Source organism: Streptomyces sp. NRRL S-31, from assembly GCF_000718775.1.
In the GTDB taxonomy this organism is placed as follows: domain Bacteria; phylum Actinomycetota; class Actinomycetes; order Streptomycetales; family Streptomycetaceae; genus Streptomyces.
This window is the reverse complement of sequence record NZ_JOCB01000056.1, coordinates 1-50,253: the sequence shown is the minus strand read 5'-3', so window position 1 is coordinate 50,253 and position 50,253 is coordinate 1. Positions and strand designations below refer to the sequence as shown.

Genomic DNA, 50,253 nt, shown 5'->3' with positions numbered 1-50,253 from the left:
GGGTCGGCGGGGTCGTGCCGCATCACCTTCTGGAAGAGGGTGTAGGCGGCGGGGGCCAGGCTCATCGCCGTACCGGGATGGCCGTTGCCGACCTTCTGTACGGCGTCGGCGGCCAGGACTCGGGCGGTGTCCACGGCCCGCTGGTCCAGGTCGGTCCACTCAAGGTCTGTGGTGGTCGGCTTGGTGCTCACCCTGGGTCAGGGCTCCTCTCCACATGTCGGTCGCCGGTCGTCGGGGCGTGCGCCCCCCGGCCGCCGGCGGGCTTCCCGCCCCCCGGCCGTTGTCGAGCCTACCCCCGTAAGGACGTGCGGTTATGTCGAGTGTTTCCAGACTGCCGGGAGTCGGTGCGATCCGCCTCCCGACTGGCCAGGACGCCATTGAGCACATGAATAAGGAGCCGCTCATCTGGCCGCTCAATCGAGCTGGTGTGCGCACGTCGGGCGGTACCCCCGGACGGACGCCGGGCGGGTGCTCCGAGCGCCCCGCCAACACGACCCCACCCCCGCGAAGGCCGGGGTATGGGCAACGTCTAGAGTGGCGTGGTACGCGCGAGCCCTTTACCGCCACTTCACACGGAAAGGCTCGCTGGGATGTCTCTGTCAGGGGTGTGCGTGACGGCCGTCGAATCCCGTCCTGGGAGCACCTCCCAGGCCCTTAAGGCCCTGGGGGAGGGTGCGCTCGGTGGTACGAGCCAGGGCCCGGTTGATCGGCCGTTCGGGGCCCGGGTCAAGGCGTTCGTGGCGCTGACCAAGCCGCGGATCATCGAGCTGCTGCTCATCACCACCGTTCCGGTGATGTTCCTGGCGCAACAGGGGGTGCCCGACCTCAAGCTGGTGCTGCTCACCTGCGTCGGCGGCTACCTGTCGGCGGGCGGCGCCAACGCGCTGAACATGTACATCGACCGGGACATCGACGCCCTGATGGACCGCACCTCCCAGCGCCCGCTGGTGACCGGCATGGTCAGCCCGCCCGAGTGCCTGGCCTTCGGCATCACCCTCGCGGTCGTCTCCACGCTGCTGTTCGGGCTCACCGTCAACTGGCTGAGCGCCTGGCTCTCGCTCGGGGCGCTCCTCTTCTACGTCGTCGTCTACACGATGCTCCTCAAGCGGCGCACGGCGCAGAACATCGTCTGGGGCGGTATCGCGGGCTGCATGCCGGTGCTGATCGGCTGGTCCGCGGTGACCGACTCGATCTCCTGGGCGCCGGTCATCCTGTTCCTGGTGATCTTCTTCTGGACGCCGCCGCACTACTGGCCGCTGTCCATGAAGGTCAAGGACGACTACGCGCGCGTGGGCGTGCCGATGCTGCCGGTCGTCGCCTCCAACAAGGTCGTCGCCAGGCAGATCGTCGTCTACAGCTGGGTGATGGTCGTCGTCTCCCTGCTCCTCACCCCCCTCGGGTACACCGGCTGGTTCTACACGGCCGTCGCCCTGGCGGCGGGCGGCTGGTGGCTGTGGGAGGCGCACGCCTTGCAGAACCGCGCCAGGGCCGAGGTCACCGGCGCGAAGCTGAAGGAGATGCGGCTCTTCCACTGGTCGATCACCTATGTGTCGCTGCTCTTCGTGGCGGTCGCGGTCGACCCGTTCCTGCGCTGACCGCGCCGACGCCTGGTCCTGACGACGGGAGGGGTGCGTGGCCAAGGCCACGCACCCCTCCCGTCGCCGTTTGATCTACTCGTGGGTAGCATCCTGGCCATGGCAGACACGCAGCAGGTTGACGCGCGGGCCGAGCGCAAGGCGGCCAGGCTCGCCCGGGAGATCGGTGCCTTCGCCAAGGCGCACGGCGGTGCGGAGGGCCAGGTGGCCCACATCGGCGAGCGCGGCGCCCGCGTCGTCCTCGTCGGCGGGGACGGCGGCTGGGGCGACCTGGTCGCCGAGAGCACCGAGATCGCCGAGAGGGCCGTCGCGAAGGCGCGCATCACCGTCCACGAGTCCTTCGACGGCGAGTTCGCCGCGAAGATGACGACGGGGCCGTACGAGTGGAAGCGGATGGCCGGCATCCAGCTCGGGGGCTGAGCGACGGCGTCCGGGGGCGCGGGGGAACGGCGCGGGCCGCCTCCGGCGCCCCGAACGCGCATGCCCCGGCCCGGACCGCGACCCCGGGCCGTGCGCACCCGTTAGGACGGGTAAGACCACGTCCCACGGGAAGCCCGGGAATGATCGAGACGCCGTCCCTCGTGGACCAGTACTGCCACGGGGTGCTCCGCACGGAGCTGGGCCTCGGCACCTTCGAGGCCCGGCTGGCGCGCACCGAGGGCCCGCCCGCGCCCGGCACCACGCTCTTCGACACCCAGACCGGCTTCGCCGTACGGCGCTGGTGCCCGCCCCTGCTCGGCCTGGAACCGCACTGCCCGCCCGCCCGCTATCTGGCCCGGCGCCGGGAGCTGGGCGTCCTGGAGGCCGGCCGCAGGCTGCTGCGGGGCAGCGGCATCACCGCCTATCTGGTCGACACCGGGCTGCCGGGCGACCTCACCACCCCCGCCGAGCTGGCCTCTGCGGGCGAGGCCGAGGCCCGCGAGATCGTCCGCCTCGAACTCCTCGCCGAACAGGTCGCCGACACCTCCGGTACCGTCGAGGCGTTCCTCGCCAACCTCGCCGAATCGGTGCACGGCGCCGCGTCGAACGCCGTCGCCTTCACCTCCGTCGCGGGCCTGGGACACGGCCTGGCCCTCGCGCCCGAGCCGCCCGGGCCCGTAGAGGTGCGCGGCGCGGCGGGCCGCTGGCTGGCCGGGCGACGGGTCGGCGGGGCCCTGACGGACGCCGTGCTGCTGCGGCACCTGCTGTGGGTCGCGGTCGCCACCGGACTGCCCCTGCAACTGCACGCCGGCCTCGGTGAGCCCGGCGCCCGCACCGACCGCGCGGACCCGGCCCTGCTCACCGACTTCGTCCGGGCCACCGCCGGCCTCGGCACCGACCTGATCCTGCTGCACGGCTACCCGTACCACCGGCACGCCGCCCATCTGGCGGGGATCTTCCCGCACGTCTACGCCGACTCGGGCGCCGCGCTCCTGCGCACCGGCACCCGCGCGGCCACCGTCCTCGCCGAGATCCTGGAACTGGCCCCCTTCGGCAAGATCCTCTTCTCCAGCGGCGCCCAGGGCCTGCCCGAGCTGCACGTCGTCGGCGCCCACCTGTTCCGGGAGGCGCTGGGCCGCGTCCTCGGCGCCTGGGTCACCGAGGGGGCCTGGTCCCCGGAGGACGCCCGGCGGGTGGCCCGGCTGATCGCGGCGGACAACGCGCGCCGGGTGTACGGGCTGGACTGACCGGATCCGGGGGATGTACCCGCGACGGCGGCCCGTACAGACTGGCTCCATGCGGACCGAAACGCTGCTCGATGCCTTCCTGCGTGGCCTCGCGCCCCTGCGCCCCCTCGCCCTGTGGGCCCACGGCTCGCTGGCCGGCGGCGACTACCAGGAGGGGCGCAGCGACCTGGACCTCATCGCCGTACTGCCCGGGCCGGCCGGGCCGAAGGCGCTCTGGCAGGTGGCCACCCTGCACCACCGGCTGCGTGCCGCCACGCCGCTCGCCGGCGGTCTGCACTGCTCCTACCTGGCCCCGGACACCCTCGCCGACCCCGAGCGGCGGCACCTCACCTGGGCGCACGGCGGTCTGCTGCGCCGCCGGGTCACTCCCGTCACCCGGCGCGAGCTGCACGAGTTCGGACGCGTGCTGCACGGCGCCGCGCCGACCGCGCTGCTGCCGGCGGTATCCGGCCCGCAGCTGGACGACTTCATCGTGCGTGACCAGCGCGACTTCTGGCGGCCGGCGGTGCGGAGGACCCGGCAGTGGCGACAAGACATCTGGGTCGACCTGGGCCTGCTGACCTTCGCCCGGGCCACCGTGACCCTGCGCGAAGGGCGGCTGATCACCAAACGGGAGGCGCTGGCCGAACTGCCGGCGCTCGGCGCGCCCGCCGAGGTCGTCGCGGACATCGCCCGCAGGCGGTACGCGGACCCCGCGACCGCGCCGGCCGACGGCGACTGGCCCGCCCGGCGGGCCCGGCTGACCCGCGCCTACCTGGGCCCGGCGATCGACGCGCTGGTCACCACGTACGGGTGAACCGGGGGCGGTCGGCCGGTTGACGACGGTCCCGCTCCCCGGCCGGCGCGGCGCGTGTCCCGGTCAGCCGGACGCGGGCACGAACCGCTCGGCGGCGGCGGGCGCCGGTACGGCCGATTCGGCCACCGGGCGTTCCCGCAGCGACAGCAGCACCCGCAGCACCCAGATCCACATCACCGTGGAGCCGAGCATGTGCGCGGCCACCAGCGCCTCCGGCAGATGTGTGAAGTACTGCACGTAGCCGATCACGCCCTGCGCGAGCAGCACCAGGAACAGCTCACGGGTCCGGGCGAGCGGTCCCTTCGGCGCGTCGACCGCCTTCAGCACGAACCAGAGGGCGAACGTCAGCGTCACCACGATCCAGGCGAGCACCGCGTGCAGTTTGGAGACCGTCTCCCAGTCGATCGGGATGCGCTCGACCTCGCTGGAGTCACCGGCGTGCGGCCCGGCCCCGGTCACCACCGTGCCGACCGCGATGAGCAGCACGGACGCGGCCACCAGGAACCACACCAGCTGCCGCACCGCCGCGCCGACCAGCGGGCGCGGGGCCGCGTCGCCCTCCCGGGTGCGCTGCCACATCACCGCGGCGATGGCGATCAGGCAGGCGGAGAGCAGGAAGTGGGCGGCGACCGTGTACGGGTTCAGGCCGACCAGGACGACGATGCCGCCGAGCACCGCGTTGCCCATGACGACCCAGAACTGGGCCCAGCCGAGCCGGGTCAGGCTGCGCCGCCACGGCTTCTCGGAGCGCGCCGCGATGATCGCCCAGCCGACTGCGGCGCACAGCACGTAGGTGAGCATGCGGTTGCCGAACTCGATGACCCCGTGGAAGCCCATGGCCCGGGTGGTGGTCAGCGAGTCGTCGGTGCAGGTCGGCCAGGTCGGACAGCCCAGCCCCGAGCCGGTCAGACGGACGGCGCCACCGGTCACGACGATGATCACCGACATGACGAGCGCGACGAGGGCCGCCCGCCGGACCGTCCGGGGATCCGGGGTCCAGCGGTCGGCGATGAAGGCGAGCGGGTTGCGCAGCGCCGCTTCGGCATCGGCGCGGGTCAGCTTTTGCACGCCCACCATCGTAGGGCGCCGCTTGTGCATCCGTTCACGAGGGTCCCGGCCGCGTCTACTCCCAGCGGAAGAACTTCCCCGCCGCGGCCAGCCCCACGACCGCCCAGACGGCCAGGACACCGAGGTCGCCCCAGGGCATGCCGGCGCCGTGCTGGAGCACGTCCCGCAGCCCGTCCGACAGGGCGGAGATCGGCAGCAGGCCGAGCACCTGCTGCCCCGCCGGGCCGAACTTCTCCAGCGGCACGATCACCCCGCCGCCCACCAGCAGCAGCAGGAAGACCAGGTTGGCGGCGGCCAGCGTCGCCTCCGCCTTCAGGGTGCCCGCCATCAGCAGACCGAGCCCGGAGAAGGCGGCCGTGCCGACGACGAGCAGCAGCAGGACGGCGGCGGGGTCGCCGTGCGGGGACCAGCCCAGCGCGAAGGCGACGACCGTCAGCAGGATGATCTGGAGGACCTCCGTGACCAGCACGGACGCCGTCTTCGCGGTCATCAGCCCCCAGCGGGGCAGCGGCGAGGCGGCGAGCCGCTTGAGCACGCCGTAGCGGCGCTCGAAGCCGGTCGCGATGGCCTGCCCGGTGAACGCGGTCGACATCACGGCGAGCGCCAGGATGCCGGGGGCGAGGAAGTCGACCGCCTCGCCCTTGCCGGTGTCCACGATGTCGACCGAGCTGAAGAGCGCCAGCAGCAGGGTCGGGATGACGACCGTCAGCAGCAGCTGCTCGCCGTTGCGCAGCAGCATCCTGGTCTCCAGGGCCGCCTGCGCCGCGATCATGCGGGGGAGCGGGGCGGCCCCGGGCTCGGGCGTGTAGGTTCCCGTGCTGGTCACGAGCGCAGCTCCTTGCCGGTCAGTTCCAGGAAGACGTCTTCCAGGGTGTGCCGTTCCACCGAGATCCGGTCCGGCATCACCCCGTGCTGGGCGCACCAGGAGGTGACGGTGGCCAGTAGCTGGGGGTCGACATGGCCGACCACCCGGTAGGCGCCCGGGGTCAGCTCGGCGGCGGTGCAGTCGGCCGGGAGGGCCTTGAGCAGCGAGCCGATGTCGAGGCCGGGGCGGCCGGTGAAGCGCAGGGTGTTCTCGGCGCCGCCCTTGCACAGCTGCTCCGGGGAGCCCTGGGCGATGACCCGGCCGCCGTCGATGATCGCCACGTCGTCGGCGAGCTGCTCGGCCTCGTCCATGTGGTGCGTCGTGAGGATCACCGAGACGCCGTCGGCGCGCAGGTCGCGCACCAGGTCCCAGGTGGCCCGGCGGGCCTGCGGGTCGAGGCCGGCGGTCGGCTCGTCCAGGAACACCAGCTCCGGGCGGCCCACGACGGCCATGGCGAGCGCGAGGCGCTGCTGCTGGCCGCCGGAGAGCCGGCGGTAGCCGGTCCGGCCGCAGGAGCCGAGGCCGAGACGTTCGACCAGGGCGTCCACGTCCAGCGGGTGCGCGTGCAGCTTCGCCATGTGCCGGAGCATCTCGTCGGCGCGGGCGCCCGAGTACACGCCTCCGGACTGGAGCATCACACCGATGCGCGGGCGCAGCTCGGCGGAGTGCCGCACCGGGTCGAGGCCCAGGACGCGCACCGTGCCGGAATCCGGCTTCCGGTACCCCTCGCAGGTCTCGACCGTGGTCGTCTTGCCCGCCCCGTTGGGACCGAGTACGGCGGTCACGCCGGCCTCGGCCACCAGGTCGAGGCCGTCCACCGCGGTCTTGGTGCCGTACCGCTTCACCAGGGCGTGTACCTGGACCACCGGCTCACTTCGCATGAATGCAGAGTCTAGGGAGGCCGCTCGCGGTTCAGACGGCCGGGTGGGGGAAGTCCGCCGCGCGGGGGCGGTGCGCCGGCAGCCAGCGCTCGGCGTAGGCCACGGCGTCCGCGACCGGGAACAGCCGGGCCTCGGCCGCGCCCACCCGTCCGCGCGCGACGGGCCGGTCCCGCTCGAAGTCACGGCCCAGCTCGTCGAACCGCTCGGAGCTGATCGAGACCTCCACGACGGTCTCCCAGCCGCCGCCGGGCGCGGGCCGGCCGACCCGGACGCGGGGCGCGGGGACGCGGTACTCGGCCAGGTGGAAGGCGGTGCACGCGTCGTAGCCGGCGCCGAGCAGCAGTACGCGGGCGCCCCGCTCCTCGAGTCGGGCCAGCGGGCTGCGCTCGCCGAGGCGGCAGTCCCGGGCGTGGTCCGCAGTGATCTCCCGCGCGCGGGGGCCGAGCGCGGCGAAGGAGGTCTGCGGGTGGGCGCTGCGCAGGGCACCCGGCCAGGTCCGCACCGTCTCCGGGATCACCCCGACGCCGAGGGAGGGGGTGATCAGCGGGTCGTACGGCGGCATGGTGGCGCGGATCCGCTCCCACCACTCCCCGGGCACCGGCGGGTTCCCCCATCCGGCCGGATCGGACTGGTCGCCGGTCTGGGTGGGGACGACCAGCGTGCCGTCCGGGCCGAGCACGTCCAGGAGCGCCCGCACGACCGCCACCGGGCCTCCGTTCACCCAGCCGAGGGAACGGAGCGAGGAATGCAGCAAAAGGATCTCGCAGGTCTCGGCACCGAGCGCGCGCAGACCCGCCGCGAGGGTGTCGCGCGTGACAAGCGGGCCGGTCGGAGGGGGTGTGGGCATGGTTCGGAGCCTTGCGGACAACGGCCCCGGGCGCCACCGGATTCCCCGGGTGCGTGATCGATCGAAGATCGTTTCCGCAGGTCAGATTAGGTATGCCTAAGTGACGCAGGGCACCGCTCGATGATCGGACGTCGCTTGTCAGGGTCCGCGGAATTACGCAACAATGGCGTTGTGAAAAACGTCGACGAGGCTCGGGAGACCCCCACGGGGGCCCCTCAGGAGGAGCTGGCGACCGGTGAGCGCTCGACGCGCAACCGGGTCGTGCGGTCCATCCTGGACCACGGGCCGTCGACCGTCGCCGAACTCGCCGGCCGGCTGGGGCTGACCCAGGCGGCCGTCCGGCGCCACCTGGACGCACTGGTCGCCGAGGACGTCGTGGAGGCGCGCGAGCAGCGCGTCTACGGCACGCGCACGCGGGGCCGGCCCGCCAAGGTCTTCGCGCTCACCGACTGCGGCCGGGACGCCTTCGACCAGTCGTACGACAAGCTCGCCGCGGACGCGCTGCGCTGGATCGCCGAGCGGGAGGGCGGCCCCCAGGCGGTCGCCGCCTTCGCCCGCGCCCGGATCGCCGCACAGGCGACCGCGTACCGCGAGGCGATCGAGGCCGTGACCCCGGAAAAGCGCGCCGAAGCGCTGGCCAAGGCCCTGAGCGCGGACGGGTACGCTGCTACGGCGCGCAGCGCACCGGTCGGCGAGCAGCTCTGCCAGCACCACTGCCCGGTCGCCCACGTCGCGGAACAGTTCCCGCAGCTGTGCGAGGCGGAGACGGAGATCTTCGCGGAGCTGCTGGGTACCCACGTCCAGCGACTGGCGACCATCGCGCACGGCGACGGCGTCTGCACGACGTTCATCCCCAAGATTTCCACTGACGCACCTGCAAGCACGGCCGGGAGGAACCCCGCATGACTCTCCCCACGGAGACTGCTCACCCCGAACTCGAGGGCCTGGGCAAGTACGAATACGGCTGGGCCGACTCCGACGTGGCCGGTGCGTCCGCGCGCCGTGGCCTGAACGAGGACGTCGTCCGTGACATCTCGGACAAGAAGTCCGAGCCGGAGTGGATGACGAAGCTGCGGCTCAAGGGCCTGAAGCTGTTCGAGAAGAAGCCCATGCCCAACTGGGGCTCCGACCTCTCGGGCATCGACTTCGACAACATCAAGTACTTCGTGCGCTCCACGGAGAAGCAGGCGGAGTCCTGGGAGGACCTGCCCGAGGACATCAAGAACACCTACGACAAGCTGGGCATCCCGGAGGCCGAGAAGCAGCGCCTGGTCGCCGGTGTCGCCGCCCAGTACGAGTCGGAGGTCGTCTACCACCAGATCCGCGAGGACCTGGAGGAGCAGGGCGTCATCTTCCTCGACACCGACACCGCCCTGAAGGAGCACCCGGAGCTCTTCAAGGAGTACTTCGGCACGGTCATCCCGGTCGGTGACAACAAGTTCGCCTCGCTGAACACCGCCGTGTGGTCCGGCGGCTCCTTCATCTACGTCCCCAAGGGCGTCCACGTCGAGATCCCGCTCCAGGCCTACTTCCGCATCAACACGGAGAACATGGGCCAGTTCGAGCGGACCCTGATCATCGTCGACGAGGGTGCCTACGTGCACTACGTCGAGGGCTGCACGGCGCCGATCTACAAGTCCGACTCGCTGCACTCCGCGGTCGTCGAGATCATCGTCAAGAAGAACGCCCGCTGCCGTTACACGACCATCCAGAACTGGTCGAACAACGTCTACAACCTGGTCACCAAGCGCGCCGTGGCCTACGAGGGCGCGACCATGGAGTGGGTCGACGGCAACATCGGCTCCAAGGTGACGATGAAGTACCCGGCCGTCTACCTGATGGGCGAGCACGCCAAGGGCGAGACCCTCTCCATCGCCTTCGCGGGCGAGGGCCAGCACCAGGACGCGGGCGCCAAGATGGTCCACATGGCGCCGAACACGTCGTCCAACATCGTCTCGAAGTCGGTCGCGCGCGGTGGCGGCCGTACGTCCTACCGCGGTCTGATCGAGATCGGCGAGGGCGCCTCGGGCTCGAAGTCCAACGTGCTGTGCGACGCCCTGCTGGTCGACACCATCTCCCGGTCGGACACGTACCCGTACGTCGACGTCCGCGAGGACGACGTCTCCATGGGCCACGAGGCCACCGTCTCCAAGGTCTCCGAGGACCAGCTCTTCTACCTGATGAGCCGCGGCCTCTCCGAGGACGAGGCGATGGCGATGATCGTGCGCGGCTTCGTCGAGCCGATCGCCAAGGAGCTGCCCATGGAGTACGCGCTGGAACTCAACCGGCTGATCGAGTTGCAGATGGAGGGCGCGGTCGGCTGACCCGCCGCCCCGTCGCCAGCAGACGCCTTACTCAGGAAAGAGAGCACTACGACAGCCATGGCTGAGGCCCAGAACTCCCCCACGCTCGGCACCGCTCGCGCGGGGGGACCCCCACCGGTGGGTTCCACCACCGCCGGCTCGATCGCGGTCGCCGCGGAGTCGACCGTCGTCTCGCGTATGAGCGCGCCCCCGTCCTTCGACGTGGCGGACTTCCCGGTCCCGCACGGCCGTGAGGAGGAGTGGCGGTTCACCCCGCTGGAGCGGCTGCGCGGGCTGCACGACGGCACCGCGACCGCCACCGGCGACGGCGTGAAGGTCGACGTGCAGGCCCCCGAGGGCGTCACCGTCGAGACCGTCGGCCGGGACGACGCGCGGCTCGGCAAGGCGGGCACCCCGGTGGACCGCGTCGCCGCGCAGGCGTACTCCGCCTTCGAGCAGGCCTCTGTCGTGACCGTTCCGAAGGAGACCGTCCTCGGCGAGCCGATCCGCATCGCCGTGCACGGCCAGGGCGGCACCGCCTTCGGCCACCAGGTGATCGAGCTGGGTGCCTTCGCCGAGGCCGTCGTGGTCATCGACCACACCGGTGACGCGGTGCTCGCCGCCAACGTCGACTTCGTCCTCGGGGACGGCGCGAAGCTGACCGTCGTCTCCGTGCAGGACTGGGACGACAAGGCCGTCCACGTCGCCCAGCACAACGCGCTGATCGGCCGGGACGCCTCCTTCAAGTCCGTGGTCGTCACCTTCGGCGGCGACGTGGTCCGTCTGCACCCGCGCGTGGAGTACGCCGGCCCCGGCGGCGAGGCCGAGCTGTTCGGCCTCTACTTCACCGACCGGGGGCAGCACCAGGAGCACCGCCTGCTGGTCACCCACAACACCCCGCACTGCAAGTCGAACGTCGTCTACAAGGGCGCGCTCCAGGGCGAGGAGGCGCACGCGGTCTGGATCGGTGACGTGCTCATCGAGGCCGCGGCCGAGGGCACGGACACCTACGAGATGAACCGCAACCTGGTCCTCACGGACGGCGCGCGCGTCGACTCGGTGCCGAACCTGGAGATCGAGACCGGCGAGATCGTCGGCGCCGGCCACGCCTCGGCCACCGGCCGCTTCGACGACGAGCAGCTCTTCTACCTGATGGCCCGCGGCATCCCGGAGCACGAGGCCCGCCGTCTGGTGGTCCGCGGCTTCTTCGCCGAGCTGGTCCAGCAGATCGGCGTCGCCGACATCGAGGAACGCCTGCTCGCGAAGATCGAGGAAGAGCTGGAGGCCTCGGTCGCATGACGTCGTTCGACCGTGCCCGTTTCGTTCGGGCCTGTGGGCTGAGCGAGCTGGAGGAGGACACCCCGAAGCGGGTGGAACTCGACGGCACGCCGGTCTCGGTCGTGAAGACCGAGGGCGAGGTGTTCGCCATCTACGACATCTGCTCGCATGCGAACGTCTCCCTCTCCGAGGGCGAGGTGGAGGACTGCCAGATCGAGTGCTGGCTGCACGGCTCCGCCTTCGACCTGCGCACCGGCAAGCCGTCCGGTCTCCCCGCGACGCGCCCCGTCCCCGTATACCCCGTAAAGATCGAAGGGGACGACGTTCTCGTCTCCCTCACCCAGGAGTCCTGAGGCACCCATGGCAACGCTTGAAATCCGAGACCTGCACGTCACCGTCGAGGCCGACAACGCCACGAAGGAGATCCTCAAGGGCGTCGACCTCACCGTGAAGCAGGGCGAGACGCACGCCATCATGGGCCCCAACGGCTCCGGCAAGTCGACCCTCGCCTACTCCCTCGCGGGTCACCCGAAGTACACGATCACCAGCGGCACCGTCACCCTGGACGGCGAGGACGTCCTGGAGATGTCCGTGGACGAGCGCGCCCGGGCCGGCCTGTTCCTGGCGATGCAGTACCCGGTCGAGATCCCCGGTGTCTCGGTCTCCAACTTCCTGCGCACCTCCGCCACCGCCGTCCGCGGCGAGGCCCCCAAGCTGCGCACCTGGGTGAAGGAGGTCAAGGGGGCCATGGAGCGCCTCAACATGGACCCGTCCTTCGCCGAGCGCAACGTCAACGAGGGTTTCTCCGGCGGTGAGAAGAAGCGCCACGAGATCCTCCAGCTGGAGCTGCTGAAGCCGAAGGTCGCGATTCTGGACGAGACCGACTCGGGCCTGGACGTCGACGCGCTCCGCATCGTCTCCGAGGGCGTCAACCGCGTCCGCGAGACCGGCGAGGTCGGCACCCTGCTGATCACGCACTACACGCGCATCCTGCGCTACATCAAGCCCGACCACGTCCACGTGTTCGCCGGCGGCCGGATCGTCGAGTCCGGCGGCCCCGAGCTGGCGGACAAGCTGGAGAACGAGGGCTACGAGGCATATGTGAAGGGTGGCGCATCCGCGTGACACAGCTGCCGGGCCTCCTCGACGTCGAGGCGATCCGCAAGGACTTCCCCGTTCTGGACCGAGTCGTCCACGACGGCAAGAAGCTCGTGTACCTGGACAACGCGGCGACCAGCCAGAAGCCGCGTCAGGTGCTGGACGCCCTGAGCGAGTACTACGAGCGCTACAACGCCAACGTCCACCGCGGTGTGCATGTGCTCGCCGAGGAGGCCACGGCGCTGTACGAGGGCGCGCGCGACAAGGTCGCCGCGTTCATCAACGCGCCGAGCCGCGACGAGGTGATCTTCACCAAGAACGCCTCCGAGTCGCTGAACCTCGTGGCGAACATGCTGGGCTGGGCCGACGAGCCCTACCGGGTGGACCACGAGACCGAGATCGTCATCACCGAGATGGAGCACCACTCCAACATCGTGCCGTGGCAGCTGCTGGCGCAGCGCACGGGCGCGAAGCTGAAGTGGTTCGGCCTGACCGACGACGGCCGGCTGGACCTGTCCAACATCGACGAGGTCATCACGGAGAAGACGAAGATCGTCTCCTTCGTGCTGGTGTCGAACATCCTGGGCACGGTCAACCCGGTCGAGACGATCATCCGCCGCGCGCAGGAAGTCGGCGCCCTGGTCTGCATCGACGCCTCGCAGGCGGCGCCGCACATGCCGCTGGACGTGCAGGCGCTCCAGGCCGACTTCGTGGCCTTCACCGGCCACAAGATGTGCGGTCCGACCGGCATCGGTGTCCTGTGGGGCCGCCAGGAGCTGCTGGAGGACCTGCCTCCGTTCCTCGGCGGCGGCGAGATGATCGAGACCGTCTCGATGCACTCGTCGACCTACGCCCCGGCCCCGCACAAGTTCGAGGCGGGCACGCCCCCGATCGCGCAGGCGGTCGGTCTCGGCGCGGCGATCGACTACCTCAACGCGATCGGCATGGACAAGATCCTCGCCCATGAGCACGCGCTGACGGAGTACGCGGTGCGGCGCCTGGCGGAGGTCCCGGACCTGAGGATCATCGGCCCCACCACGGCCGAGGACCGGGGCGCCGCGATCTCCTTCACCCTGGGCGACATCCACCCGCACGACGTGGGCCAGGTCCTGGACGAGCAGGGCATCGCGGTCCGGGTCGGCCACCACTGCGCCCGGCCGGTCTGCCTGCGGTACGGAATTCCCGCGACCACGCGAGCGTCGTTCTATCTGTACTCCTCGCCGGCCGAGATCGACGCCCTGGTCGACGGCCTGGAGCACGTACGGAACTTCTTCGGCTGAGAGGCGTGCTGACAAGGTGAAGCTGGACTCCATGTACCAGGACGTCATCCTGGACCACTACAAGAACCCGCACGGGCGTGGTCTGCGGGACGGCGACGCCGAGGTGCACCATGTGAACCCGACGTGCGGTGACGAGATCACCCTGCGCGTCAAGTACGACGGCACGAAGATCGAGGACGTCTCCTACGAGGGCCAGGGCTGCTCCATCAGCCAGGCCTCGGCGTCCGTGCTGAACGAACTGCTGGTGGGCAAGGACCTCGACCAGGCGCGGGAGATCCAGGAGACGTTCCTGGAGCTGATGCAGTCCAAGGGCCGGATCGAGCCCGACGACGCGATGGAGGAGGTGCTGGAGGACGCGGTCGCGTTCGCCGGTGTCTCCAAGTACCCCGCGCGGGTCAAGTGCGCCCTCCTGAGCTGGATGGCGTGGAAGGACGCGACGGCCCAGGCGCTGGGTGGCGCCGAAGCCGAAAGGAAGACCGCATGAGCGACACCGTCGAGATGAAGCCGGCCTCGGAGGAGGAACTCCGTGAGGCCCTGATGGACGTCGTCGACCCCGAGCTGGGCATCGACGTCGTCAACCTCGGTCTGATCTACGGGATCCATGTCGACGACGCGAACATCGCCACCGTCGACATGACCCTGACCTCCGCGGCCTGCCCGCTGACGGACGTCATCGAGGACCAGGCGAAGTCCGCCACGGACGGCCTGGTCAACGAGCTGCGCATCAACTGGGTCTGGATGCCGCCGTGGGGCCCGGACAAGATCACCGACGACGGCCGCGAGCAGTTGCGGGCGCTCGGTTTCAACGTCTGATCCGAAAAGACCCGTGGGGAAGGGGCCGTGGCGGTGCGCCACGGCCCCTTCCGCGTGCCCGGCCCGCTGGCGGACGCCCCGTTGTGTACGCTCGTACACATGGGATACCTCACGCTGGCCGGCGCCATAGCCGCCGAGGTCGCCGCCACCACGGCGATGAAGTACAGCGAGGGCTTCAGCCGGTTCTGGCCCTCCCTCGTGACCGCGCTGGGGTACGTCGTCTCGTTCGCGCTGCTCGCCCGGACGCTGCGGACCGTGCAGATCGGCACCGCGTACGCCATCTGGTCCGGCGTGGGCACCGCGGCCATCGCCGTCCTCGGCCTGCTGCTGTTCGGGGAGGGGCTGGGCCTCGCCAAGGTCGCCGGGATCATGCTGATCATCGGGGGAGTGGTGGTGCTCAACCTGGGCGGGGCGAGCCACTGATGCCGCGCCGCCACGACCCCGGGCGCCGTCGGCGGATCATCGACGCCGCGATCCGCGTCGTCGGCCGGGACGGCATCGCCGGGCTGAGCCACCGTACGGTCGCCGCCGAGGCGGACGTGCCGCTCGGCTCCACCACGTACCACTTCGCCACCCTCGAAGAGCTGCTGGTGGACGCGTTGCGGCAGGCGAACGGGAACTTCGGCCGGGTGCTGGCCGAGGTGCTGCCGGACGACGGCCGGGGCGACCTCGCCGCGGACCTCGCGAGGGCCCTGGGGCAGTGGCTGGGCGGTGAGCGCACCGGCGTGGAGCTGGAGTACGAGCTGTATCTGGCCGCGCTGCGCCGCCCCGCGCTGCGCCCCGTCGCCGCCGAGTGGACCGAGCGGGCGGCGGCGCTGCTGGCCCGGCGCACCGACCCGGTCACGGCCCGGGCGCTGCTCGCGCTGCTGGACGGCATCTGCCTCCAGGTGCTGCTCACGGGCGGTTCCTACGACGAGAAGCAGGCGCGCGCCCTGCTGGCCCGGCTGATCCCCTGAAAGCCGCCGATTGCCGCCGGGAGCCGCGCCCGGCAGATGAGACGCGGTTCGCCCCGACCACCCCGCCCACGTTAGGTTTTCCTCCATGACCGAGTCTGCAACCCGTACCACCGGCGCCGTCGCCGCCGGCCTCGCCACGATCGCCTCCGACGGCACCGTCCTCGACACCTGGTTCCCGGCCCCCGAGCTGGTCGAGGAGCCCGGCCCGGCCGGCACCGAGCGGCTGACCGCCGAGCGGGCGGCGGAGCTGCTGGGCGGCGGAGCGACCGCGGCGACCGGCCCGGACGCCCGCCGGGGCGTCGAGGTGGTCGCGGTCCGTACGGTCATCGCCTCGCTGGACGAGAAGCCGGTCGACGCGCACGACGTCTACCTGCGTCTGCACCTGCTCTCGCACCGCCTGGTCAAGCCGCACGGCCAGAACCTGGACGGCATCTTCGGCCACCTGGCCAACGTCGCCTGGACCTCGCTCGGCCCGGTCGCCGTGGACGAGCTGGAGAAGGTGCGCCTGAACGCCCGCGCCGAGGGCCTGCACCTCCAGGTCACCTCGGTCGACAAGTTCCCGCGCATGACGGACTACGTGGCCCCGAAGGGCGTGCGCATCGCCGACGCCGACCGGGTCCGCCTGGGCGCCCACCTGGCGGCCGGCACCACGGTCATGCACGAGGGCTTCGTCAACTTCAACGCCGGCACGCTCGGCACCTCCATGGTCGAGGGCCGGATCTCCGCGGGCGTCGTGGTCGGCGACGGCTCGGACATCGGCGGCGGCGCCTCCACCATGGGCACCCTGTCCGGTGGCGGCAACGTGATCATCTCCATCGGCGAGCGCTGCCTGATCGGCGCCGAGGCCGGGGTCGGCATCGCGCTCGGCGACGAGTGCGTGGTCGAGGCCGGCCTGTACATCACCGCGGGCACCCGCGTCACCATGCCCGACGGCCAGATCGTCAAGGCCCGCGAGCTGAGCGGCGCCTCCCACATCCTCTTCCGCCGCAACTCGGTCACCGGCACGGTCGAGGCCCGCCCGAACAACGCGGTCTGGGGCGGCCTGAACGACATCCTGCACAGCCACAACTGACGCCCCGCAAGCCCCGAGCGCCCCGCACCTCCGTGGTGCGGGGCGCTTTGTCGTACGAGCGGCACCGATGACGAAGCCGCATCACCTGCTGCGCCTGGCCGGAAGTCGCTGCCCGATCTTGGCCCATGGTGTGATCTAGGTTACTTTCATGGAAATTGAAGGAGGACCGTGATGATTCGGGGCTGGGAAGCAGATCCCTCGTCACCGCTGGTGCGCCGCCTGGGCAGATCCCCCGTCGAGCTCGGGACCACGGGCGGTGAGCAGGGGTGTCCGGACATCTGGGAACTGGAGAACGGTGACATCGCTGTCATCGGCCGTGACCTCACCGATTCCTACCTGACTCGCCTCCCCCCGGGACTCGCCGTCGCCCCGGACGAGCGGATCGTCGTCATCCCTCGCAGGACAGCCGCCGCGGCGAAGGCGGACATCCCGGATGCCTAGCCCTAGCCCACGGGCCGACAACCCCGGTCGGCGTCTCGGACTGGACGACTACATCGAGGACTTCGACCGCTATTTCTGGCGTTCCGGCCCCGAGGGGTTCTGGAAGCTCGAACGCCAGCAGAGCTTCCGGGAGCCCGGCGTGAAGAGCTGGGAAGCGTTCAGCCGGGGGCATTGGGACGAATCCCTGGCGCTGATCGAGGGGCAGCGGGGTCACTACGAGGAGTACTTCCGGCGAATCGCCGAATCTGGATTCTCGCTCCATCGTGTCCGCTGTGTGGAGGAGCCCATCTCCCCGTACCTCCAGTGGGAACTCCACCTGCTGCACCTGAAGGCCCAGTGCGGTGAGGACACGAGAGTCCTCACCGGGGACGGTATCCGCCGGTACGAAGCGCGGGGCACGCTTTCGGAGCTCGTCGTCCTCGGTTCTTCGGTGATGTACGAGGTGCTCTATGACGAAGAGGGGAAACTCGCCGGCGGTGTCCGCTTCGATGATCCGCGTGACATCTCCCGGTGCCGACAGGTGATTCGGGAGATGCATCGATCGGGCGAGCCGTTGCGCGGCTTCTTCAGTCGCCGCGTCGCCCAGTTGCCTCCACCGGCCGTGACCGAGGAACAGGTCTGAGCCGTCGTGTCCGGGGTTCGGTGGGGGGACCGAGGGGTGTGGGAGAACCGGCCGAATTCCGATCGCGATATGAGGGCGATGTATGCGCGTCATCTTGATTTCGTACTCCGCGCAGGGATTCGCCCTCCTGCACGGAGTGTGTGAGCGGGCCGGGCACGTGCCTGTCGCCTATCTGCATGCGCGATCACTGCGACCGGGCGGGCCGACGCGCCAAGGTGCGGGCGATGTCGTGGGTGAGATCGTCGATGCGCTGCCGGACGGGACGGATCTGCTGATTCCGGGCCGGAAGAGCATGTTGCCGCACATCGTCGAGGGATACCGGGCCGATCTCATCGTCTGCTACGGCTTCCCCTGGAAGCTGCCGTCGGCGGTCCTTCGGTCGACGAAGCTGGGCGCGATCAACGTGCACACCTCGATGTTGCCGAAGTATCGAGGTCCCATTCCGGTCAATTGGGCCATCAGGAACGGTGACAAGGACATCGGTGTCAGCATCCACTGGATGGAGAGCGCGTTCGACTCCGGTGGGATCCTGGTCCAGCAGGCGGGGATTCCATTGGGCGAGGACGTCGTCCCCCGGTTGTTGTGGGAAGAGGTCGACCGGTATATCAAGCGACTTCTGCCACTCGCGCTCTCGCTGGCCGTGACCGGTTCCCCCGGCGCACCGCAGGACGAGGGGGCGGCCACGTATGCGGGATGGATGGAACCCGAGTTCTCGCGGATCGACTGGAGTTCCGCAAGAAGAGAGATCCACAACCAGGTTCGTGCCATCAGGTTCGGCAGTTCGGGAAAGACCGGCCCGGTTGCCACGGTGGCCGGCCGCCGGCTGCTGGTTCTGCGTACGTCGTTGCAGCCGGCGGACGGTATGCAGGTGATGTGTGCGGACGGGCCCTTGTGGATCACGGATTCCGCGCCGGTGGCGGACTCCGAAGCCTGAATGCTCAACGGACACGGAGCCGCCGTGTGTCAGGTCGGGTCGGGTGGCGTTGCCTCCGCCAGGGAAGACCGGAACCGCGCGAGCTTGTCCCGGATCACCGTCGTCCACGGGTGCTCCGGACCGAGGATCCGCTCGCGCCATTCCCTGACGATCTCCGCCTGCTCGACCGCTTCCCGGTACTCGCCGACCGCGTGCAGGACGCTGCTGAGCAGGCTGCGTGCCGCCAGCGTGATGGGGTAGTCCGTTCCGAAACGGCGCTCGTGTGCCGCCAGCGCACGACGGGCCGACGGCAGTGCCTCGGAGTACTGCGCGGTGTTGAACAGCGCTCCCGCACAGTTGAGATCGGCCGACAAGGTGACCGGGTGGTCCGCGCCCAGCTCGCGCCGGCAGTCGGCGACCAGCTCCGGCCCGGTTGGCGCCTCACGCTCCAGGTCCGGTCCCGGCGGCAGTTCGAGCAGACACGCCCTCGCCTCGAGCGTCAGCGGGTGCCACGGGCCCAGCAGCGCGGCTCGTCCGGCCGCCGCCCGGTGCATCAACCGCACCGCTTCCGACGGTTGGCCGAGCCAGGTCAGTGGGCGGGACAGGTGGAGACAGGTGGTCAGGGTGTCCGGTGCCTCGGGCCCGCAGACCCGTTCGAGGTCGTCGAGCAGCTCACGGTGGAGATCGGCGGCCTCCTCGAGGCGGCCCAGACGATCGGTCGCCTTTCCGATCCGCTGCCGGAGGCGCAGCACCAGGACGTTGTCGTCTCCCAGTCGCCGCCGCACGAGATCCGTCGCCTGTCCGGCCGCCGCCAGTGCGGAGGCGTAGTCGCCGGAACGATGCTGGGCCGTCACCAGGCGCAGGGCACAGGTGGCCGCGGACTCGGCGGTGTCGGCCGAGATCTCGGGCCAGGAACCGACGCGGCGAAGCAGCGCCAGGACATGGGGGGCGAGGACGGCGAGTCGGCTGTCACGCAAGCCGCGTTCCGGTGACGCGGGCAGGGAGCGCAGCAGAAGTTCGGCCGCCGCTGCGGCGAGCCGGTCACGTTCGCCGGCCGGGGTGACCCGCGCGACGCTGTCGAGCAGCACCCCGTGGGTGCGCAGACAGCGGATGTCGCCGGGCACGAGTTCGGTGAGCGAGTGGTCGAGCAGTCCCCGGAGCGCCAGTTCCACCCGGTTGGCGGGCAACGGCAGGTCGAGGTGGGCGTCGGCCAGCAGCGACAAGGGCAGTGGATCGTTCGACCAGCACGCCAGCAGGCGCAGCAGGGTGACGGCCTCGGGCAGGTTCTGTCCGACCAGGGAGTTCAGCGAGAGCTGCCACGTGCCGCTGACCAGGTGACGGGAGTCGTTGCCCGTGTCGGTGGCTCCTTGGTCGATCAGTTCGATGGGATCCGGGCGCTCCCGCAGACGACGCCCGTACTCCTCCATCGTCCAGGGGGCGATCACCTGGTGGGCCAGGAACCCGCCGGCCAGGGTAAGGGCGAGCGGCAGGCGCCCGAGGCGGTCGGCGACGGCGGCCGCGTCCTCGACGGAACCCGTTCCGGGGGCCAGGTCGCACAGGACCTGGGCCGCCTCCGCACGCGGCAGGACACCTACGTACAGCAACTCGGCGGCGGGCCACCAGTGGCCGGCCGCCTGCCGTGTGGTCACGAGGACGGTGCCGCGCGGACTGGTGCGCAGCCACCCGCCGTCCCGCAGCACCGCCGGGTCGTCGGCGTTGTCGAGCACCAGCAGCCATGGCAGGTCGGAGCGGTCCAGATGGTCCCAGACCAAGTCCGCGGCCGCGCGCAGGCCGTTGCGCGCGGCCATCAGCTCGTCATCCCTGGCACCGCGGTCGGCGGCCACCGCGAGCATCCCGGCTCGCAGGGACGCCTGATCGGAGGCGTTGACCCAGAGGCCAAGGCGTCCGCGCTCCCGGGTGGCGTGTTCGAAGAGCGCGCACGCCACGGCCGTCTTGCCGCATCCTCCCAGGCCGTGCAGGACGAACACGGTGTTTCCGGCGCCCTCGGTCACCGCCTCCCTCAGGCGTCCGACGAGTTCGCCGCGGTCGCGGAGGATCGCCGGTGCCCGGCCGATGGGGGGACGGCGTACCGAGTCCGGGCCGGTCCAGGCGGTGGTGTGATGGTGGTGCTCGACGATGTGCTGATCGCCGGAAGCCTGGTAGACGCGTCCCTGATCAGCGGCCCGGCCGTCGTTTTGGCCGGTCACCGCTGGCCGACGTTCAGGTCGCGGCCGGCCTGGCAGACGCGTGAGTTGCCAGAGGCGGTCGCGCGTTGGGTGACGGTCGTGATCGCGGTGGCGGGTGCGCCGGGGGCGAGTCCGGTCATCAGGGAGCGCAGTTCCACCAGCCGGGGACGGGCGACGAGGAGACGGCGGACGCGGCCCCGCCACTCCGCCGCGATCCCCCGCTCGGTCCCCTCATCCCCGTGGGCCCGCGCGTCCAGCAGGTCCCGGCGCGACGCGTCGGGCTGGGCGGCGACATGCTCCTCGTGATCCGGCCGGACACCTTGCCACAGCGCGAGCACCCCGTTGCGCACGCCGTTCCACATGTCGGATGCCGGCAGCGTCGCGATCGCCGTCCCGGCGGTGCCCGCTAAAAGGGTGATCTCCGAGTCCATCCTCTGCCCTCCCTCGATCCGGTCTTGGCTACAACTCTAGAACCGACACGGTGTCAGCTCATGGGGCTGCTGGAAGGGGTTTCGCGCCGTCGTCGTCGGTCCGGGTGGTCATCGTGGTGCGGTGTGGGTGGGAATCTTGGGGTGGCAGGCATAGCGGTGGGCCGGGGGGCGCGTCAGGAGGGGTGCGGGGCCGGAACGACGGGTGCGGCCCGGGGGAAGAGAAGGTGACGATGGATGCCGAAGCGCAGGACAGTTTCAGGGAGTTCGTGGCCGGCCGGTCGTCCGCGCTGCTGAGGACCGCCGTCCTGCTGACCGGCGGGGACCGGCACGCGGCCGAGGACCTGTTGCAGACCGCGCTGGTCAGGGCCGCCGGACGGTGGCAGCGGATCGACGAGCCGGAGGCGTACGTCCGGCGGATCCTGTACCGGCAGCAGATCAGCCGCTGGCGGCTGAAGTGGCGGCGGCGCGAGGTGACGGTCGCCGAGCCGCCGGAGCCGGGCCACGCCCCGGACGCCTCGGGCGCCGCCGAGCTGCGGCTGGTGCTGCGCGCGGCGCTGTCCCGGCTGACCGCCCGGCAGCGCACCGTGCTGGTGCTGCGCTACTTCGAGGACCTGCCGGAGGCCGAGGTGGCCCGTCTCCTGGGCTGCTCCGTGGGCACCGTGCGGTCCACCACCCACCGCTCGCTCGCCCGTCTGCGCGAGCTGGCGCCCGAGCTGGCGGCGCTCGACCCCCGGCCGCAGCGGCCGTCCCGTGACTTCTCGCCCGTGGAGGTTGGTCCGTGAACGTCGAGGAACTCGTGCGCGAGGCGCTGCGGGAGCAGGCCGACGGGCAGCCGCCGGCCCCGGCGGGATTCGTCGACCGGGTGCTCGGGGCGCGGCGGCGCCGCCGTACCCGCAGGCTGGCGTCGGTCGCCGCGGCCACCGCCGCCGTGCTGGCGATCGCCGTGGGGACGCCGATGCTGGCCTCCGGCCACGGCCGCAGCGAGGTGCGGCCGCTCGGCGTGGTGGGCCCCGACGGTGAACAGGCCCACCCGGACCAGTCGCCGCCGCGTCGGCTGATCGGCGCCGGGGACGCCGTGATGGCCGCGTACTACACCGCGCGGATCCGGCCGCAGAGCGACGAGCGGGCCGTCTCGGCGCGCACGTACTGGCTGCTCGATCCCCGGACCGGGACGTATCGGAAGGACCCCCGGTGGTCCTTCGCCGCCGTCGCCCCGGGCCTGAGGACCGCCGCCGTGCTGGAGCGGAACCTGCCCGCCCACCGGATCGGGCTGCTCGACCTCGCGACGGGGGAGGTCGAGCGGTGGATCCCGGTCCGGCGCGGGGTGGGCGGTCTGGAGTTCTCGTACGACGGCGCCAGGCTCGTCGCGACGACGTACGACGACGACCCCGACCTGCGGATCAAGGAGGAGCTGACCCGCGCGGACGGCGGCAGGGAGTGGACGTGGAGCGCGCCCTTCGGCGATTCGAGCCGGTCCGGGTTCTACGACCTGGACGTGCACTCCGGCGCGGGGCGCTGGAGCGCGGTCGCATCCGGCCGCCGGGACCTCAACTCCCGCGCGGACTTCGCCTACAGCCGCACCGGCCGGCTCGTGTACACGCAGTACATCGGCGGCCGGGACGGCCTCCAGCGGTTCTACGACCTCCGGGGCCGCGAGGTCGCCGCGCCCGCGGACGAGAGGTACCTGCGCTCGGACGTCCCCGCGCGTCTGTCGCCGAGCGGCAGGCTCGCCGCCCTGGGGCTGACGAAGGAGGTCGCCGGCGATCCCGGCAGGTCCTACTCCTCCATCCGTGATCCCCGTACGGGCAAGGAGATCACCAAGGTCCGCGGCGGGCACCTGCTCGCCTGGGCCGACGAGCGGCACCTCATCGCCTGGGAACGGGTGACGAGCCTGGAGGAGGAGTACCGGCCCCGGCTCGTGCTGGTCACCCTCGGCAGCGACAAGGTGGTACCGCTCAGTGGCGTCCGGGAGCCGGACAGTCCCACCGCTCTGACGGAGAGTTGGCAGCCCGTCTTCGCCCGCCGCTGATCAGCCCGAGGCCAGCGCCTCGTACCGGGCCAGCAGCCCGTCGGCCGCCGCCCGGCCGGCGGGCAGCAGCGGCGCGCGGACCGGGCCCGCGGGCAGGCCCAGCCGCGCCAGCAGCGCCTTCGCCGTGACCGTGCCGGGCAGGCCCGCGCCCGTCATCGCCTCGATCAGCGGCATGGCCGCCAGCTGGAGTGCCCGGGCGCGCGCGGTGTCACCGGCGTCCAACGCCGCCGGGATCGCGGCGATGTGCGCCGGCACGGCGTTCGCGACCGTGCTGACACAGCCCGCGGCACCGACCGCGTACAGCGCCAGCACGTGTTCGTCGCAGCCCGCGTAGTACGCCAGCCCGGTCCGCGCCAGCACCTTCTGGGTGCCGAGGAAGTCGTAGGAGCAGTCCTTGACGGCCACGATCCGCGGGTGCTCGGCGAGCCGGATCATCGTCTCCGGCTCGATCCGGGTGCCGGTGCGGCCCGGGATGTCGTAGACCATCACCGGCAGCTCGCTCGCCCCGGCGACCTGGCGGAAGTGTTCGGCCACGGCCTCCTGCGGGGGCCGGCTGTAGTACGGGGTCACCACCAGCACCCCGTCGGCGCCCGCCTTCCCGGCGGCCCGGGCCAGCTCCACCGTGTGCCGGGTGTCGGCCGTGCCGATGCCCGCGACCAGCGCGGCCCGGTCGCCGACCGCCTCCCGTACGGCCGCGAGCAGCCGCGTCTTCTCCTCGTCGGTGGTGGTCGGGGACTCGCCGGTGGTGCCGTTCAGGACCAGGCCGTCGCAGCCCTCCGCCACCAGCCGTGCGGCCAGCCGCTGCGCGCCGTCCAGGTCGAGCGTGCCCGCTTCGGTGAACGGCGTGACCATCGCGCAGAGCGTACGGCCGAACGGAGGGTCTTCGCGTGTGCTCGTCATGGGGGTAGTCTCGGCGGCACGTCCGTGTAGCTCTACTTAATTCTCCTACGAGGTATCGCTAAGCATCGCTGATGTGTGGGCTCCCTGGCGGCCGAGGTCCTGTGTCCAAGTCGGCCCGGATGCGCCACCATGGCCGGTAGGTCACCGACGTCAGGTCATGGGAGGCGCCATGAAACTCGGCAAGGCACTGGCCACCGGGGTCGCCGAGGAGCGGCCGTCCGTCCACGAAGAGGAACCGGCGCTCCCCGAGGAGACCGTCCACGCCGAACCGGCCGAGCCGGCCCGCGAAGAGGTCCCGGCCGCCCGATGAGGCTGCGGCTCCCGGCGGAACGCCCGACGGAGCCGCCGACCGGATACAAGATCGCCCACCCGGTGCTGTCCCACGACGGCACCCGGGCCGGGTTCACCGGTGTCTCGCTCGGCGGTGCCCTGCCGTACGCCGTCCTCGACGACGCCTCCTGCGTCTACGGCCTGCGGCACCGCCCGCCCGCGCGCCGCTGCGACTGCGGCTTCCACTGCGTGCACGACCGGGCCGCCGCCGAGGCGCTGCTGTGCACCGCCGAGCACCGGGCGGCCGTCCTGCTTCAGGTCGCGGTCCTCGGCGCCTACATCCGCTTCGAACGCGGCTTCCGCTACGCCCGGCAGCGGGTGCGCTCGGCCACGGCCGGTCCCTGCGGCTGCGGCACCGGCGCCGTCGCGCTGGCCGACGCCGGCTGGGGCCGGCCGGGCTGGCGGGTCCTGGCCCCCGTCTGCGCGGGCTGCGCGCGCGGGCGCCCGTCCGTCTCGCTCGCCGGGTTCGCCCGGCTGGCCGGACAGGGGCTGCGGGTGACCGCGGCCGGTGGTACGGAGCCCGCGGCCACCGGATCGACCCCCGCCGGCGGACCGGGCGTACCCGAACTCGTGGCCGAGGCCGCGCTGTTGCAGGCCCGCCTCGACTGGTTCCAGACCCAACTGGCACGCCTGGGCCGGTCCGGGGCCGATGACGGGGAGCGGGGCTAAGGACCTTCGGCCCGGGTACCCGGCTCTTCCGCACAGAGAGGAGGCGGAACACCGTGACCGTGACCTCACACCCACGTCCCGCGGCCGACGGGCACCTCTCCACGGGGGAACTCGTCGGCCGGGCCACCGAACAGCTCTCCCGGCTGCTGCGCCAGGAGGTCGCCCTCGCCAAGGAGGAACTGACGGAGAAGGGGCGCCACGCCGGACGCGGCGGCGGCCTGCTGGGCGCCGCGGGCGCCGTCGGCTACGTCGGGCTGATCGTCCTGGCCGGAGCGGCCGCCGCCGCCCTCTCTCTGGCGCTGCCCGTGTGGGCGGCGGCGCTGATCGTGGCCGCGGTCTTCTTCGCCGTGGCCGGTCTGCTGGCCGCCACCGGCCGTGCCCAGCTGCGTCGCGCCGCCCCGCCCACGCCCGAGAAGACCCTCGGCAGCGTCAAGGCGGACGTCGACGTGATCAGGGAAAGGGCACACCGATGACGCACAGGAAACCGCACGGTTCGGGCGCCAAGGGCCCCGACGAACTGCGGCGGCAGATCGAGGAGACCCGCGGCCAGCTGGGTGACACCGTCGCCCAGCTGGTCGGCCGGGCCGATGTGAAGGGCCGGGCCCTGGCCCGCGCCGCCGACCTGCGCGACAAGGCCGGCGCCATGACCGTCCAGCTGCGCGTCGGCGCCGCACAGGCGGGACACGGCGTCCAGGGCCGGGCGGCCAGGGCGGGCCACCTGGTCCAGGGCCGGGCCGCGAGGGCCGGCCGGCTGATGCAGGACCACGCCGTGCGGGCCGGCCATGGCGCGCAGGGCGGCATGGCGAAGGCGGGCCACCTGGTGCAGGAGCGGGCCGGTCAGGGCGGGCACGCCCTCCAGGACCGGGCCCTGCGCGCCGGTCGCACCGCGCGCTCCGACACCCGGGTGCCGCGCCCGGTGCGGTCGGCCATGGGCGCGGCGTCGCGGCATCCGCGGCCGGCGCTGCTGCTGTGCGCGGCGGGCGCCGCCGTGCTGGGCGCGGCCGTGATCTGGCGCCGGGTCGACCGCCGGTCGTGAACGGTCCGCTCGACAGGAGCGGCGCCGCGCCACCGAGTGCCGGTCACCCGGCGTGGCGGGGCCGTCCGGGCGGGTGCCCGGGCGGCCCCGCCGCACATGTCACGGACGGAACCGCAGCACCTGCGGGTCGTGGTCGCTGATCTGGTCGCGGAACTCCGAGTTGATGTGCACGCTGTCGTACTCGAAGCCGCCGCCGCGCCGGATCGCCGGGCTGATCAGGATCTGGTCCAGGACCTGCTGGTTGCCCTGGTAGTCGTAGGTGTAGCGCTCGTTCCGGGGCAGCGACTCGATCGCCGACCACAGCTCGCCGTCGCCCTCCAGGATCCGCGCGGTCCCGGAGAACTCGAAGTCGTTCATGTCGCCGAGCGCGATGACGTCGGCGTTCTTCTGCACGGACAGGATGTCCTTGACGAACGCGTTCACCACCGTCGCCTGGGCGTGCCGCTGCACCTCCGAGCTGCGCACCGGCGGCTGGTACTGCGAGGTCAGGCCCTGGTCGCCGCCCTTGGAGTTGAGGTGGTTGGCGATCACGAAGACCGTCTCGCCGCGGAAGGAGAACTCTCCCGCCAGCGGCTTGCGGCTGTTGCTCCAGGCCGCGTTCGCCGGGTCGATCCGTCCCGGCGAGGCCGTCAGCCGGGCCTTGCCGTGCACCTTGGTGACGCCGACCGCGGTGGTCGGGCCGCCGCCCGCGCGGTCCACGAAGGACACCCGCTCCGGGTTGAACAGGAACACCTGGCGGATGTTGCCGCCGGGCTCGCCGCCGTCCTGGTCGTTGACCGGGTTGACCGAGCGCCAGTCGTACGTCGGACCGCCCGCCGCGACGATCGCGTCGATCAGCTTGGTCACGGTCCGGTCCGCGTCGACTGTGCCGTCGTCCTTGGCTCCGTTGTTGTCCTGGATCTCCTCCAGGGACACGATGTCCGGCGACCTCAGGTGGTTCACGATCGCGGCGGCGTGCCGGTCGAAGGTGGCGTCCGACGGGTCGAGGTTCTCGACGTTGTACGTCGCCACCGCCAGCTCGCCGCGCGCCTGCCGCCGCGTCGTCTCGCGCTCCAGGCCGCCGTCGGCCGGGGTGCCGAGCCGGCTCGCGACCAGGGTGTAGCCGCCGTACTGGTTGAAGTCCAGCGGGCCGGTGGTGCTGCCCTTCAGGGTGTCTCCGACGTTCACCTGGGGGAAGTCGGCGGTGGCGCCCAGCGACTGGATCTGGAGGCGGCCGGTGTTCTGGGACGTGTAGGAGCCGTAGACCGTGCCGCCGCGGCGGCTGCGGTGCTCCCCGGGCTTCACGGTGACCCACAGCTCGCTGTACGGGTCGGTCGCGGTGACCACCCGGACGTCCGCGACCTGGACGTTCATGCCCTCCAGGGACTCGTAGTAGTCCAGGGCGTACGCCGACGGGTCCAGAGTCAGGCCGTTGACCGAGCCGGCCGCGGCGCTGTCGCCCTGTGGCGTGTACGCGTCCGGCACCGAGTCCGCGTCGATCACGGTGGGCGCCGGGAGCGCGTTGCCCGTGGAGACGGTGGTGACGGCCGGCTTGGTGATCTCCGTCAGCGACTGGTTGCCGGACGAGGCGCCGCCCGGCACGTACTCGGTCACCGTGCCGGTCACCGTCACCGAGTCGCCGACCGCGACCTTCGGCGTGGAGCTGGTGAAGACGAACACGCCCTCGCTGGTGGCGGGATCGTCGTCCGGGTCCGGGTCCTGGAGCCAGAAGCCCTTGGAGGAGCCGTAGGTGCGCGTGGCCGTGACGATGCCCGGCACGTCCGTCACCTTCTGCCCGGCGAACGGGGATATCCGGGTCGTGCCCTGGACGTCGTGGACGCGCACCGAGTCGGCGTGCGCGGGAGAGGTGAGGACGACGGCGGACGCCACGCCGCATACGGCGGCGACGGTGAGCGCGGCGAGGCGCGCGGAAGACCTGCTCGGCAAGGGATTCCCTCCGGGTACATGCGTGAGCGCCGGGACGAGGACGGAACGGGAGCGTGCCGGGCCGGTGGCCCTCCGTGACACGCGCAGAGCCGAGTGAACCGTTGTCCCCCCAACTTCTACGCGCGTCAATCTCCTGCCTGGCCCGGGAAGTTGTCAAGGTTTCGGCCATGTACGGATGCTTACGGGGAGATGAACCGGGCGGCATGGGTGGATATCCGTCTAGGCTGAGCGGCTGAGCCCGTTTCTCGGTCCGAGGAGATTCAGCCGATGTCAGACAGCTCCCCCCTGCCGCCCGCGCGGCTGCGTCCCGAAGCGGAGCTGGCGCGTGCCGCGCTGTCCACGCCGTTGCTCTCCCGAGCCGCCCGCCTCGCCCGCTGGGCCGGTCCCGGCACCCGCGTGGACGCCGGTGGGGCCCTGGTCGAGGAGCAGCTGCCGGCCGCCGCCGACCTGCTCGGACTCACCGGGGACGACGCCGCCGCCTACGCCAGTGAGGCCTGGCGGATCGCCGTGGACGCCGGTCTGGTCGAGATCGTGGACGAGGCGGCCGGCACCGTCCGCGCGGGGGAGGGGCTGGCGCGGCTCACCGGCTCCCCGCGGGACGTGCTTCAGGTGTGGCTCGCCGCGCTGGAGACCGTCATCGCCGACGCGGCCGTCCCCGACCTGGACGACCTGGTCGACGCGCTGGAGGAGGGCGGCGAGGTCGATTTCACGTCACTCGACTGGAACCCGGAGGCCGACGCGGAGTTCCTCGACGGCGTCCTCGGCAACCTCTACCTGCTGACCGCCGGCGCCGACGGCTCCGGCGAGGACCCCGTCCCGCTGCCCGCCCTCGCCGCGTCGATGCTCGTGCCCGACGGCATGGGGGAGCCCACCAACGACGTCCTGGAGCAGGTCTCCGACGCGATGATGCGGCTGGACGACCAGTTCCGCGCGCTGGAGCCGTCCGGACTCGTGGCGTACCGGCCGGTGGACGAGGCCCTGATGGCCGACGCCGACGAGGAGCCCGCCGCGCCCGTGGACGAGACCGACGTCTCCCGCTACGGCATGGTCCGGCTCACCCCGCTCGGTGTGTACGGACTGCGGGCACGGCTGCTGGAGGCCGGGTTCGAGGCGCCGGCCGTCGGCGCGCTGGTCGACAAGGGCGCGGACGCGCTGCTCGACGGCACCGCCCGGTTCGGCCGCACCGCCGCCCGGGCCGAGACCGAGCAGTGGCTGGGCCGTCGCGAACCGCTCGCCGCGGCACGCGAGTTGCTGGCCGCGGCACGCGGCGCGGACCCGGACGCCCCGCTGCGCCGGCTGCGCTGCCAGCAGGCGCTGTCGCTGCTGGACGCCGAGGCCGAACCCGCGTTGCGGGAGGTGCTGGACGACCCCGAGCTGGGCGGGCTCGCCCGGGTCTGGCTGAGCGAGCGGGGCGCCGCGGACGTCCCGGCGCCGTCGCAGGAGATGGTGTTCTGGCTGACCGTCGACACGCTCGCCGCGCAGCTGAAGGCCGAGGGCAACTCCGCGGAGCTGCGGGACCTGGCCGAGGGGCTGGCCGCCCAGCACAGCGGGTTCTTCGCGGCGGCCTGGCGGGTGGACCACCCCGCCACCGCCGAGGTGCTGGACGCGATGGGGCGGCTGCACCCGGACAAGAAGGTGGCCAAGGAGGCGCGCAAGGCGGCGTTCAAGGCGCGCTCCCAGCAGGGCGGGTGAGCCGTCGGCGGGCGGTGGCCGGGCCCGCGCCGGGCACGTCGGCGAGTGGCCCGCCGCCGCCCGCGCCGCAGGTGGTTCGCGGCCGTGGTTCGTTCCCGCCTGCGGTGCAGGTGGTTCGCGGCCGGGGCCGCCGGTGAGGCGGTCCGTTCCCGCCCGCGGCGCAGGTGGTTCGCGGCCGGGGCCGCCGGTGGGGTGGTCCGCTGCCGCCCGCGCCACACATGGTCCGCACGTCTCCTTTGATCCGCCATGGGTGTCCGGAAACGGATTCATGGAACAAGCGCAACGGTGGTAGCCCGGCGTTCAACTCCTGTTCAGCGACGGGCGGGAGCGTGTGCGCCGAACCGAGGTCCCCCACCCTCCCCAGCACCACCACCGTCGTCACAGGAGACACCATGTCGCTCACCCGCAGGGACTTCGCCAGGACTTCAGCGATCACCGGCGCCGGGGTCGCCCTGGCGGGCAGCGTCGGCGCCCTCGCCACCGCGCCGAACGCCCTCGCCGCCACGGAGACCGAGAGCGCCGGGGCCGGGTCGGCGCACGGCGGCCACCACCACGGCCCCGGCTACGGACCGCTGCTCCCCGACCCGGCCGGCATCCTGGCCCTGCCCGCCGGCTTCCGTTACGACGTCATCACCTACAGCGGCCGGACCAAGCTGGAGTCCGGCGATTTCACGCCGTCCAACCACGACGGCACCGCCACCTTCGAAGGCCCCCGCGGCGCCACCCTCCTCGTCAACAACCACGAGCTGGCCGGCGCCCGCGCCCAGTGGCCGCACCCGGTGCCGCTCGCCGAGGGCCTCGTCTACGACCCGGCGGCCGCGGGCGGCTGCACGGTGGTCGAGGTCCGCCGCGGCGGCCAGGTCGCCGAGTGGGTGGGCATCGCCGGTACCGCCACCAACTGCGCGGGCGGCAGCACCCCGTGGGGCACCTGGCTGACCTGCGAGGAGACCGAGGACAAGGCCGGCAAGAACGGCTTCACCAAGGACCACGGCTACGTCTTCGAGGTCGACCCGGAGGACCGCCGGGCCAACCGCGACCCCAAGCCCGTCAAGGCCCTGGGCCGCTACGCCCACGAGGCCGTCGTGGTCGACCCCAAGCGCGGCCACCTCTACCTCACCGAGGACGCCTCGGGCCCCAACGGCCTGTTCTACCGCTGGACCCCGCCGGAGGGCTTCCGCCACGGCCGCGGCAGGCTGCGCACCCTCGCCGACGACGCCGGTGTGCTCCAGGCGTTCAAGTGCTTCGACTCCGGCGGCAAGTTCGTGGACGACCTGTCCCGCGCCACCAGGACCGGCACCGTCTACGGCGTGGACTGGGTGGACGTCCCCGACCGTGACGCCCGCACCACGTCCGTCCGCAAGCAGTTCACCGACGGCCAGGTCACCCGCGCCCGCAAGCTGGAGGGCATGTGGTGGGCCGACGGCGGCGCCTACGTGGTCTCCTCCTACGCCCGCGCGGAGAGTCCGGTCCGGCATGACGGCCAGGTCTGGTTCTACGACCCGAAGCGCCGCACCCTCACCCTGAAGGTGCTGCTCGGCGTGAACCCCGACCCGTCCGCGGACGGCGCCTTCGACGGCCCGGACAACATCACCGTCTCCCCGTACGGCGGCCTGGTCATCGCCGAGGACGGCGAGGGCGTCCAGCACCTGTTCGGCGCCACCGAGAGCGGCCGGACCTACCCGATCGCCCGCAACGAGCTGAACATCGGCACCGCCGAGGAGCCGGAGTACAGCGAGTTCACCGGCGTCACCTTCTCGCCCGACGGCCGGACCCTGTACGCCAACATCCAGACGCCCGGCATCATGCTCGCCATCACCGGCCCCTGGAAGCGGCAGCAGCGGTGACCGTGCCCCCGCGCGGCTGAGCGCACCCCCCTTCCCCGGGCCGCCGGGGCCGTCGGCAGCCGACGGCCCCGGCGGCTTCGTCATCTCTCCTCGTCCGGCCCGCCCCCCCCGGTGAGCGCCGCGCGCCGGACGAGGGCCGGTGGCCGGTGTCCGGCGCTCGATAGGATGCGGAGAGGGTCCCCGTCCGCGAGGGAGTGGGTGCATGACGCAGGGCAGGCCCATGCGCGCGGACGCTCGGCGCAATCACGAGCGGTTGCTGAAGGTGGCTTCGGAAGCCTTCGCCGCGCATGGGGAGAACGCGTCGCTCGACGACATCGCCAAACGGGCGGGTGTCGGCTCGGGCACGCTCTACCGGCACTTCCCGACCCGGCAGGCGCTGCTGGAGGCGGCGTACGTGGACCGGATCGAGGCGCTCGGAACGCGGGCCGACGAACTGGCGGCGGAACGGCCGCCGGGCGAGGCGCTGCTGGAGTGGCTGTACGAGCTGTGCGTCGGCACCATCCAAGCCCGGGGCATGCGGGCGCTGCTCAGCTCGACGGTGACGGACGGCAGCGCGGCGGCGCTGACGGCGTGCGGGACCGTGGTGCAGGGCGCGGTGGCCCGGCTGGTGGGTGCGGCGCAGCGGGCCGGTTCGCTCCGGGGGGACGTCGAGCCGATCGAGGTGTTGCGGCTGGCCCATGGTGTGGGGTCGGCGGCGGAGCTGGCGGGGGCGGGAGAGCCGGAGATCCGCCGCTATCTGTCCCTGCTCGCGGAGGGACTGCGGGCCGGCTGAGGCACGGGCCTTCCCGCCGTGCCGGCGGACCGTGCGGCCGGCGGCACCGCGGTTCCCCGAGGGGCGGGGAACCGCGCGGCCGCCCGCGCCCCGGTTACAGGGCCTTGGCCCCCGGCTCCACCATGTTCCGCACGGTCCGCGCCTTCACGAAGTCGCCCAGCGCCGTCATGTCCCACTCGCCGGAGAACTGGCGGACCAGCTTGGCCATCAGCACGCCCGTCCGGGGCTCCGCGCCGGTGAGGTCGAAGCGGACCAGTTCCTCGCCGGTCGCCGCGTCGACCAGACGGCAGTACGCCTTGGCGACCTCCGTGAACTTCTGGCCGGAGAAGGAGTTCACCGTGAAGACCAGGCCGGTGACCTCCTGCGGCAGGCGGCCGAGGTCGACCGTGATGGCCTCGTCGTCGCCCCCGCCCTCACCGGTCAGGTTGTCCCCGGAGTGCCGGATCGCGCCGTTCAGGATCGTCAGCTTGCCGAAGTAGCAGCTGTCGATGAGCTCGCGCCGGGGGCCGTAGGCGATGACCGAGGCGTCCAGGTCGATGTCCTTGCCGCGGAACGCCGGCTCCCAGCCGAGCCCCATCCGCACCTGCGAGAGCAGCGGCCGGCCGCCCTTGACCAGGGACACGGTCTGGTTCTTCTGGAGGCTGACCCGGCCCTTGTCCAGGCTGATCTTCCCGGCGCCCGGCACCGGCGCGGGTGGCGGGGACGCCGGCTGCGGCGGCGCTGCGGGCGCGGCGGCCGGCCGCGGCGGGGTGAACGTCGCCAGCACGGCGCCGCCGTCCGCGTCCCGGATCGTGGCCGTCGGCTCGATGCCCTGGAAGGTCTGGCCGGCGGCGTCCGGGCTGGCGGTGACGACGATCTTCTCGATGTCCGGCGGCACGGCGGCGGTGTCGACCGTGACCGCGTCAGGGGCCGCGCCGCCGCCCGACCGGTACGTCACACCGGGGCCGCTCGGCTGGTTGTAGAAGATGAAGTCGTCGTCGGAGCGCACCTTGCCGTCGCCGGTGAGCAGCAGGCCCGACACGTCGAGCCGCACCGGGGCGGAGACGTCCACCGTCACGCGCGCGGCCGGGAGAGGGATGTTCGAGCCTGGGGTCATAGCTGTCATGCCGGGTGAACGAACCAGGCCGCTTTACCGTTCCCTTACCCGTCGGAATCCGCCGGAACCCGCCCGGAACCCACGCTACGGCACCACCACGATCTTCCGGCCCACCCCGGCCGCGAACTGCTCCAGTGCCTGCGGGTAGCGCTCCAGCGGGACCCGGTCGCTGATGAACACCTCGGGGTCCAGCACCCCGCCCGCGAACAGTTCCGCCGCCCGCTCGAAGCTGTGCAGCACGGCCATCGAACCGGTGATCGTGATCTCCTGGTTGTAGACGCGGTACGGGTCGATGGTCACGCGCGCCGCGTAGTCCGCCACCCCGAACTGGAGGAACGTGCCCGCCTTCGCCACCCGGCCCAGGCCGTCCTGGATCGCCGCCGCGTTTCCGGTCGCGTCCACCACCACGTCCCAGCCCTGCGGGCGGTCCAGCTCGTCCGCGCCGCCCGCCGCGCCCGAGACGCCGAGCCGGCGGGCCGTCTCCAGACGGTCCGGGTTGACGTCCACCACGTCCACGCTCGCCGCGCCGGTCCGCTTGGCCAGCTCCAGCATCATCAGACCCATGGTCCCGGAACCGTAGATCAGGACGTGCGCGCCCAGCCGGGACCGCAGGACGTCGTAGCCGCGCACCGCGCAGGACAGGGGCTCCACCAGGGCCGCGTCCTCGGTGCGCACGTGCTCGGGCAGCTTCACGCAGTTCGCCACGGGGGCGACGGCGTACCGGGCCGCCCCGCCCGCCGTCGTCACGCCGATGGCGGCCCACCGCTCGCACAGGTTGTTGTGTCCGGTACGGCAGTACCGGCACTCGTAGCAGTACAGCGAGGGGTCCACGGCCACCCGGTCGCCGGTCGCCACCTCGGTGACCCCGGTGCCCACCGCGACCACCTCGCCCGCGAACTCGTGCCCGGGGACGATCGGCAGCCGGGGCGCGAACTCACCCTGGAGGATGTGCAGATCGGTGCCGCACAGGCCGCAGGCGGCGACCTCGACGACGACCTCACGGGGCCCTGGCGCCGGGTCGGGGACCTCGGTGACGACGGCGCGGCCCACGGACTCGATGACGGCGGCCTTCATTTCACGGCTCCCAACGACAGGCCCTGGACCAGCTTGTCCTGGGCTGCGAACCCCGCGGCGAGCACCGGCAGGGAGATGACGAGCGACGCGGCGCACACCTTGGCCAGGAACAGGCCCTGGCTGGTGATGAAGCCGGTCAGGAAGACGGGGGCGGTCTCGGCGACCACGCCCGTCAGGACCCGGGCGAAGAGCAGTTCGTTCCAGCTGAAGATGAAGCAGATCAGGGCGGTGGCGGCGATGCCGGGCAGGGCGATCGGGGCCACCACGCGGGCGAGGACCGTCGGCAGCCGGGCGCCGTCGATCCGCGCCGCCTCGATCACCGCCACCGGGACCTCGGCGAGGAACGACTGCATCATCCACACCGCGATCGGCAGGTTCATCGAGGTGTGCAGCACGACCAGGAACCAGATGTTGTCGAGCAGCCCGGTGTTCTTCGCGAACAGGTAGACCGGCAGCAGACCGGCCACGACCGGCAGCATCTTCGTGGACAGGAAGAAGAACAGGACGTCCGTCCACTTGCGCACCCGCCGGATCGACAGCGCGTACGCGGCCGGCAGCGCCAGGAGCAGCACGAGGAGCGTCGAGGCCAGCGAGGCGACCGCCGAGTTGATCAGCGCGGGCCAGGGGTCGGCCCCGCCGCCCGCGCCGAAGAACTCGCGGTAGCCGTCCAGGGTGAGGGCGGCGCCGAAGGCGGGCGGGTTGGCCGCCGCGTCCGCCTCGGAGTGGAAGGACGTCAGCGCCATCCACGCGACGGGCAGGAAGAAGACGATGCCGGCCAGCCAGGCCACCAGGCCGACGCCCAGGGCCTTGCGCTTCCGGGTCGTCACGGCGATGCCGCTCATGCGCCGGACACCTCCTCGCGGAACAGGGACGACACCACGCGCAGGGCGAAGGTCGCGATGACGATCGAGCCGATGACCACCAGGACGCCGGCGGCCGAGGCGAGGCCGTTCTCGTGGGCCTGGTAGAAGCTCTGGTAGACGGTGTAGGGCAGGTTGGCGGTGCCCAGTCCGCCGGACGTGATGGTGAAGACGGCGTCGAAGTTCTGCACGATGTAGACCGAGCCCAGCAGGGCGCCGAGTTCCAGGTAGCGGCGCAGGTGCGGGAGGGTCAGGTGACGGAAGATCTGCCAGTCGCCGGCACCGTCCACCCGGGCCGCCTCGATCTGCTCGGGGTCACGGCTCTGCAGCCCGGCGAGCAGGATCAGCATCATGAACGGCGTCCACTGCCACACCAGGGAGGCCTCGACCGCGAGCAGCGGGGTGTGTGAGATCCAGTCGGGCTGTGGCCCGCCGACATAGTGCAACAAGCCGTTGAGCAAGCCGTATTCAGGGTTGTACAGCACATGTTTCCAGAGCAGGGCCGCCGCCACCGGGACCACCAGGAACGGCGCGATCAGCAGGGTGCGCACGAGGCCCCGGCCGCGGAACCGGCGGTCCAGCAGCAGGGCCAGCGCCAGGCCGAGGACCAGGCTGACGAGGACCACCGTCACCGTCAGCAGCACGGTCGTCCACACCGAGTGGCGCAGGGCGCCGTCGGTCAGGACCTGGCGGTAGTTGTCGAGGCCGGTGAAGCGGCGGGTCTTGGGATAGAGGGCGTTCCAGTCGAAGAAGGAGATCACCAGCGTGGCCACGAACGGCAGCTGGGTCACGATGATCATGAAGACCAGGGCGGGCAGCAGCGGGGCCCGGGTGGCCCAGGCGCGCAGGCGGGCGGAGGGCCGCCGCGCGGCGCGTACCGGTGTCGCCGTGAAGGGGGCTGTCGTCGCGGTCATCGTCCCTCGTACTCCTCGGAGATCCGCTCGGCGAGCTGCTGGGACTTCCTCAGGGCCGAGTCGACCGACTGCCGTCCGGCGATGGCAGCGCTGATCTCCTGCGAGACCTTGGTGCCCAGATCGGTGAACTCGGGGATGCCGACGAACTGGATGCCGGGCGCGGGGCGCGGCTGTACGCCGGGGTCGTTCGGGCGGCTGCTCTCGATGGCCTCCCGGGTCATCTCCTGGAAGGCGGCGGCGGACGCGCGGTAGGCGGGGTTCGCGTACGTCGACGCCCGCTTGCCCGCCGGGACGTTCGGCCAGCCGCTGGTCCGGCCGACCAGCCGCTCGTAGTCCTTCCCGGACGCCCAGGACACGAACTTCCATGCCTTGTCCGGGTTGCGGGAGGCGTGCTGGATGCCCCAGGCCCAGGTGTAGAGCCAGCCTGAGGAGCCGGTCCGCTCCACGGGCGCGGGGGCGTAGCCCAGTCTCCCCTTCACCGGGGAGCCGTCCGCCTCCAGCAGGCCGGCCGCGGAGGTGGCGTCGTACCACATGGCGACCTTGCCCTGGGTCATGTTGTTCAGGCACTCGGCGAAGCCGGACTGGGCGGCGCCGGACTCGCCGTGCCCGCGCACCAGGCCGACGTAGAACTTGGTGGCCTTCTCGAAGGCGGGGGAGTCGAGCCGCGCCGTCCAGTCCTTGTCGAACCAGGTGCCGCCGAACGTGTTCACCACGGTGGTCAGCGGCGCCATCAGCTCGCCCCAGCCCGGCAGTCCGCGCAGGCAGATGCCCCGCATGCCGGGCCGGGCGCCGTCCGTCCGGGCCGCCAGGTCGGCGACCTGCCGCCAGGTGGGGTGGGCGGGCATCGTCAGGCCCTTCGCCGCGAACACGTCCTTGCGGTACATGAGGAACGACGACTCGCCGTAGAAGGGCTGCCCGTAGAGCTTGCCGTCGGCGGCGGTGAGGGACTCGCGCATCGGACCGAGGACGTCCCGCTCGTCGTAGGCCGGGTCCTTCGCCACGTAGGAGTTCATCTCGTGCAGCCAGCCGTTGCGGGCGTAGATCGGTATCTCGTAGTTGGACAGGGTGGCCACGTCGTACTGGCCGGCCTGGTTGGCGAAGTCCTGGCTGATCTTGTCGCGGACGTCGTTCTCGGGCAGCACCGTGAAGTTGACCCTGATGCCGGTGTCCTTGGTGAAGTGGGCGGCGGTCAGCTTCTGCAACTCGGTCATCTGCGGGTTGTTGACCATCAGCACGTTGATGGCGTCGCCGCCGGAACCGGTCCCGCCCGCACCGGCCCAGCAGCCGGAGAGCAGCGGGGCGAGCAGCGTCCCTGCGGCGACCGCGGCGAGCGTGGCTCGCGGCCTCCGTCGGCTCGGGATGCGCATGGATCGCTCCTGGAGGTATGGGGACTTGAGGGGGAGGTATCGGTGGATATCGGGCTCTTGAGGGTGTGGGGCGCCCGGGGGAGGGGTGTCGGGTCGCCGGGCCCGGCCGGTCAGACCCGGATGACCTGCGGGCCCAGCAGGGAGTAGCGGTGGGCCTCGGCGGCCGGGAGGGAGGTACTGGTCACGATCGCCTCCAGCGCGCCGATCTCCGCGAACCGGCAGAAGCTGACCGCGCCGAACTTGGTGTGCGTCCCTGCGAAGACCGTGCGGCGGGCGGCCCGGACGGCCTGCGCCTTGACCTCGCCGACCGCCGGATCGGGTGTGGTCAGGCCGTGCTCGCGGGAGATGCCGTTGGCCCCGATGAAGGCGAGGTCGAGCACGAAGCCGGCCAGCATCTTCGTCGTCCAGTGGTCGACGGTGGCGAGCGTGCCCGGTCTCACCCGGCCGCCGAGCAGCAGCACGGAGACCTGGTCCGCCTCCGCGAGGGCGCCCGCGACCGGCAGGGACGCGGTGACCACGGTCAGCGGCCGGTCCCCGGGCAGCGCCTCGGCGATGAGCTGGGGGGTGAAGCCCTCGTCGACGAAGACCGTCTCGGCGTCCCCGAGCAGGTCGGCCGCCGCGGCGGCGATCCGGCGCTTCTCGGGCACGTGGCTGGTGGCGCGGAAGGCGAGCGTCGTCTCGAAGCCGGCGCTCTCCACCGGGTAGGCGCCGCCATGGGTGCGGCGGACCAGGCCGTGGTCCTCCAGTGCGCGCAGATCGCGCCGGATGGTCTCCTTGGCCACGCCCAGTTCGGTGGCGAGCGCGGTGACGTCCACCGAGCCGGTGGCGCGCGCGGCCAGGACGATCTCGCGCCGGCGCTCCTCCGTGGTCCACGCGCTCACTGACGTCACCCACTTCCCTGTGGAACCGCCCGTTCGGGCCCATGGGGGAAGTTCTACCGTCGGTGCGCGGCGCTGACCAGGTCTGTTGTCAGCCCGATCCTGCCCGCTTGGGCCCGCTTCGCGCGGTGCGGGTCCGCCGCGTACCTGCGCGGCCGTCGGATGAGGAGTGGGATCGGGCACCCCGGATGCCCGGATGCGGCGGCCGGCGGGTCCGTTCGGTGCCCGACCGCGCGCGGGGTGGTCGGGTTCCGGCCGCCCGAGGGGCGCGGCGGTCCGCCGCGCGGCTCCGCGCCGCCCGGTACGGTCCGCCGCGGATCTCAGTACGGCCAGATCGGCGGGTCGGTCACGAAGTGCCCGCCCAGGAGGGTGTGGGCCGGGTTCTCCGGGTCCGGTTCGCCGTGCTCGGCGATGAGTTTCCCGGCGTACGGCTCCGAGTCGTCCCGCGGCTCGTAGCCGAGGGCCCGCGCGCTGGTCAGGTCCCACCACAGCCGGGTGTTGGCGGAGGAGCCGTAGACGACGGTGTGGCCGACCTGCTCGGCGGTCAGGGCGGCGTGGAAGAGCCGGGCCCCGTCGGCCGGGCTCATCCAGATCGAGAGCATGCGCACGCTGGTCGGCTCCGGGAAGCAGGAGCCGATGCGCACGGAGACGGTCTCCAGGCCGTGCTTGTCCCAGTAGAACTGGGCCAGGTCCTCGCCGAAGGACTTCGACAGGCCGTAGAAGGTGTCCGGGCGGCGCGGGGTGTCGACGGGGATCGGCGGCTCGCCCGCGCGCGGGGCCGGGGTGAAGCCGACGGCGTGGTTGGAGGAGGCGAAGACGACGCGCGGCACGCCTTCCCGGCGGGCGGCCTCGTACAGGTGGTAGGTGCCCTCGATGTTGGACCGCAGGATCTTCTCGAAGGGTGCCTCCAGGGAGATGCCCGCGAGGTGCAGGATCGCGTCCACGCCCCGCACCGCCTCGCGCACCGCCTCCCGGTCGGCGAGGTCCGCGGTGATCGCGTCCGGTTCGCCCTCGACGGGGCGGGCGTCGAACAGGCGCAGCGCGTAGCCGTACTCCGGCAGCAGGGACCGCATCAGGGTGCCGAGCCCGCCGGCGGCGCCGGTGAGCAGGACGGTACGGGGAGCGGGCATCCTTCGGTCTCCTTGGTGTCCCAGCGTCAACGGCCGCGTGCGTGGACGGTATTCACATGCGTGGACACGCTAGGGAGATGTGGCGCGCTCCGTCAAGTGGGCCCCGCCAGGGGGAATCCGCTGCCGCGTTGCCCGTTCGGGCGCTTGACCCGCTCCGAGAGGGGCCCGTAGCGTGAGTTCGTTCAGAGACATGGACGCCGATCAGAAGAATGCACCGACTGGGAGCGCCTGTGACGCCAGCCCCGCTCGCCGCCCGGCTCCGCGACCCGGACGGGCCGCTCTTCTTCCCCGTCACGGCCTACGGCCCCGGCGGCCCGCTCGACCCGGACGTCTACCGCACCCATGTGCGCCGCGGCGTCGAGGCCGGTGCCGCGGCCGTCTTCGCCGCCTGCGGCACCGGGGAGTTCCACGCGCTGCTGCCGGAGGAGTTCGGCGCCTGCGTGCGGGCGGCCGTCGAGGCGGCCGACGGGCGCGTCCCGGTCGTCGCGGGCACCGGCTACGGCACCGCGCTCGCCGTCCGCTACGCGCGCCTTGCCGCGGACGCGGGCGCCGACGGTCTGCTGGCGATGCCGCCCTACCTCGTGCTCGCCGGCCAGGAGGGCCTGCTGCTGCACTACCGGGAGGTCGCCGCGGCCACCGGCCTGCCGGTCGTCGTCTACCAGCGCGACAACGCCGTGTTCACCCCGCGGACCGTGGTCGAACTGGCCCGCACGGACGGTGTCGTCGGCCTCAAGGACGGCCTCGGCGACCTCGATCTGATGCAGCGGATCATCAGCGCCGTCCGCACCGAGGCACCCGGCGACTTCCTGTACTTCAACGGCCTGCCCACCGCCGAGCAGACCCAGCTCGCCTACCGCGCGCTCGGCGTCCCCCTGTACTCCTCCGCCGTGTTCTGCTTCGTGCCGGAGATCGCCCTCGCCTTCCACCGCGCCCTCGCGTCCGGCGACCTGCCCACCGCGCACCGCCTGCTGGACGGCTTCTACCGGCCGTTCGCGGAACTGCGCGCGCAGGGCCCCGGATACGCCGTCTCCCTGGTCAAGGCGGGCGTACGGCTGCGCGGCCTGGACGTCGGCGAGGTGCGGCCCCCGCTGTGCGAACCGGCCGAGGACCACGTCAAACAGCTCGCCCGGCTGATCGAGCGGGGACTCGCCCTGCTGGAGGAGGACGCGTGAAGGCATCGGCGTTCGTCTACCCCTGGGACGTCAACGGCGACCGGGTAGCCCCCGCCCGCATCGCCGGACTCGGCGTCGGACAGGTGACCCTGGCCGCCGCCTACCACTCCACCCGCGCGCTCACCCCGCGCCACCCGCGCCACCGCATCGTCACCGCCGAGTACGCGGCCGTCCTCTACCCGCCGGGCGGCCGCTGGGCGGGCCGCGGCCTGCGGCCCTACCCCGCCGGCCGCTGGGCCCCCGGCAACGCCTACGGCGAGGCCGCGCGGGCCCTCGCCGGGGCCGGTCTGGAGGTGCACACCTGGGTCGTCCTCGCCCACAACTCCCGGCTCGGCGCCGAACACCCCGACACCTCGGTCGTCAACGCCTACGGCGACCACTACCCGTGGGCGCCCTGCGTCGCCCAGCCCGCCACGCGCGCGTACCTGACCGACCTGGCCGCGGAGGCCGCCGTCCGCCCCGGCGCGCACGGCACCGAACTGGAGTCCCTCGGCTGGTACGGGCTCCAGCACCTGCACGCCCACGACAAGACCGCCGGCGTGGGCCTCGGGGACGCCGGCCAGTACCTGATGTCCCTGTGCTTCTGCCCGTCCTGCCGGACCGGCTACGGCGAACAGGGCCTGGACGCCGACGCGCTGGCCGCGGCCGTGCGCGAGGCGCTGGAACCGCTGTGGCGGGGCGCCGCCGCGGACGAGGGCTGGCCGACGGTCGGCAAGCTGCTCGGCGAGGACACCGCGGCCGCCACGCGCGCGTGGCGCGACGGCACCGCCCGCACCCTCCAGGAGGAGGCCGTCGCCGCCGTGCGCGCCGCCGCGCCCCCGGGCTTCCAGGTGCTGCTGCACGCCGACCCGGTGCCCTACCACTGCGGCGCCAACGCCGGCGTCGACCCCGCCCACATCCTGTCCGTGGCCGACGGCGTGGTGGTGCCCTGCACGGGCGGTACGGCCCTGCTGGAGCCGTTCGCCGCGCGGGCCCGGCGGGGCACGGTGCTGGCCGCCAACCTGACCGTCGTCTCCGGCATGGGCGGCAGCCCCGGCACGCTCGCGGCCGACGCGGCCCGCGCGCGGGCCGCGGGCGCGACCGAACTCCGGCTGTACCACGCCGGACTGGCGTCGGACGCGGACCTCGCCGCGGTGCGCGCGGCGCTGTCCGCCCGCTGAGGCGGCCGGACGTCCCCGTCGCGTCCCTCGCGCGCCGCGCGTTCCCCGAGCCCCTCCCCATTGGAAGGCGAGCGATGAGCAACGTGACCTTCGAGAGCCGACGGGCGGCCCTGGCCGACGTGGTGGCCATCCCGGTGACCCCCTTCGCCGCGGACGGCTCCGTCGACACGGCCGCCCACCGGGCCCTGCTGCGCCGCCTGCTGGACGCCGGGATCACGACCCTCACCCCCAACGGCAACACCGGCGAGTTCTACGCCCTCACCCCCGAGGAGCGCCGGCTGGTCACCGAGTCGGCCGTCGACGAGGCCGGCGACCGCGCCACCGTCCTGGCCGGCGTGGGCCACGACCTGCCCACCGCGATCGCCTCCGCCCGGCACGCCCGCGACGTCGGGGCGGGGATGGTGATGGTCCACCAGCCGGTGCACCCCTACGTCTCGGCGGCCGGCTGGGTCGACTACCACCGGGCCGTCGCCGAGGCCGTACCCGAGCTGGGCGTGGTGCCGTACATACGCGACGACCGGCTGCCCGGCGCCCGGCTCGGCGAACTCGCCGGCCACTGCCCGAACGTCATCGGGGTGAAGTACGCCGTCCCGGACGCCACCCGGTTCGCGGCCTTCGCCCGGGACGCGGGCCTGGACCGCTTCGTCTGGGTGGCCGGCCTCGCCGAGCCCTACGCCCCCGCCTACTTCTCCGCGGGCGCCACCGGCTTCACCTCCGGGCTCGTCAACGTCTGTCCGGCCCTCTCACGGGAGATGAGGGACGCGCTGCGCGCCGGCGACCACCCGGCCGCCATGAAGGTCTGGGAGCGGATCCGCCGCTTCGAGGAACTGCGCGCCGCGCACGGCAGCGCCCACAACGTCACCGTCGTCAAGGAGGCCCTGGCCTCGCTCGGCCTGTGCCGCCGGGACGTGCGCCCGCCGAGCGGGCCGCTGCCCGAGGCCGAGCGCGCCGAGGTCGCCGCCATCGCCGCCGGGTGGACCGGGTGAACGCCCCCCGCAGGCGGCCCGAGGAGCTGCGGAGCCACCAGTGGTACGGCACCGACGGCCTGCGCACCTTCAGCCACCGCGCCCGCACCCGGCAGCTCGGCTACCTGCCCGAGGAGCACCTGGGCAAGCCGGTCATCGCCGTCCTCAACACCTGGTCCGACATCAACCCCTGCCACGTCCACCTGCGCGACCGCGCCCAGGCAGTCAAGCGCGGGGTGTGGCAGGCGGGCGGCTTCCCGCTGGAGTTCCCGGTCTCCACCCTCAGCGAGACCTTCCAGAAGCCGACCCCCATGCTCTACCGCAACCTGCTCGCCCTGGAGACCGAGGAGCTGCTGCGCTCCTACCCGGTCGACGGGGCGGTGCTGATGGGCGGTTGCGACAAGTCGACACCCGCGCTGCTGATGGGCGCCGCCTCCGCCGGGCTGCCCGCCGTCTTCGTGCCCGCCGGCCCCATGCTCCCGGGCCACTGGCGCGGTGAGGTGCTCGGCTCCGGCACCGACATGTGGAAGTACTGGGACGACAGGCGCGCCGGCCTCATCGGCGACTGCGAACTGGCCGAGCTGGAGAGCGGCCTGGCCCGCTCGCCCGGCCACTGCATGACCATGGGCACGGCGTCCACGCTCACCGCGGCCGCCGAGGCGCTCGGGATGACCGTGCCGGGCGCGTCCAGCATCCCGGCGGTGGACTCCGCGCACGAGCGGATGGCCGCCCGGGCCGGACGGTGCGCCGTCGAACTGGTCCACCGGGGTCTCGGGGTGGGCGAGATCCTCACCCGGGAGGCGTTCGAGGACGCCGTCACCACGGTGCTCGGCCTCGGCGGCTCCACCAACGCGGTGATCCACCTGATCGCCATGGCGGGCCGGGCGGGCGTACGGCTCACCCTGGACGACTTCGACCGCGTCGCCCGCACGGTCCCGGTCCTCGCCAACGTCCGCCCCGGCGGACAGCGGTACCTGATGGAGGACTTCCACTTCGCCGGCGGCCTGCCCGGCTTCCTCTCCCGGATCACCGACCTGCTCCACCTGGACCGCCCGACGGTCTGCCACGACACCCTGCGCGAGCAGCTGGCGGGCGCCCGGGTCCACGACGACGACGTCATCCGCCGCCGGGACAACCCGGTCGCGGACGAGGGCGGGGTGGCCGTGCTGCGCGGCAACCTCTGCCCGGACGGCGCCGTCATCAAGCACATCGCCGCCGAACCCCGGCTGCTCAGGCACACCGGCCCGGCCGTCGTCTTCGACGACTACCGGACCATGCAGCGCACCATCGACGATCCCGCGCTCGGCGTCACCGCCGACAGCGTGCTGGTGCTGCGCGGCGCCGGGCCCAAGGGCGGCCCGGGCATGCCCGAGTACGGCATGCTCCCGATCCCGGACCACCTGCTGAGGCAGGGCGTACGGGACATGGTCCGGATCTCCGACGCCCGGATGAGCGGCACGAGTTACGGCACCTGCGTGCTGCACGTCGCGCCCGAGTCCTACGTCGGGGGACCGCTGGCGCTGGTGCGCACCGGTGACCCCGTCACGCTGGACGTGGCGGCGCGCACCCTCCGGCTCGAGGTGGACGACGAGGAGCTGGCACGCCGCCGGGCACGGTGGACACCCCCGCCCGCGCGGTACGAACGCGGGTACGGCGCGCTCTACAGCGAGCAGATCACCCAGGCGGACACCGGCTGCGACTTCGAGTTCCTCGCCCGGCCGGGCACGGTCCCGGACCCGTACGCGGGCTGAACCGCCCCCGGCGCCGGACCGGATGGCCGGATATCGATCGGATAACACCCCTCGCGGTTCTGGTGTGATGCGCGTAGACAGGCCCTGACCTGGTACCAACTTCATCCATCAGACCGGAGATTCCATGCGGAAGTCCCTCAAGGCGGTCGCGGCCGGAGCCGCCTGTGTCGTCGCCGGCGCGGCGCTGTACGGCGCGGGCGCGGCCACCGCCGGCCAGTCGACGGCCAACTCCACCCACGAGCCGTACAACATCGGGCTCCTGGTGAAGGACATCGACACCTACTACGGCACCACCGCCGACAGCGACGGTGTCTACCAGGCGTCCCCGGACAGCCCGTACGCCAAGGACCTGGCGCGCATCGACGCCGACGCCGAGCGCTACATCGACAAGGCCGCCCGCAAGGCGCACCACCGGGGCGAGAAGCCGGCCGTCGTCTTCGACATCGACGACACGCTGCTGCTCAGCCTCGACTACGAGAAGCGCTACAACTACACGTACAACGCCGCCACCTGGAACGACTACGTGAACAAGGCCGACCGCCCGGCCGTCTTCGGCAGCCCGGAGCTGGTCCGCTACGCCGCGTCCAAGGGCGTCGAGGTCTTCTACAACTCCGGTCTGAGCGAGGCCCAGCGGGCCGGCGCGGTGGAGAACCTGAAGAAGGTCGGCGCCGATGTGAACCTGGACGCCGGCCACATGTTCCTGAAGGACAAGGCCGCCCCGCCGGCCTACCTCAAGGACTGCGCCACCCCGGGCACCTGGACCTGCACGACCGTGCAGTACAAGGCCGGGACGCGCGAGCACATCGAGGACGACCTCGGCTACGAGATCATCGCCAACTTCGGCGACCAGTACTCGGACCTGGACGGCGGCCACGCCGACCGCACGTACAAGCTGCCGAACCCGACGTACTTCGTCTCCTGACGGCCGTCTCCCGACGGCCGGCCCCCGTGCTCCCGCGGAGCACGGGGGCCGGGGACGCGGCCGGGGGAGCGCTACTTCACCGCCGCCCGCATCATCGCCCTCGCCACCGGCGCGGCCAGCCCGTTGCCACTGACCTCCGACCGTGCCGCGTCCGACTGCTCCACCATGACCGCCACGGCGACCTCCTTGCCGTTGCTGTCGGACTTGCCGTAGGAGGTGAACCAGGCGTACGGCGTCTTGCTGTTGTTCTCGCCGTGCTGGGCGGTGCCGGTCTTGCCGCCGACGGTCACCCCGTCGATCAGGGCGTTGGTACCGGTGCCGTCCTTGACCACCGTCTCCATGGCCGACCGGAGCTGTTCGGCGGTGGCGGAGCTGACGATCCTCGTCTCGTCCGCGCCGTCGTCGTAGTCGCGCAGCACGTCACCGCCGCTGTCGGTGATCCGCGACACCATGTGCGGCGCGACCAGCTTGCCGCCGTTGGCAATGGCCGCGGACACCATGGCCATCTGGAGTGGTGTGGCCGTGACGTCGAACTGGCCGATGCCGGACAGGGCCGTCTGCGCCTTGTCCATGCCCGAGGGGTAGACGCTCGGGTAGGCCCGCACCGGCACGTCCTGCTCCTCGTCGTTGAAGCCGAACTTCTCGGCCATCGCCCTGACCTTGTCCTGCCCCAGCTGGACGGCCATGTGCCCGAAGACGTTGTTGCACGAGTACCGCAGCGCGACCCGGATCGAGGCGTTCTCGCACGGCGCCGACTTGCTCTCGTTCGGCAGCTCGCGCACCGTGCCCGGCATGATGTACGGGTCCGGGCTGTCGGTGGGCTCGTCCACGTTCTCGTACAGCCCGTCCTCCAGCGCGGTGGCCGCCACGACCAGCTTGAACGTCGAGCCGGGCGGCAGCGGCTGGCGCAGCGCGCGGTTGGTGAGCGGCTTGTCCCGGTCCGCGTTGAGCGTCTTCCACGCCGTCCCCGCCGTACCGGCGTCGGTGAGCGTGGCGGGGTCGTACGAGGGCGTCGAGACCACCGCGAGAATCTTCCCGGTCCCGGGGTCGATCGCGACGGCCGCGCCCTTGTTGCCGCCGAGCGCGCGGTAGCCCGCCTTCTGCACGGCCGGATCGATCGTCGTGAGCACGTTGCCCGGCTCGGCGCGCTGCCCGGTGACGGTGTCCATCACCGACTTCAGCTTGGTGTCCGTGCCGTTGAGCAGGTCGGCGTAGATGCCCTCCAGCTGGGTGGGGGCGTAGGCCTGCGAGGCGTAGCCCGTCACCGCCGCGTACAGCCTGCCGTCCGTGTACGTCCGCTTGTAGGCGAGGTCGCTCCCCTTCGTCCGTGTCGAGCCGGTGATCGCCTCCCCGGCCACGATGATGTTCCCGAGGGGCCGCGAGTAGGTCGCGATCGCGTTCCGTCGGTTGTCCTTGTCGTCCGCGAGGGCCTGACCGTCGTAGTACTGCAACCAGGTCGCCTTGGCCAGCAGGGCGAGCACAAGCAGCAGAGCGAAGACGGAAGCCCGCCTGATCGTCTTGTTCATCCCGCTCGGAAGACGAGTGAATCGCGGCGATCGTTCCCCTACGACCACTTTTCTCATCCGGCGTTCAGACAGCCGCCCGCCACGCCCGCCGCCCGGGTGCCCGGCCGCGCGCGGTCAGCGCTCCAGGATCAGCACGACCTCGTCGATCTCCCGCCCCCGGGCGTTCGCGAATCCCCGGGCCCGGGCGGCCTCCCGGAACCCGCACTTCTGGAGCACGCGCAGCGAAGCGGCGTTGTCGGCCGCCGCCCGCGCGTACAGCGGCCGTTCGGGGACCTCGGCGAGCAGGGCCCGCAGCGCGGCCGTCGCCACGCCCCGGCCCCAGTACGCGCGGTCGATCCAGTACGTCACCTCGCGTTCGCCGGCCGCGCCGTACACCGCCGCGGTCCCGGCCACCTTCCCGTCCGCCAGCACCGTGCGCAGCACGTCGGAGGTGTCGCGCAGACGCTGCCAGTAGGCGGCGAAGGACGCCCGGTCAGGGGCGCCCTCCGGGCCGAACGCGGCCATCCGGACGGCCTCCGGGTCGGTCATCTGCCGGTGGATCACGGGCAGGTCACTGTCCCGGACGGCCCGCAGCGCGATCTTCATGGCCGAGAGCCTACGGCCCGCCGGGCTCAGAGCCTGCGCGTCGCCAGCGCCAGCCGGTCCCGCGCGTCGAACAGCGCGTCCTTGATCGTCTGCTCGTGGGCGGGGGTCAGCCGGGCCACCGGGACCGAGCAGCTGATGGCGTCCCGGGCGGGCGTGCGGTACGGGATGGCCACGCCGAAACAGCGCAGGCCCAGCGTGTTCTCCTCGCGGTCGACCGCGAAGCCCTGCTCCCGGATCTGGTGCAGTTCCTCGATGAGCTTCTCCCGGTCGGTGATGGTGTGCTCGGTGAGCGCGGGCAGCGTCTCCGGCAGCAGCTTGCGCACCTGCTCGTCGGTGCAGGTGGCGAGGATCGCCTTGCCGAGCGAGGTGGAGTGGGCCGGCAGCCGGCGGCCGACCCGGGTGAAGGGGCGCAGGTAGTGCTGGGACTGGCGGGTGGCCAGGTAGACCACGTTGGTGCCGTCCAGCCGCGCCAGGTGGATGGTCTCCGTGGTGTCGTCGGAGAGCCGGTCCAGGGTCGGGCGGGCGGCGGCCACCACCTCGTCGCCGTCGATGTACGAGGTGCCGACCAGCAGCGCCCGCACCCCGATGCCGTACCGCGTGCCGGTGGCGTCCGTCTCCACCCAGCCCAGCTCCACGAGCGTGCGCAGCAGCATGTACAGACTGGACTTCGGGTACCCCACGGCCTCCTGGACCGCCGCGAGGGAGTGCATACCGGGTTGGCCGGCGAAATACTCGAGCAATTCAACGGTCCGCACCGCGGACTTGACCTGCGCCCCGCCTGTCTCGCCAGCCGACATCGCCCTTGACCCCTTCAATCGCCGGGAAATAGTCTCCGAGCGGCATATTCACCACCAGAGACGGCGTTCAGTATATCGAACGCGACTGATGGCCGACCTGGCGATACCTAGCAATACGGCCTTGACTGGCTCGACTGGAGGGACCCGCGGTGGCAGCAGCACCAGTCTGGAGTGTCGACCCGCGCACCGGGAAGCAGCGTGAACAGGTTGCGACGGAGGCCACGGCCCAGGAGGTGGACGCGGCCGTCCGGGCGGCCCACGCGGTACGCGACGCTCTCGCCGACCGCACCGTCCGCGCGGCCTTCCTGCGCTCGGCCGCCGCGGGCCTGGAGGCGGCCCGGGACGGCCTGGTCGACACCGCGGACGCCGAGACCGCGCTCGGACCGGTCCGGCTGACCGGCGAACTCACCCGCACGACGTACCAGTTGCGGGCCTTCGCGGACATCGTCGAGGAGGGCGCCTTCCTCGACGTCATCATCGACCACCCCGACGCCACCGCGACCCCGCCCGTCCCGGACCTGCGCCGCTACAAGGTGCCGCTCGGCGTCGTCGCCGTCTACTCCGCCTCCAACTTCCCCTTCGCCTTCTCCGTCGCCGGCGGGGACACCGCGAGCGCGCTCGCCGCGGGCTGCCCGGTCGTCGTCAAGGCCCACCCCGACCACCCGGCCCTGTCCGAACTGGTCGCCACGGTGCTGCGCCGGGCCGCCGCCGAGCACGGCATCCCCCAGGGCGTGGTCGGCCTGGTGCACGGCTTCGAGGCGGGCGTCGAACTGATCAAGCACCCGCTGGTGTCCGCCGCCGGGTTCACCGGCTCGGTACGCGGCGGACGGGCGCTGTTCGACGCCGCCGCCGCGCGCCCGGCGCCGATCCCGTTCCACGGCGAGCTGGGTTCGCTGAACCCGGTGCTGGTGACCGAGGCCGCCGCGGCCGAACGCGCCGAGGAGATCGGCGGCGGGCTCGCCGGGTCGATGACCCTCGGCGTCGGCCAGTTCTGCGTCAAGCCCGGCCTGGTGCTGGTGCCGTCCGGCGAGGCCGGCGACCGGCTGCTGAAGTCCCTGGCCGACGCCGTCGGCGACACCGGCGCCGGGGTGCTGCTGGACCACCGCATGCGGGACGCCTTCCTCTCCGGCGTGGCCGAACGCAAGCGACTGCCCGGTGTGGACGCGCCGGTCACCCCGGGCGCGGGCGGCGAATACGGGGTCAGCGCGGGCTTCCTGACGGTGCCGGCGGACAAGCTGGCCGCCGAGGGGGCGTACGACCTGCTCCTGGAGGAGTGCTTCGGGCCGGTGACCGTGGTGGCGCGGTACGCGGACGAGGGCGAGGCCAGGACGGTGCTGTCCCGGCTGCCGGGCAACCTCACGGCGACGGTCCAGGTCTCCGCGGACGAGGCCGCGGGCCGGGGCCGGGGCCCGGAACTGCTCGCGGAGCTGACCCCGCTGGCCGGGCGGGTGCTGGTGAACGGCTGGCCGACCGGGGTCGCCGTGGCGCCGGCCCAGCACCACGGGGGGCCGTACCCGGCGACCACCTCCACCTCGACCTCCGTCGGCGGCACGGCGATCGAGCGGTGGCTGCGGCCGGTCGTCTACCAGAACGCGCCCACGGCACTGCTGCCCGCGGAACTGCGCGACGACAACCCGCTGGGGCTGCCCCGGCGGGTCGACGGGGTCCTGGAGCGGTAGCGCCCCCGGCGGGCCGCGGTGCCGCGCCGCCGGCTCGGCGCGAGGGCCGGGGCGGGCGGGGCCGCGC

General features: G+C 72.3%; 52 protein-coding genes. 33 read left to right on the top strand and 19 right to left on the bottom strand.

Translation table 11 applies throughout. From position 1 onward, the window contains the following. On the bottom strand, positions 1 to 191 hold a 191-nt coding region (locus tag IF37_RS39590), incomplete at its 3' end, for a hypothetical protein (protein WP_037856872.1). A 399-nt stretch (positions 192 to 590) separates the two neighbouring features. Here IF37_RS39590 and IF37_RS0122015 point away from each other — a divergent pair. The 4 genes from IF37_RS0122015 (at position 591) to IF37_RS0122000 (ending at position 4,058) form a co-directional block, all read left to right on the top strand. Next, the gene (locus tag IF37_RS0122015; protein WP_253915817.1) at positions 591 to 1,595 is read left to right on the top strand and encodes a heme o synthase; all 1,005 of its coding nucleotides are present in this window, start codon (positions 591 to 593) and stop codon (positions 1,593 to 1,595) included. Between the two features lie 99 nt (positions 1,596 to 1,694). Then, on the top strand, positions 1,695 to 2,015 hold the full coding sequence (locus tag IF37_RS0122010) for a hypothetical protein (RefSeq protein WP_030745118.1): 321 nt from the start codon (positions 1,695 to 1,697) through the stop codon (positions 2,013 to 2,015). Positions 2,016 to 2,155: 140 nt separating this feature from the next. Then, a complete protein-coding gene (locus tag IF37_RS0122005) occupies positions 2,156 to 3,262 on the top strand; it encodes an amidohydrolase family protein (RefSeq protein WP_030745116.1) in 1,107 nt (368 codons plus the stop codon). A 49-nt stretch (positions 3,263 to 3,311) separates the two neighbouring features. After that, positions 3,312 to 4,058, top strand: coding sequence for a hypothetical protein (locus IF37_RS0122000; protein WP_030745114.1), 747 nt, complete (start codon positions 3,312 to 3,314; stop codon positions 4,056 to 4,058). Between the two features lie 63 nt (positions 4,059 to 4,121). On the opposite strand, the gene IF37_RS0121995 is transcribed toward IF37_RS0122000, so the two are convergent. Genes IF37_RS0121995 through IF37_RS0121980 form a run of 4 tightly spaced genes read right to left on the bottom strand, consistent with a single transcriptional unit; the run spans position 4,122 to position 7,719 of the window. After that, positions 4,122 to 5,135, bottom strand: a complete 1,014-nt coding sequence (locus tag IF37_RS0121995; protein ID WP_030745112.1) for a heme A synthase — start codon at positions 5,133 to 5,135, stop codon at positions 4,122 to 4,124. A 46-nt stretch (positions 5,136 to 5,181) separates the two neighbouring features. Further along, positions 5,182 to 5,898 carry an ABC transporter permease gene (locus IF37_RS0121990; protein WP_052845298.1) on the bottom strand — a complete coding sequence of 239 codons (717 nt, stop codon included), beginning with the start codon at positions 5,896 to 5,898 and terminating at the stop codon, positions 5,182 to 5,184. A gap of 50 nt (positions 5,899 to 5,948) precedes the next feature. Next, positions 5,949 to 6,872 carry an ABC transporter ATP-binding protein gene (locus tag IF37_RS0121985; RefSeq protein ID WP_030745108.1) on the bottom strand — a complete coding sequence of 308 codons (924 nt, stop codon included), beginning with the start codon at positions 6,870 to 6,872 and terminating at the stop codon, positions 5,949 to 5,951. Positions 6,873 to 6,903: 31 nt separating this feature from the next. Then, positions 6,904 to 7,719 carry an aminoglycoside N(3)-acetyltransferase gene (locus IF37_RS0121980; RefSeq protein ID WP_030745106.1) on the bottom strand — a complete coding sequence of 272 codons (816 nt, stop codon included), beginning with the start codon at positions 7,717 to 7,719 and terminating at the stop codon, positions 6,904 to 6,906. Positions 7,720 to 7,890: 171 nt separating this feature from the next. On the opposite strand from IF37_RS0121980, the gene IF37_RS0121975 reads away from it, so the two are divergent. From IF37_RS0121975 to IF37_RS0121910, 14 genes are all read left to right on the top strand, one after another. Beyond that, a complete protein-coding gene (locus IF37_RS0121975; RefSeq protein WP_030745104.1) occupies positions 7,891 to 8,625 on the top strand; it encodes a metalloregulator ArsR/SmtB family transcription factor in 735 nt (244 codons plus the stop codon). Further along, the gene (gene sufB, locus IF37_RS0121970; RefSeq protein ID WP_030745102.1) at positions 8,622 to 10,043 is read left to right on the top strand and encodes a Fe-S cluster assembly protein SufB; all 1,422 of its coding nucleotides are present in this window, start codon (positions 8,622 to 8,624) and stop codon (positions 10,041 to 10,043) included. Before IF37_RS0121975 ends, sufB begins: the two co-directional genes overlap by 4 nt. A 57-nt stretch (positions 10,044 to 10,100) precedes the next feature. After that, positions 10,101 to 11,321, top strand: a complete 1,221-nt coding sequence (sufD, locus tag IF37_RS0121965; RefSeq protein ID WP_030745100.1) for a Fe-S cluster assembly protein SufD — start codon at positions 10,101 to 10,103, stop codon at positions 11,319 to 11,321. Beyond that, positions 11,318 to 11,653 (top strand): non-heme iron oxygenase ferredoxin subunit, encoded by a 336-nt coding sequence (locus IF37_RS0121960; protein ID WP_030745098.1) that lies wholly within the window; start codon positions 11,318 to 11,320, stop codon positions 11,651 to 11,653. Before sufD ends, IF37_RS0121960 begins: the two co-directional genes overlap by 4 nt. A gap of 7 nt (positions 11,654 to 11,660) precedes the next feature. After that, entirely contained in the window at positions 11,661 to 12,425 is a 765-nt protein-coding gene (gene sufC / locus IF37_RS0121955) for a Fe-S cluster assembly ATPase SufC (RefSeq protein ID WP_030745096.1), read from the top strand. Next, complete coding sequence (locus IF37_RS0121950; RefSeq protein WP_030745094.1) at positions 12,422 to 13,678, top strand: cysteine desulfurase; 1,257 nt, start codon at positions 12,422 to 12,424, stop codon at positions 13,676 to 13,678. The genes sufC and IF37_RS0121950 overlap by 4 nt, the downstream gene beginning before the upstream one ends. A gap of 16 nt (positions 13,679 to 13,694) precedes the next feature. Then, positions 13,695 to 14,162 (top strand): Fe-S cluster assembly sulfur transfer protein SufU, encoded by a 468-nt coding sequence (sufU, locus tag IF37_RS0121945; protein WP_030745092.1) that lies wholly within the window; start codon positions 13,695 to 13,697, stop codon positions 14,160 to 14,162. Further along, entirely contained in the window at positions 14,159 to 14,491 is a 333-nt protein-coding gene (locus tag IF37_RS0121940; protein ID WP_030745090.1) for a metal-sulfur cluster assembly factor, read from the top strand. The genes sufU and IF37_RS0121940 overlap by 4 nt, the downstream gene beginning before the upstream one ends. 99 nt (positions 14,492 to 14,590) lie before the next feature. Next, positions 14,591 to 14,914 (top strand): multidrug efflux SMR transporter, encoded by a 324-nt coding sequence (locus IF37_RS0121935; RefSeq protein ID WP_030745088.1) that lies wholly within the window; start codon positions 14,591 to 14,593, stop codon positions 14,912 to 14,914. Next, positions 14,914 to 15,447 (top strand): TetR/AcrR family transcriptional regulator, encoded by a 534-nt coding sequence (locus IF37_RS0121930; protein ID WP_030745087.1) that lies wholly within the window; start codon positions 14,914 to 14,916, stop codon positions 15,445 to 15,447. The genes IF37_RS0121935 and IF37_RS0121930 overlap by 1 nt, the downstream gene beginning before the upstream one ends. 85 nt (positions 15,448 to 15,532) lie before the next feature. Beyond that, a complete protein-coding gene (gene dapD / locus IF37_RS0121925; protein ID WP_030745085.1) occupies positions 15,533 to 16,519 on the top strand; it encodes a 2,3,4,5-tetrahydropyridine-2,6-dicarboxylate N-succinyltransferase in 987 nt (328 codons plus the stop codon). 171 nt (positions 16,520 to 16,690) lie between these two features. Continuing rightward, a complete protein-coding gene (locus IF37_RS0121920; protein ID WP_030745083.1) occupies positions 16,691 to 16,960 on the top strand; it encodes a hypothetical protein in 270 nt (89 codons plus the stop codon). Then, entirely contained in the window at positions 16,953 to 17,582 is a 630-nt protein-coding gene (locus IF37_RS0121915; RefSeq protein WP_030745081.1) for a DUF6879 family protein, read from the top strand. The genes IF37_RS0121920 and IF37_RS0121915 overlap by 8 nt, the downstream gene beginning before the upstream one ends. 82 nt (positions 17,583 to 17,664) lie before the next feature. Then, on the top strand, positions 17,665 to 18,516 hold the full coding sequence (locus IF37_RS0121910; protein WP_030745079.1) for a methionyl-tRNA formyltransferase: 852 nt from the start codon (positions 17,665 to 17,667) through the stop codon (positions 18,514 to 18,516). A 29-nt stretch (positions 18,517 to 18,545) separates the two neighbouring features. Here IF37_RS0121910 and IF37_RS0121905 read toward each other — a convergent pair whose 3' ends face one another. Both IF37_RS0121905 and IF37_RS0121900 read right to left on the bottom strand, forming a co-directional pair. After that, on the bottom strand, positions 18,546 to 20,702 hold the full coding sequence (locus IF37_RS0121905) for a tetratricopeptide repeat protein (RefSeq protein ID WP_030745077.1): 2,157 nt from the start codon (positions 20,700 to 20,702) through the stop codon (positions 18,546 to 18,548). Next, a complete protein-coding gene (locus IF37_RS0121900) occupies positions 20,699 to 21,112 on the bottom strand; it encodes a hypothetical protein (RefSeq protein ID WP_030745075.1) in 414 nt (137 codons plus the stop codon). The genes IF37_RS0121905 and IF37_RS0121900 overlap by 4 nt, the downstream gene beginning before the upstream one ends. 230 nt (positions 21,113 to 21,342) lie before the next feature. On the opposite strand from IF37_RS0121900, the gene IF37_RS0121895 reads away from it, so the two are divergent. After that, positions 21,343 to 21,894: a SigE family RNA polymerase sigma factor gene (locus IF37_RS0121895; RefSeq protein WP_030745073.1), complete on the top strand. Its 552-nt coding sequence runs from the start codon at positions 21,343 to 21,345 to the stop codon at positions 21,892 to 21,894. Next, positions 21,891 to 23,141 (top strand): hypothetical protein, encoded by a 1,251-nt coding sequence (locus tag IF37_RS0121890; protein ID WP_030745071.1) that lies wholly within the window; start codon positions 21,891 to 21,893, stop codon positions 23,139 to 23,141. The genes IF37_RS0121895 and IF37_RS0121890 overlap by 4 nt, the downstream gene beginning before the upstream one ends. Here IF37_RS0121890 and dapA read toward each other — a convergent pair whose 3' ends face one another. After that, entirely contained in the window at positions 23,142 to 24,041 is a 900-nt protein-coding gene (dapA, locus tag IF37_RS0121885; RefSeq protein WP_079165828.1) for a 4-hydroxy-tetrahydrodipicolinate synthase, read from the bottom strand. Between the two features lie 169 nt (positions 24,042 to 24,210). On the opposite strand from dapA, the gene IF37_RS44990 reads away from it, so the two are divergent. Genes IF37_RS44990 through IF37_RS0121865 form a run of 4 tightly spaced genes read left to right on the top strand, consistent with a single transcriptional unit; the run spans position 24,211 to position 26,076 of the window. Further along, positions 24,211 to 24,351: a hypothetical protein gene (locus IF37_RS44990; protein ID WP_173456954.1), complete on the top strand. Its 141-nt coding sequence runs from the start codon at positions 24,211 to 24,213 to the stop codon at positions 24,349 to 24,351. Next, complete coding sequence (locus IF37_RS0121875; RefSeq protein ID WP_030745068.1) at positions 24,348 to 25,040, top strand: hypothetical protein; 693 nt, start codon at positions 24,348 to 24,350, stop codon at positions 25,038 to 25,040. The genes IF37_RS44990 and IF37_RS0121875 overlap by 4 nt, the downstream gene beginning before the upstream one ends. Positions 25,041 to 25,093: 53 nt before the next feature. Next, entirely contained in the window at positions 25,094 to 25,513 is a 420-nt protein-coding gene (locus tag IF37_RS0121870) for a phage holin family protein (RefSeq protein WP_030745066.1), read from the top strand. Next, on the top strand, positions 25,510 to 26,076 hold the full coding sequence (locus IF37_RS0121865; RefSeq protein ID WP_030745064.1) for a DUF3618 domain-containing protein: 567 nt from the start codon (positions 25,510 to 25,512) through the stop codon (positions 26,074 to 26,076). The genes IF37_RS0121870 and IF37_RS0121865 overlap by 4 nt, the downstream gene beginning before the upstream one ends. Before the next feature lie 99 nt (positions 26,077 to 26,175). Here the strand turns inward: IF37_RS0121865 and IF37_RS0121860 are convergent, their stop codons facing one another. After that, positions 26,176 to 28,002, bottom strand: a complete 1,827-nt coding sequence (locus tag IF37_RS0121860) for an endonuclease/exonuclease/phosphatase family protein (RefSeq protein WP_030745062.1) — start codon at positions 28,000 to 28,002, stop codon at positions 26,176 to 26,178. 267 nt (positions 28,003 to 28,269) lie between these two features. Between IF37_RS0121860 and IF37_RS0121855 the strand changes: the two genes are divergently transcribed. From IF37_RS0121855 to IF37_RS0121845, 3 genes are all read left to right on the top strand, one after another. Continuing rightward, positions 28,270 to 29,694, top strand: coding sequence for a hypothetical protein (locus IF37_RS0121855; RefSeq protein ID WP_030745060.1), 1,425 nt, complete (start codon positions 28,270 to 28,272; stop codon positions 29,692 to 29,694). Positions 29,695 to 30,086: 392 nt separating this feature from the next. After that, entirely contained in the window at positions 30,087 to 31,538 is a 1,452-nt protein-coding gene (locus tag IF37_RS0121850; protein ID WP_030745058.1) for an alkaline phosphatase PhoX, read from the top strand. A 202-nt stretch (positions 31,539 to 31,740) separates the two neighbouring features. Next, positions 31,741 to 32,310, top strand: coding sequence for a TetR/AcrR family transcriptional regulator (locus IF37_RS0121845; RefSeq protein WP_030745056.1), 570 nt, complete (start codon positions 31,741 to 31,743; stop codon positions 32,308 to 32,310). Positions 32,311 to 32,404: 94 nt separating this feature from the next. On the opposite strand, the gene IF37_RS0121840 is transcribed toward IF37_RS0121845, so the two are convergent. From IF37_RS0121840 to IF37_RS0121810, 7 genes are all read right to left on the bottom strand, one after another. Further along, entirely contained in the window at positions 32,405 to 33,406 is a 1,002-nt protein-coding gene (locus IF37_RS0121840; RefSeq protein WP_030745054.1) for a TerD family protein, read from the bottom strand. Positions 33,407 to 33,490: 84 nt separating this feature from the next. Beyond that, positions 33,491 to 34,480 carry a zinc-dependent alcohol dehydrogenase family protein gene (locus IF37_RS0121835; protein WP_030745053.1) on the bottom strand — a complete coding sequence of 330 codons (990 nt, stop codon included), beginning with the start codon at positions 34,478 to 34,480 and terminating at the stop codon, positions 33,491 to 33,493. Continuing rightward, a complete protein-coding gene (locus IF37_RS0121830) occupies positions 34,477 to 35,322 on the bottom strand; it encodes a carbohydrate ABC transporter permease (RefSeq protein WP_030745051.1) in 846 nt (281 codons plus the stop codon). The genes IF37_RS0121835 and IF37_RS0121830 overlap by 4 nt, the downstream gene beginning before the upstream one ends. Then, positions 35,319 to 36,254, bottom strand: coding sequence for a carbohydrate ABC transporter permease (locus IF37_RS0121825; RefSeq protein WP_030745049.1), 936 nt, complete (start codon positions 36,252 to 36,254; stop codon positions 35,319 to 35,321). Before IF37_RS0121825 ends, IF37_RS0121830 begins: the two co-directional genes overlap by 4 nt. Beyond that, positions 36,251 to 37,621 carry a sugar ABC transporter substrate-binding protein gene (locus tag IF37_RS0121820; protein ID WP_030745048.1) on the bottom strand — a complete coding sequence of 457 codons (1,371 nt, stop codon included), beginning with the start codon at positions 37,619 to 37,621 and terminating at the stop codon, positions 36,251 to 36,253. Before IF37_RS0121820 ends, IF37_RS0121825 begins: the two co-directional genes overlap by 4 nt. Positions 37,622 to 37,731: 110 nt before the next feature. Further along, positions 37,732 to 38,502 (bottom strand): DeoR/GlpR family DNA-binding transcription regulator, encoded by a 771-nt coding sequence (locus tag IF37_RS0121815; RefSeq protein WP_030745046.1) that lies wholly within the window; start codon positions 38,500 to 38,502, stop codon positions 37,732 to 37,734. 317 nt (positions 38,503 to 38,819) lie between these two features. Further along, the gene (locus IF37_RS0121810; RefSeq protein ID WP_030745045.1) at positions 38,820 to 39,629 is read right to left on the bottom strand and encodes an NAD(P)-dependent oxidoreductase; all 810 of its coding nucleotides are present in this window, start codon (positions 39,627 to 39,629) and stop codon (positions 38,820 to 38,822) included. 230 nt (positions 39,630 to 39,859) lie between these two features. Between IF37_RS0121810 and IF37_RS0121805 the strand changes: the two genes are divergently transcribed. From IF37_RS0121805 to IF37_RS0121785, 5 genes are all read left to right on the top strand, one after another. Further along, positions 39,860 to 40,801 carry a 5-dehydro-4-deoxyglucarate dehydratase gene (locus tag IF37_RS0121805; RefSeq protein ID WP_030745043.1) on the top strand — a complete coding sequence of 314 codons (942 nt, stop codon included), beginning with the start codon at positions 39,860 to 39,862 and terminating at the stop codon, positions 40,799 to 40,801. Beyond that, positions 40,798 to 41,961, top strand: coding sequence for a hypothetical protein (locus tag IF37_RS0121800; RefSeq protein WP_030745041.1), 1,164 nt, complete (start codon positions 40,798 to 40,800; stop codon positions 41,959 to 41,961). The genes IF37_RS0121805 and IF37_RS0121800 overlap by 4 nt, the downstream gene beginning before the upstream one ends. A gap of 74 nt (positions 41,962 to 42,035) precedes the next feature. Then, complete coding sequence (locus tag IF37_RS0121795; protein ID WP_030745039.1) at positions 42,036 to 42,947, top strand: dihydrodipicolinate synthase family protein; 912 nt, start codon at positions 42,036 to 42,038, stop codon at positions 42,945 to 42,947. After that, positions 42,944 to 44,677, top strand: a complete 1,734-nt coding sequence (araD, locus tag IF37_RS0121790; RefSeq protein ID WP_030745037.1) for an L-arabinonate dehydratase — start codon at positions 42,944 to 42,946, stop codon at positions 44,675 to 44,677. The genes IF37_RS0121795 and araD overlap by 4 nt, the downstream gene beginning before the upstream one ends. Positions 44,678 to 44,801: 124 nt before the next feature. Next, positions 44,802 to 45,599: an HAD family acid phosphatase gene (locus IF37_RS0121785; RefSeq protein WP_030745035.1), complete on the top strand. Its 798-nt coding sequence runs from the start codon at positions 44,802 to 44,804 to the stop codon at positions 45,597 to 45,599. 71 nt (positions 45,600 to 45,670) lie between these two features. Here IF37_RS0121785 and IF37_RS0121780 read toward each other — a convergent pair whose 3' ends face one another. The 3 genes from IF37_RS0121780 to IF37_RS0121770 form a co-directional block, all read right to left on the bottom strand. Continuing rightward, positions 45,671 to 47,125 (bottom strand): penicillin-binding protein 2, encoded by a 1,455-nt coding sequence (locus IF37_RS0121780; RefSeq protein WP_030745033.1) that lies wholly within the window; start codon positions 47,123 to 47,125, stop codon positions 45,671 to 45,673. 114 nt (positions 47,126 to 47,239) lie between these two features. Next, positions 47,240 to 47,710: a GNAT family N-acetyltransferase gene (locus IF37_RS0121775; protein ID WP_030745031.1), complete on the bottom strand. Its 471-nt coding sequence runs from the start codon at positions 47,708 to 47,710 to the stop codon at positions 47,240 to 47,242. A gap of 26 nt (positions 47,711 to 47,736) precedes the next feature. Continuing rightward, positions 47,737 to 48,507, bottom strand: coding sequence for an IclR family transcriptional regulator (locus IF37_RS0121770; protein ID WP_030745029.1), 771 nt, complete (start codon positions 48,505 to 48,507; stop codon positions 47,737 to 47,739). A gap of 149 nt (positions 48,508 to 48,656) precedes the next feature. Here IF37_RS0121770 and IF37_RS0121765 point away from each other — a divergent pair, with 149 nt between their 5' ends. Continuing rightward, positions 48,657 to 50,186 carry an aldehyde dehydrogenase (NADP(+)) gene (locus IF37_RS0121765; protein ID WP_030745027.1) on the top strand — a complete coding sequence of 510 codons (1,530 nt, stop codon included), beginning with the start codon at positions 48,657 to 48,659 and terminating at the stop codon, positions 50,184 to 50,186. The last annotated feature ends 67 nt before the right edge of the window (positions 50,187 to 50,253 follow it).

Coding starts and splice junctions, on each gene's coding strand:
- IF37_RS0121780 (WP_030745033.1), bottom strand. CDS start 47,125: ATGAACAAGACGATCAGGCGGGCTTCCGTCTTCGCTCTGCTGCTTGTG.
- IF37_RS0122005 (WP_030745116.1), top strand. CDS start 2,156: ATGATCGAGACGCCGTCCCTCGTGGACCAGTACTGCCACGGGGTGCTC.
- dapA (WP_079165828.1), bottom strand. CDS start 24,041: ATGACGAGCACACGCGAAGACCCTCCGTTCGGCCGTACGCTCTGCGCG.
- IF37_RS0121875 (WP_030745068.1), top strand. CDS start 24,348: ATGAGGCTGCGGCTCCCGGCGGAACGCCCGACGGAGCCGCCGACCGGA.
- IF37_RS0121930 (WP_030745087.1), top strand. CDS start 14,914: ATGCCGCGCCGCCACGACCCCGGGCGCCGTCGGCGGATCATCGACGCC.
- IF37_RS0121795 (WP_030745039.1), top strand. CDS start 42,036: ATGAGCAACGTGACCTTCGAGAGCCGACGGGCGGCCCTGGCCGACGTG.
- IF37_RS44990 (WP_173456954.1), top strand. CDS start 24,211: ATGAAACTCGGCAAGGCACTGGCCACCGGGGTCGCCGAGGAGCGGCCG.
- IF37_RS0121910 (WP_030745079.1), top strand. CDS start 17,665: ATGCGCGTCATCTTGATTTCGTACTCCGCGCAGGGATTCGCCCTCCTG.
- IF37_RS0122010 (WP_030745118.1), top strand. CDS start 1,695: ATGGCAGACACGCAGCAGGTTGACGCGCGGGCCGAGCGCAAGGCGGCC.
- IF37_RS0121995 (WP_030745112.1), bottom strand. CDS start 5,135: ATGGTGGGCGTGCAAAAGCTGACCCGCGCCGATGCCGAAGCGGCGCTG.
- IF37_RS0121835 (WP_030745053.1), bottom strand. CDS start 34,480: ATGAAGGCCGCCGTCATCGAGTCCGTGGGCCGCGCCGTCGTCACCGAG.
- IF37_RS0121895 (WP_030745073.1), top strand. CDS start 21,343: ATGGATGCCGAAGCGCAGGACAGTTTCAGGGAGTTCGTGGCCGGCCGG.
- IF37_RS0121770 (WP_030745029.1), bottom strand. CDS start 48,507: ATGTCGGCTGGCGAGACAGGCGGGGCGCAGGTCAAGTCCGCGGTGCGG.
- IF37_RS0121940 (WP_030745090.1), top strand. CDS start 14,159: ATGAGCGACACCGTCGAGATGAAGCCGGCCTCGGAGGAGGAACTCCGT.
- IF37_RS0121865 (WP_030745064.1), top strand. CDS start 25,510: ATGACGCACAGGAAACCGCACGGTTCGGGCGCCAAGGGCCCCGACGAA.
- sufD (WP_030745100.1), top strand. CDS start 10,101: ATGGCTGAGGCCCAGAACTCCCCCACGCTCGGCACCGCTCGCGCGGGG.
- IF37_RS0121785 (WP_030745035.1), top strand. CDS start 44,802: ATGCGGAAGTCCCTCAAGGCGGTCGCGGCCGGAGCCGCCTGTGTCGTC.
- IF37_RS0121980 (WP_030745106.1), bottom strand. CDS start 7,719: ATGCCCACACCCCCTCCGACCGGCCCGCTTGTCACGCGCGACACCCTC.
- IF37_RS0122000 (WP_030745114.1), top strand. CDS start 3,312: ATGCGGACCGAAACGCTGCTCGATGCCTTCCTGCGTGGCCTCGCGCCC.
- IF37_RS0121825 (WP_030745049.1), bottom strand. CDS start 36,254: ATGACCGCGACGACAGCCCCCTTCACGGCGACACCGGTACGCGCCGCG.
- IF37_RS0121985 (WP_030745108.1), bottom strand. CDS start 6,872: ATGCGAAGTGAGCCGGTGGTCCAGGTACACGCCCTGGTGAAGCGGTAC.
- IF37_RS0122015 (WP_253915817.1), top strand. CDS start 591: ATGTCTCTGTCAGGGGTGTGCGTGACGGCCGTCGAATCCCGTCCTGGG.
- sufC (WP_030745096.1), top strand. CDS start 11,661: ATGGCAACGCTTGAAATCCGAGACCTGCACGTCACCGTCGAGGCCGAC.
- dapD (WP_030745085.1), top strand. CDS start 15,533: ATGACCGAGTCTGCAACCCGTACCACCGGCGCCGTCGCCGCCGGCCTC.
- IF37_RS0121855 (WP_030745060.1), top strand. CDS start 28,270: ATGTCAGACAGCTCCCCCCTGCCGCCCGCGCGGCTGCGTCCCGAAGCG.
- IF37_RS0121830 (WP_030745051.1), bottom strand. CDS start 35,322: ATGAGCGGCATCGCCGTGACGACCCGGAAGCGCAAGGCCCTGGGCGTC.
- IF37_RS0121960 (WP_030745098.1), top strand. CDS start 11,318: ATGACGTCGTTCGACCGTGCCCGTTTCGTTCGGGCCTGTGGGCTGAGC.
- IF37_RS0121990 (WP_052845298.1), bottom strand. CDS start 5,898: ATGATCGCGGCGCAGGCGGCCCTGGAGACCAGGATGCTGCTGCGCAAC.
- IF37_RS0121850 (WP_030745058.1), top strand. CDS start 30,087: ATGTCGCTCACCCGCAGGGACTTCGCCAGGACTTCAGCGATCACCGGC.
- IF37_RS0121840 (WP_030745054.1), bottom strand. CDS start 33,406: ATGACCCCAGGCTCGAACATCCCTCTCCCGGCCGCGCGCGTGACGGTG.
- IF37_RS0121920 (WP_030745083.1), top strand. CDS start 16,691: ATGATTCGGGGCTGGGAAGCAGATCCCTCGTCACCGCTGGTGCGCCGC.
- sufB (WP_030745102.1), top strand. CDS start 8,622: ATGACTCTCCCCACGGAGACTGCTCACCCCGAACTCGAGGGCCTGGGC.
- IF37_RS0121900 (WP_030745075.1), bottom strand. CDS start 21,112: ATGGACTCGGAGATCACCCTTTTAGCGGGCACCGCCGGGACGGCGATC.
- IF37_RS0121915 (WP_030745081.1), top strand. CDS start 16,953: ATGCCTAGCCCTAGCCCACGGGCCGACAACCCCGGTCGGCGTCTCGGA.
- IF37_RS0121935 (WP_030745088.1), top strand. CDS start 14,591: ATGGGATACCTCACGCTGGCCGGCGCCATAGCCGCCGAGGTCGCCGCC.
- IF37_RS0121820 (WP_030745048.1), bottom strand. CDS start 37,621: ATGCGCATCCCGAGCCGACGGAGGCCGCGAGCCACGCTCGCCGCGGTC.
- IF37_RS0121775 (WP_030745031.1), bottom strand. CDS start 47,710: ATGAAGATCGCGCTGCGGGCCGTCCGGGACAGTGACCTGCCCGTGATC.
- IF37_RS0121810 (WP_030745045.1), bottom strand. CDS start 39,629: ATGCCCGCTCCCCGTACCGTCCTGCTCACCGGCGCCGCCGGCGGGCTC.
- IF37_RS0121845 (WP_030745056.1), top strand. CDS start 31,741: ATGACGCAGGGCAGGCCCATGCGCGCGGACGCTCGGCGCAATCACGAG.